The 57,671-nt window shown below is 59.3% G+C and carries 49 protein-coding genes and 1 pseudogene (1 of these 50 running past the window's edge); 22 read left to right on the top strand and 28 right to left on the bottom strand.

Translation table 11 applies throughout. The features are described from left to right. The 6 genes from RHSP_RS22495 to RHSP_RS22470 all read left to right on the top strand — a co-directional run. Window positions 1–515 carry the 3' portion of an ABC transporter substrate-binding protein gene (locus RHSP_RS22495; protein ID WP_004123617.1) on the top strand. It extends 316 nt beyond the left edge of the window, so the window shows 515 of its 831 coding nt (coding positions 317–831); its start codon lies beyond the left edge, outside the window; its stop codon occupies window positions 513–515. Window positions 516–645: 130 nt separating this feature from the next. Continuing rightward, on the top strand, window positions 646–1,518 hold the full coding sequence (locus RHSP_RS22490) for a polysaccharide deacetylase family protein (RefSeq protein WP_037153860.1): 873 nt from the start codon (window positions 646–648) through the stop codon (window positions 1,516–1,518). Next, window positions 1,515–2,411 carry a polysaccharide deacetylase family protein gene (locus RHSP_RS22485; protein ID WP_004123612.1) on the top strand — a complete coding sequence of 299 codons (897 nt, stop codon included), beginning with the start codon at window positions 1,515–1,517 and terminating at the stop codon, window positions 2,409–2,411. The genes RHSP_RS22490 and RHSP_RS22485 overlap by 4 nt, the downstream gene beginning before the upstream one ends. After that, the gene (locus RHSP_RS22480; protein WP_004123611.1) at window positions 2,401–3,762 is read left to right on the top strand and encodes an MmgE/PrpD family protein; all 1,362 of its coding nucleotides are present in this window, start codon (window positions 2,401–2,403) and stop codon (window positions 3,760–3,762) included. Before RHSP_RS22485 ends, RHSP_RS22480 begins: the two co-directional genes overlap by 11 nt. 48 nt (window positions 3,763–3,810) lie before the next feature. After that, complete coding sequence (gene argH, locus RHSP_RS22475; RefSeq protein WP_004123609.1) at window positions 3,811–5,199, top strand: argininosuccinate lyase; 1,389 nt, start codon at window positions 3,811–3,813, stop codon at window positions 5,197–5,199. 75 nt (window positions 5,200–5,274) lie between these two features. Next, complete coding sequence (locus RHSP_RS22470; RefSeq protein ID WP_004123607.1) at window positions 5,275–6,180, top strand: LysR substrate-binding domain-containing protein; 906 nt, start codon at window positions 5,275–5,277, stop codon at window positions 6,178–6,180. An 84-nt stretch (window positions 6,181–6,264) separates the two neighbouring features. On the opposite strand, the gene RHSP_RS22465 is transcribed toward RHSP_RS22470, so the two are convergent. Then, the gene (locus RHSP_RS22465) at window positions 6,265–6,774 is read right to left on the bottom strand and encodes a hypothetical protein (protein ID WP_157385406.1); all 510 of its coding nucleotides are present in this window, start codon (window positions 6,772–6,774) and stop codon (window positions 6,265–6,267) included. Between the two features lie 133 nt (window positions 6,775–6,907). Here RHSP_RS22465 and RHSP_RS22460 point away from each other — a divergent pair, with 133 nt between their 5' ends. The 8 genes from RHSP_RS22460 to RHSP_RS22425 all read left to right on the top strand — a co-directional run bounded on the left by RHSP_RS22460 (window position 6,908) and on the right by RHSP_RS22425 (window position 14,891). After that, a complete protein-coding gene (locus tag RHSP_RS22460; RefSeq protein ID WP_037153977.1) occupies window positions 6,908–7,747 on the top strand; it encodes a transporter substrate-binding domain-containing protein in 840 nt (279 codons plus the stop codon). A gap of 54 nt (window positions 7,748–7,801) precedes the next feature. Further along, window positions 7,802–8,464: an amino acid ABC transporter permease gene (locus RHSP_RS22455; RefSeq protein WP_004123601.1), complete on the top strand. Its 663-nt coding sequence runs from the start codon at window positions 7,802–7,804 to the stop codon at window positions 8,462–8,464. A 4-nt stretch (window positions 8,465–8,468) separates the two neighbouring features. Next, window positions 8,469–9,128, top strand: a complete 660-nt coding sequence (locus tag RHSP_RS22450; protein ID WP_004123599.1) for an amino acid ABC transporter permease — start codon at window positions 8,469–8,471, stop codon at window positions 9,126–9,128. 12 nt (window positions 9,129–9,140) lie between these two features. Then, window positions 9,141–9,911 carry an amino acid ABC transporter ATP-binding protein gene (locus RHSP_RS22445; RefSeq protein WP_004123596.1) on the top strand — a complete coding sequence of 257 codons (771 nt, stop codon included), beginning with the start codon at window positions 9,141–9,143 and terminating at the stop codon, window positions 9,909–9,911. Window positions 9,912–9,927: 16 nt separating this feature from the next. After that, complete coding sequence (locus RHSP_RS22440) at window positions 9,928–10,317, top strand: RidA family protein (RefSeq protein WP_004123593.1); 390 nt, start codon at window positions 9,928–9,930, stop codon at window positions 10,315–10,317. Window positions 10,318–10,331: 14 nt separating this feature from the next. Continuing rightward, complete coding sequence (locus tag RHSP_RS22435) at window positions 10,332–11,138, top strand: IclR family transcriptional regulator (RefSeq protein ID WP_037153854.1); 807 nt, start codon at window positions 10,332–10,334, stop codon at window positions 11,136–11,138. Between the two features lie 535 nt (window positions 11,139–11,673). Further along, on the top strand, window positions 11,674–12,906 hold the full coding sequence (locus RHSP_RS22430) for an HlyD family secretion protein (RefSeq protein ID WP_037153851.1): 1,233 nt from the start codon (window positions 11,674–11,676) through the stop codon (window positions 12,904–12,906). Further along, complete coding sequence (locus RHSP_RS22425) at window positions 12,888–14,891, top strand: glycosyltransferase (protein WP_004123584.1); 2,004 nt, start codon at window positions 12,888–12,890, stop codon at window positions 14,889–14,891. The genes RHSP_RS22430 and RHSP_RS22425 overlap by 19 nt, the downstream gene beginning before the upstream one ends. 103 nt (window positions 14,892–14,994) lie before the next feature. Here RHSP_RS22425 and chrA read toward each other — a convergent pair whose 3' ends face one another. From chrA to RHSP_RS22410, 3 genes are all read right to left on the bottom strand, one after another. Next, the gene (gene chrA, locus RHSP_RS22420) at window positions 14,995–16,446 is read right to left on the bottom strand and encodes a chromate efflux transporter (protein ID WP_157385413.1); all 1,452 of its coding nucleotides are present in this window, start codon (window positions 16,444–16,446) and stop codon (window positions 14,995–14,997) included. Further along, a complete protein-coding gene (locus RHSP_RS34820; protein ID WP_037153845.1) occupies window positions 16,397–17,212 on the bottom strand; it encodes a chromate resistance protein ChrB domain-containing protein in 816 nt (271 codons plus the stop codon). The genes chrA and RHSP_RS34820 overlap by 50 nt, the downstream gene beginning before the upstream one ends. Window positions 17,213–17,410: 198 nt before the next feature. After that, the gene (locus RHSP_RS22410) at window positions 17,411–17,686 is read right to left on the bottom strand and encodes a metal/formaldehyde-sensitive transcriptional repressor (RefSeq protein WP_004123580.1); all 276 of its coding nucleotides are present in this window, start codon (window positions 17,684–17,686) and stop codon (window positions 17,411–17,413) included. A gap of 137 nt (window positions 17,687–17,823) precedes the next feature. Between RHSP_RS22410 and RHSP_RS22405 the strand changes: the two genes are divergently transcribed. Beyond that, a complete protein-coding gene (locus RHSP_RS22405) occupies window positions 17,824–19,020 on the top strand; it encodes a nickel/cobalt efflux transporter (RefSeq protein ID WP_004123576.1) in 1,197 nt (398 codons plus the stop codon). Between the two features lie 530 nt (window positions 19,021–19,550). Here RHSP_RS22405 and RHSP_RS22400 read toward each other — a convergent pair. From RHSP_RS22400 to RHSP_RS22360, 9 genes are all read right to left on the bottom strand, one after another. Beyond that, window positions 19,551–22,721, bottom strand: coding sequence for an efflux RND transporter permease subunit (locus tag RHSP_RS22400; protein ID WP_004123573.1), 3,171 nt, complete (start codon window positions 22,719–22,721; stop codon window positions 19,551–19,553). Further along, entirely contained in the window at window positions 22,718–24,172 is a 1,455-nt protein-coding gene (locus RHSP_RS22395) for an efflux RND transporter periplasmic adaptor subunit (protein ID WP_004123571.1), read from the bottom strand. Before RHSP_RS22395 ends, RHSP_RS22400 begins: the two co-directional genes overlap by 4 nt. Then, entirely contained in the window at window positions 24,169–24,573 is a 405-nt protein-coding gene (locus RHSP_RS22390) for a FixH family protein (RefSeq protein WP_420820103.1), read from the bottom strand. Before RHSP_RS22390 ends, RHSP_RS22395 begins: the two co-directional genes overlap by 4 nt. Before the next feature lie 130 nt (window positions 24,574–24,703). Then, complete coding sequence (locus tag RHSP_RS22385; RefSeq protein WP_004123569.1) at window positions 24,704–25,090, bottom strand: hypothetical protein; 387 nt, start codon at window positions 25,088–25,090, stop codon at window positions 24,704–24,706. Window positions 25,091–25,364: 274 nt separating this feature from the next. Next, the gene (locus RHSP_RS22380) at window positions 25,365–26,144 is read right to left on the bottom strand and encodes an aspartate/glutamate racemase family protein (RefSeq protein WP_004123568.1); all 780 of its coding nucleotides are present in this window, start codon (window positions 26,142–26,144) and stop codon (window positions 25,365–25,367) included. A gap of 4 nt (window positions 26,145–26,148) precedes the next feature. Then, on the bottom strand, window positions 26,149–26,970 hold the full coding sequence (locus RHSP_RS22375; protein ID WP_004123567.1) for an ABC transporter permease: 822 nt from the start codon (window positions 26,968–26,970) through the stop codon (window positions 26,149–26,151). Window position 26,971: 1 nt separating this feature from the next. After that, window positions 26,972–27,883: an ABC transporter permease gene (locus RHSP_RS22370; RefSeq protein ID WP_004123566.1), complete on the bottom strand. Its 912-nt coding sequence runs from the start codon at window positions 27,881–27,883 to the stop codon at window positions 26,972–26,974. Window positions 27,884–27,951: 68 nt separating this feature from the next. Beyond that, window positions 27,952–29,250: an ABC transporter substrate-binding protein gene (locus RHSP_RS22365; protein ID WP_004123565.1), complete on the bottom strand. Its 1,299-nt coding sequence runs from the start codon at window positions 29,248–29,250 to the stop codon at window positions 27,952–27,954. Between the two features lie 31 nt (window positions 29,251–29,281). Beyond that, window positions 29,282–30,370, bottom strand: a complete 1,089-nt coding sequence (locus RHSP_RS22360; RefSeq protein WP_004123564.1) for an ABC transporter ATP-binding protein — start codon at window positions 30,368–30,370, stop codon at window positions 29,282–29,284. 268 nt (window positions 30,371–30,638) lie between these two features. Here RHSP_RS22360 and RHSP_RS22355 point away from each other — a divergent pair, with 268 nt between their 5' ends. Next, window positions 30,639–31,352, top strand: a complete 714-nt coding sequence (locus RHSP_RS22355; RefSeq protein ID WP_004123562.1) for a GntR family transcriptional regulator — start codon at window positions 30,639–30,641, stop codon at window positions 31,350–31,352. A 32-nt stretch (window positions 31,353–31,384) separates the two neighbouring features. On the opposite strand, the gene urtE is transcribed toward RHSP_RS22355, so the two are convergent. From urtE to urtA, 5 genes are all read right to left on the bottom strand, one after another. After that, a complete protein-coding gene (urtE, locus tag RHSP_RS22350; RefSeq protein ID WP_004123560.1) occupies window positions 31,385–32,080 on the bottom strand; it encodes an urea ABC transporter ATP-binding subunit UrtE in 696 nt (231 codons plus the stop codon). A gap of 1 nt (window position 32,081) precedes the next feature. Next, window positions 32,082–32,837, bottom strand: a complete 756-nt coding sequence (gene urtD, locus RHSP_RS22345) for an urea ABC transporter ATP-binding protein UrtD (RefSeq protein ID WP_004123559.1) — start codon at window positions 32,835–32,837, stop codon at window positions 32,082–32,084. A gap of 4 nt (window positions 32,838–32,841) precedes the next feature. Beyond that, complete coding sequence (gene urtC, locus RHSP_RS22340; RefSeq protein ID WP_004123558.1) at window positions 32,842–34,002, bottom strand: urea ABC transporter permease subunit UrtC; 1,161 nt, start codon at window positions 34,000–34,002, stop codon at window positions 32,842–32,844. Beyond that, on the bottom strand, window positions 33,999–35,624 hold the full coding sequence (gene urtB / locus RHSP_RS22335; protein WP_004123557.1) for an urea ABC transporter permease subunit UrtB: 1,626 nt from the start codon (window positions 35,622–35,624) through the stop codon (window positions 33,999–34,001). Before urtB ends, urtC begins: the two co-directional genes overlap by 4 nt. A gap of 72 nt (window positions 35,625–35,696) precedes the next feature. Beyond that, window positions 35,697–36,986 (bottom strand): urea ABC transporter substrate-binding protein, encoded by a 1,290-nt coding sequence (gene urtA, locus RHSP_RS22330; protein WP_037153839.1) that lies wholly within the window; start codon window positions 36,984–36,986, stop codon window positions 35,697–35,699. Between the two features lie 230 nt (window positions 36,987–37,216). On the opposite strand from urtA, the gene RHSP_RS22325 reads away from it, so the two are divergent. The 4 genes from RHSP_RS22325 to RHSP_RS22310 all read left to right on the top strand — a co-directional run bounded on the left by RHSP_RS22325 (window position 37,217) and on the right by RHSP_RS22310 (window position 42,501). Continuing rightward, window positions 37,217–40,606 (top strand): hybrid sensor histidine kinase/response regulator, encoded by a 3,390-nt coding sequence (locus RHSP_RS22325; protein WP_004123555.1) that lies wholly within the window; start codon window positions 37,217–37,219, stop codon window positions 40,604–40,606. Continuing rightward, window positions 40,599–41,525, top strand: coding sequence for a response regulator transcription factor (locus RHSP_RS22320; RefSeq protein WP_004123554.1), 927 nt, complete (start codon window positions 40,599–40,601; stop codon window positions 41,523–41,525). The genes RHSP_RS22325 and RHSP_RS22320 overlap by 8 nt, the downstream gene beginning before the upstream one ends. Window positions 41,526–41,830: 305 nt before the next feature. Next, window positions 41,831–42,085 (top strand): type II toxin-antitoxin system VapB family antitoxin, encoded by a 255-nt coding sequence (locus RHSP_RS22315; protein ID WP_004123553.1) that lies wholly within the window; start codon window positions 41,831–41,833, stop codon window positions 42,083–42,085. Continuing rightward, complete coding sequence (locus tag RHSP_RS22310) at window positions 42,085–42,501, top strand: type II toxin-antitoxin system VapC family toxin (RefSeq protein ID WP_004123551.1); 417 nt, start codon at window positions 42,085–42,087, stop codon at window positions 42,499–42,501. The genes RHSP_RS22315 and RHSP_RS22310 overlap by 1 nt, the downstream gene beginning before the upstream one ends. A gap of 173 nt (window positions 42,502–42,674) precedes the next feature. Here the strand turns inward: RHSP_RS22310 and RHSP_RS22305 are convergent, their stop codons facing one another. Together RHSP_RS22305 and RHSP_RS22300 are read right to left on the bottom strand one after the other, a co-directional pair. After that, on the bottom strand, window positions 42,675–43,040 hold the full coding sequence (locus RHSP_RS22305; RefSeq protein WP_004123549.1) for a type II toxin-antitoxin system VapC family toxin: 366 nt from the start codon (window positions 43,038–43,040) through the stop codon (window positions 42,675–42,677). Beyond that, window positions 43,034–43,288, bottom strand: a complete 255-nt coding sequence (locus tag RHSP_RS22300; protein ID WP_240535491.1) for a ribbon-helix-helix domain-containing protein — start codon at window positions 43,286–43,288, stop codon at window positions 43,034–43,036. Before RHSP_RS22300 ends, RHSP_RS22305 begins: the two co-directional genes overlap by 7 nt. A 330-nt stretch (window positions 43,289–43,618) precedes the next feature. On the opposite strand from RHSP_RS22300, the pseudogene RHSP_RS22295 reads away from it, so the two are divergent. After that, window positions 43,619–44,044 (top strand): annotated as a pseudogene (locus RHSP_RS22295) (tyrosine-type recombinase/integrase); the annotation flags it as partial. Between the two features lie 89 nt (window positions 44,045–44,133). Here the strand turns inward: RHSP_RS22295 and RHSP_RS22290 are convergent. Further along, window positions 44,134–46,476, bottom strand: coding sequence for a methyl-accepting chemotaxis protein (locus RHSP_RS22290; RefSeq protein ID WP_004123546.1), 2,343 nt, complete (start codon window positions 46,474–46,476; stop codon window positions 44,134–44,136). Between the two features lie 781 nt (window positions 46,477–47,257). After that, complete coding sequence (locus tag RHSP_RS22285; RefSeq protein WP_004123539.1) at window positions 47,258–49,042, bottom strand: trimethylamine N-oxide permease; 1,785 nt, start codon at window positions 49,040–49,042, stop codon at window positions 47,258–47,260. A gap of 245 nt (window positions 49,043–49,287) precedes the next feature. Here RHSP_RS22285 and RHSP_RS22280 point away from each other — a divergent pair, with 245 nt between their 5' ends. Further along, window positions 49,288–51,657 (top strand): trimethylamine N-oxide demethylase, encoded by a 2,370-nt coding sequence (locus tag RHSP_RS22280; protein WP_004123535.1) that lies wholly within the window; start codon window positions 49,288–49,290, stop codon window positions 51,655–51,657. Here the strand turns inward: RHSP_RS22280 and RHSP_RS35865 are convergent. The 6 genes from RHSP_RS35865 to RHSP_RS22250 all read right to left on the bottom strand — a co-directional run bounded on the left by RHSP_RS35865 (window position 51,654) and on the right by RHSP_RS22250 (window position 57,558). Next, the gene (locus tag RHSP_RS35865; RefSeq protein ID WP_004123532.1) at window positions 51,654–52,253 is read right to left on the bottom strand and encodes a methyl-accepting chemotaxis protein; all 600 of its coding nucleotides are present in this window, start codon (window positions 52,251–52,253) and stop codon (window positions 51,654–51,656) included. The genes RHSP_RS22280 and RHSP_RS35865 overlap by 4 nt on opposite strands. 117 nt (window positions 52,254–52,370) lie before the next feature. Further along, window positions 52,371–53,708: an NAD(P)-binding domain-containing protein gene (locus tag RHSP_RS22270; protein WP_004123528.1), complete on the bottom strand. Its 1,338-nt coding sequence runs from the start codon at window positions 53,706–53,708 to the stop codon at window positions 52,371–52,373. 68 nt (window positions 53,709–53,776) lie between these two features. Then, window positions 53,777–54,817, bottom strand: coding sequence for a heme-dependent oxidative N-demethylase family protein (locus RHSP_RS22265; protein ID WP_004123523.1), 1,041 nt, complete (start codon window positions 54,815–54,817; stop codon window positions 53,777–53,779). Between the two features lie 29 nt (window positions 54,818–54,846). Beyond that, window positions 54,847–55,812, bottom strand: coding sequence for a PDR/VanB family oxidoreductase (locus RHSP_RS22260; RefSeq protein WP_004123520.1), 966 nt, complete (start codon window positions 55,810–55,812; stop codon window positions 54,847–54,849). Next, window positions 55,809–56,414 (bottom strand): dimethylamine monooxygenase subunit DmmA family protein, encoded by a 606-nt coding sequence (locus tag RHSP_RS22255; RefSeq protein ID WP_004123518.1) that lies wholly within the window; start codon window positions 56,412–56,414, stop codon window positions 55,809–55,811. The genes RHSP_RS22260 and RHSP_RS22255 overlap by 4 nt, the downstream gene beginning before the upstream one ends. Before the next feature lie 10 nt (window positions 56,415–56,424). Further along, the gene (locus RHSP_RS22250; protein WP_004123515.1) at window positions 56,425–57,558 is read right to left on the bottom strand and encodes an aminomethyl transferase family protein; all 1,134 of its coding nucleotides are present in this window, start codon (window positions 57,556–57,558) and stop codon (window positions 56,425–56,427) included. Window positions 57,559–57,671: the final 113 nt, after the last annotated feature.

Raw genomic sequence — 57,671 nt, 5'->3', positions numbered from 1 at the left:
GTCAAGCGAGCATGGACTTTGTCGACTACATCACCAGTGGCCCGATCCTCTTCACCGTCAAAGCCAATGCTGACACCTACAAGCAGGCGAGCGACCTTTGCGGCAAGACGGTCGCGGGAAGCCGCAGCACGTCTTTCGGCGATAACGTCAAGGATTGGAGCGCGGCAAATTGCGAAGCAAAGAGCAAGCCGGCCATCAAGTTCGAAGGGACAGCGGATTCGAATGCTGCCCGTCTCGGCATGAAGCAGGGCCGCTATGATGCAGTCGTGCAAGGCATCGAGACGATCGCCTATCAAATGCATGTCGAACCAGACACTTACAAGCTGGTCGGCGATCCCCTGCTTAGCAACGACACCTTCGGCATGGGCTTCAAAAAGGATAACGCAGCACTTCGCGATGCAGTTGCCGGAGCGCTCGACGCTCTCATCAAGGACGGCACCTATGATCAGATCCTCAACAAGTGGGGTCTCGTTCACAATGCCGTTCCGAAAGCCGTCGTAAACGGCGTCAAGTAACTTCCATAGGAAGCGCCGCGCAAGAGCGGCGCTTCCCTACACAACGCAAGCAATAGTCAACCGGGGTGTCCGAGCACCCGCGGATGGGTGGTTGCGTCCAAAATACACCTCAAGATGCATGCAGAGTTCCATGACCACGAAGACCGCAACCAAGACGGCAAAACCTCCTCTGTGGCCGGCAGGTCGGCAGTCGGCGGTGGCGCTTGCCTTCGACGTCGACGGCCCGACGGGCGACGCGATGCTCGACGGATCGCTTCTGTCCAATCCGCGCTATTTCACCCAGGGCGCCTATGGTCCCTGGCGGGCCCTGCCGCGGCTACTTGATCTTCTACGCGATTATGATCTCAAGGCGACGTTTTTCGTGCCGACCTGGGTGATCGAACATTGGCCGTCGCAGTGCGAACGCATCCTCAAGGATGCCCACGAAATTGCCTATCACGGTCACTATCACGAGGTCTTCATCGACTGCAGCCGGCAGCAGCAGCTCGACATCATGGAACGCTCCCGCGAGATCTTCCGCAGCCGCATGGGCGTGACGCCGGTCGGCTTCCGTACGCCCTCGGGCGACTGGAGCGAAGAGACGGCCGAATTGCTGCACGAGTTCGGCGTGATCTACTCCAGTTCGATGCGCGGCGACGACCGGCCCTATTTTCACACCACATCTCGCGGCCGCGGACTGGTCGAGATTCCGGGCCGCTGGGACATCGACGACTACACCGCCCTTGCCTATAGCGAGGATCCGGATTTCCCGATCGGCCTCGACCGGATTTCCGGCTACGCCGATGTTCAACGCAACTGGTGCGCCGAATTCGAAGGCTATCACCGCGAAGGACTCTGCTGGACGACGATCCTGCATCCGAAGGTCTGCGCCAAGCCCGGCCGGCTTGCGATCCTCGAAGGCCTCTTCGAAGCGATCATCGCCCATGGCGACAGCGTCTGGGCGACGCACTGCTCCGACATCGCAAAATGGTGGATCGCGCAACATCCGGAGAATGCCGCATGACCAGTATAGCTTCCGAAGCCGTCTGGCCACAGGGCAAGAAATGCGCCGCGATCGTCTCCGTGATCTTCGCTGACGGGCGCGATGCGATTGCACAGGCGCCCGACCTCAGGGGGCGCAACAAGAGCTTTTCAGTCTGGCAATATGGCGCAATGCGCGGCGTGGAACGCCTTTGCAATGCATTTGCTGATGCCGGCGTATCCGCGAGCTGGTTCGTGCCCGGCGCTGTTGCTGAAAAGCATGCACCGCTGCTGCGCGATGTCGTGTCTGCCCGGCATGATCTCGATAGCCACGGCTGGGATTTCGAGCGCTATGACGCCGTGCAGGCACCCGAAGCCATCGAACTCCTCAAGCGCAGTCGCGAGACGTTGAACGCGATCGCTTCGAATGAGGTCTCCGGTTTCCGGCTGCCCACCGGCAATTGGCCGCGTCACTTTGATCGGCTGCTTCTCCAGGCAGGCTATTCCTGGTCGGCATCGTTGAACGGCGACGACTTACCCTATAGTCATCCATCCTCGCTGGTGGAGATTCCGGTTCATAACGAGCTCGAGGACCGGCCCTACTTCCAGTTCAATTTCACCCCGGCCTTTCCAAAGGGACAGGGGCGCATCCCCTCCTATGAAGCGGTCCTCGGCAATTGGATCTCCGAATTCGATGCCTACCGCAAATACGGCCTCTGCTACGTCCTCCAGCTTCGGCCGGAATGGACCGGCACACCCGGCAGGATCGCGCTCGTCGAAGCCTTGCTTAGCCACATCGGCAGCTTCGACGACGTCTGGCTGACGACGGCCGCCGAGGTCGCTCGCTGGCACGGCCGCAACGGCGCCGCACCGGCCGATCATCCGATCAATGTTTACGAAACCTATGTCGATGAGGAGCAGGCCGGTGAGCGATAATCTGGCGCGCGCCCTGGCAGAGCTCGTCTGTTCGACGAGCTTCGACGCCTTTCCCGTCGAGACCATCCACAAGGCGAAGCTTCATATTCTCGATACGCTTGGAGCCGCGATCGCCGGTTCGGCGTCCAGAGAAACGGATGTCGTTGTCGAGATGCTCGGACTTCGAGCGGGAACCGGACTTTCGCCTGTCTGGGGACGGTCGATCGCCTCGGACCCAAGGACATCGGCATTCGTCAACGGCGTTTCCGCGCACGCCTACGAGCTTGACGACAGCGGCGGCTGCGATCATTCCGGCGCTGTGGTCCTGCCCGCCGTGCTCGCCGCAATTGGCGATCGCGATCGGCCGGTGAACGGCCGCGAGCTCCTGCGCAGTGTCGTGCTGGGTTACGAAGTCGGCCGTCGCGTGCTGGAAGCGGTCGGCGGATATGAAGAGCATAACGGTCTCGGCTGGCATTCGACAGGCACATGCGGCGCATTTGGCGCCGCCGCAGCGGTCGGCAGCTTGCTGAACCTCCAAGCGACTGCCATGACCTCGGCACTTGGCTCGGCCTGCTCCTTTGCCGGCGGAACCTGGGCCTTCATCCACAATGGCAGCTCGACCAAGAAGCTTCATGCCGGCCGCGCCGCCGAAGGCGGGCTCATGGCAGCCTATCTCGCCAAACGGGGCTTCGAAGGTCCCGACAGCGTTTTCGAGGCGGAGCGCTGGGGAAGTTTCTTCGCAACCTTCGGCGCGGGCAAGGGCGATCCGCAGGCCCTTGTCCGCGACTTCGGACTTTCTTGGCGGCTCAACCGATGCTCCGTCAAGCCGCACGCCACCTGTCGCGGCACGCATGCGGGGATCGACGCGCTGGATTTGCTGCTTGAGCATCATGACCTCAAGGGCACAGACATCGCGGCCATCGAGGTTGATATCAGCGGTTTCCAATATGGCATGTGCGGCGGCAAGGTCATCGAGTCCCGAGCGCAGGCGCAGATGAGCCTGCCCTACGCATTGGCTGCCAGGCTGCATTACGGCAAGGTTTTTCTTGCGGAGCTGGAAGAGGCTGCCTGGTCGGCAGTGGAGATCGGGTCGTTGATGGATCGCATCTCCGTTCGCATCGCTCCGGCGATGAAGGATGAAGACGAACCGGCGATTACCATCGTGACTGTCGCTGGCGAGCGGCATCGGCTCGTCGTCGAGTTTCCCCTCGGAGGCCCACAGAACCCACTGAGCGACGAACGGCTGATCGGCAAGTATGCCGCGCTCGCCGGAATGATATTGCCGGCCGCAAGGGTCGATGCCCTCAGAGACTTTGTCCTCGACCTTGAAAACCAGATCGACGCCCGCAGCCTGCTTGTGCTGCTTCAATAGAGGATGCGCCCGAGGAAGAGCGGCATCCGTTAAAAAGGGAAGACCGAGATGAGAAACCAGAAAGAGGCCACATGGTCCCCACTGTTCAAAGAGGCAGTTTCAAGGGACTTCGAAAGCTTCCACGAATGCCTTGATCAGGACAAGCGCATAGCGCTGCACGATGTTGCCGGCTCCAAGGTTCATGCCGAAATGCTGGCGCGCGCCGGTATCATCGCTCCCGAAGAAAATGCAGCCATCCAGACCGGGCTCGACCAGATCGCCGGTGAGATGCGCTCCGGCACCTTTGAATGGAAGCCAGAACTCGAAGATGTCCATACCAATGTCGAAAACCGGCTGACGGCGCTGATTGGCGATGCGGGAAAGAAGCTGCACACCGCCAGGTCGCGCAACGATCAGGTGGCAACCGACATCCGCCTTTATGCGCGGGAACAGCTGGATCTGCTGAAGGACGATCTGAAGACGCTGATCGGCGCCTTCGTCGATCTTGCAGAAAACCATGCCGATGCGATCATGCCCGGATTCACGCATCTGCAGGTCGCCCAGCCCGTCACCTTCGGTCATCATATGATGGCCTATGCCGAAATGTTCCGGCGGGATCTCGATCGCGTCGGTGCCGCCCGCGAACGGCTCAATGTCTCGCCGCTTGGGGCGGCCGCGCTGGCGGGTTCAGGTTATCCTATCGATCCCGAGTACAGCGCTTCCCGGCTCGGCTTTTCGCGCTCGTTTGACAATTCTCTCGATGCCGTTTCCGATCGCGACTATGTCGTCGACATCTGCAGCGCCGGTTCGATAATCATGGGGCATCTGTCGCGCTTCAGCGAGGAGGTTATTCTGTGGTGCACGCCGATGTTCGATTTCATCGAAGTCGGCGATCAGTTCTGCACCGGTTCCTCGATCATGCCTCAGAAGCGCAATCCCGATCTGGCGGAACTGGTGCGCGGCAAGGCGGCCCGCGTCATCGGCAATCTTGCCTTTTCCGCGGCGCTGATGAAAAGCCAGCCGCTTGCATTCAACAAGGACCAGCAGGAATCGAAGCCGCCGCTGACCGACACTTTCGAAACCGTCCGTGCGGCCGTCAGTGTCACGGCCCAGATGCTTCCGACCATCAAAGTGAAGCATGAGAAGATGCTGTCGGCCGCCAACCAGGGCTATTCGACGGCGACAGACCTTGCCGATTACCTCGTGCGCGCCGGACTGCCGTTTCGCGATGCCCACCACGCCGTTGCGGCAATCGTCGGCGCGGCGCGCGACAAGGCGCTCCCGACCCTTTCGCAGCTTTCGCTCGCCGATATGCAAGTCTTTGCGCCATCCATCCGCGAGGATGTCTTTGAGGTGCTGACGGTCGAGGGATCGGTCGCCAGCCGCGATCACAAGGGCGGAACGGCACCACGCCGGGTCAAGGAGGCCGCTCGGGCGGTGCGCCAAGCAATTGCCTGAGCGTATCGGTTGCCATTCGATCCGCATGCTTTAAAGCTTGTGGCTTCCGATAGCAGCAGGGAAGCCGGATAAGGGATGGAGCCGAGATTCGATCGTAACAGGTTGCCGCCGTTGCAAACGCTGCAGACCTTTTCCGTCGTTGCGGAAACGGGCAGCTTCACGACCGCGGCAGCCGAGCTCAATCTCAGCCAAAGCGCCATCAGCAGGCAGGTTCAGCAGCTCGAACACTATTTCGGTTGCAGCCTGTTTGAGCGCCATACCCGCAAAGTGGCGCTGACGGAGCGCGGCATGGCGCTGATCCCGATCGTCGACAGCCTTCTTGCATCGCTGAAGACCTCGTTCGAAGCAACGCGGATGACGGTAAGCTCGTTGACTGTCCGCATGCCGCCGACGTTTGCACGAAAATGGTTCCTGCCACGCCTGCCGGATCTTCACAGCCGTCATGACGATCTGAATATCAATATCGACACCGCATGGTTCCTGCGACCTACCTTTTCGGTTGGCGACATCGACATGCTCATTACCTACGGCAACGGTCACTGGCCTGGCATGGATGTATTGCCGCTGCTGCGCGAGCGGCTGACGCCCATGTGTTCTCCGCAGCTCCTTTCCAGGCTTGGCGATCCGCCCGACGTGAAGAACCTGCAAGATTGCGTCCTGCTGCACTCCAACCCTCGTCATAGCGACTGGACGCTCTGGCTGCAGGCTGAAGGGGCCTATTCGTTCCAGGCTTCTCGCCATCAGGTCTTCGACACGCAGGACTTCGCAATGACGGCGGCTGCGAGCGGCTATGGGGTGACGATGGGCGATCTCGCCTTTTCAAAGCAGGATCTGCAAAGCGGCGAGTTGGTCGCTCCTTTTGAGAGGATCATCGACAGCGGTTACGGCTACTATGCGCTTTGGCCAGCCCGGGCCGAAGCGCGCCAAAAGGTGCACGCCTTCGCGGACTGGCTTAGGGACGCCAGCGCCGATCCGGATTGAGCCTAAACACCGGTGAAGGGACGCACGTGCAGGGCTGAGCTGTTAAGAGCGACGTCCGTTCAACAGGCGTCCTCCTCGTATCTCTCAGGCCTGTGCTTTACCGCCACGCTTCGGCTTGCCGGCATCCATCGCTCCCTCGGCTGCCTTTGCAAAAGCCGCTTTGGTGGACGCGGATGTTCGAACCATCGCCTTCGAGGTGGGCGTCTTCGCCTTTGACGTGGTCACGTTCAGCGCGGCTGCAACGCAGGCAGTTTTTCCAAGCGCCTCCTGAAGGATGACATCATCATCCGCATGCAGGGCGAGGTCATTTGGAAACTCCGCGATTTGTCTGGCCCCGGCTCCGAAATCTACTGGCGGGTATCTTTTATTGGGTTCGCGCTCAATTGCATCTTCGCGACCGCAGATAGCGCCTGCGTCTTGATGTGCGGGTAGATCCGAAGGCCACGACTCTCTGTCATATATTTGGAATCGCTCAATATTTCGTTTCACGGCGTCAAGATCGGCGGAGATGTCGATTGCGGTCATGGAAACCCCGTTCAAGGACATAGCCACCTCGGAAACAGAAGAATGCTGCAGTACCAAAAAAGCGATCATTTTGGATCGCTGCAGCTTTTTTTGGCGGCGCGGCTTGACAAGTCACCGCCGATACCGCTTCCTGTGTCAATCCAATAAAACGGACGCATGTCCGGAATATTGGACAAAACACATGTTTCACAAGGGGAACGCCATGACGTCTTCTTTTCGCGTCGGCCTGATCGCTTTGGCCGCAGCTACAGTTCTTTCCAGCCCAGTTTTCGCCGCAGGAAGTAAGCTCGATGAGGTGCTTGCTCGCGGTCACCTCGTTATGGGGACGGGCAGCACAAATGCGCCTTGGCACTTCAAGAGCGCCGACGACAAGCTTCAGGGTTTCGATGTCGATATGGGCCATATCATCGCCAAGGCCCTTTTCGGCGACCCTAACAAGATCGAGTACGTCAACCAATCGTCTGACGCTCGTATCCCGAATATTACGACCGACAAGGTCGATATCACCTGCCAGTTCATGACCGTCACCGGCGAGCGTGCGCAACAGATCGCCTTCACGATCCCATATTATCGCGAAGGCGTCGGGCTCATGCTCAAGGCTGACGGCAAATATGCCGACTACGCGGCGCTGAAGGCTGCCGGCTCATCGGTAACGATCTCGGTCCTGCAGAACGTCTACGCAGAATCGATGGTCCATGCGGCGCTCCCGGGCGCAACCGTCGACCAGTATGACTCCGTCGATCTCATCTATCAGGCACTGGAATCGGGCCGTGCGGATGCGGTTGCCACCGACCAGTCGTCGCTTGCCTGGTACATGACCCAGAATCCAGGGAAATATAAGGACGCTGGTTACGGCTGGAACCCGCAGACTTACGCCTGCGGCGTCAAGCGCGGCGACCAGGATTGGCTGAATTTCGTCAACACAGCTCTTCACGAGGCCATGACCGGCGTTGAATTCGACGCCTACGCCAAGTCGTTCAAGACCTGGTTCGGCAAGGATCTGACGCCTCCGCAGATCGGCTTCCCGGTCGAATATAAGTAACTGGCCCGAGGGAGCGGGTCTTTCCCGCTCCCTCCTTTAAAGGGGCGGCCTGCCATGGGTTATACGCTGAACTTCGCTGCCGTCTGGCGCAATTTCGATTTCCTTCTTAGCGGCTTGATGTTGAGCCTCGGCCTGGCGGTGATCTCGATCTTGATCGGGGCCATCCTCGGTCTGTTCGTCGCCTTCGCACTGCTCTCCCGGAACCGCGCCGTGGTCGCGCCGGCGCGAATCTACGTTACCGTAATTCGAAATCTCCCCATCCTTGTGCTCGTCTTGTTCGCGTTCTTCGCGTTGCCGCAGATGGGCCTCCGGCTGGACAAGATTAAGAGCTTTGTCCTGGTTCTCTCGCTCTATTCGGGAGCCTATCTCGCCGAAGTTTTCCGCGCCGGACTGCTCTCGATACCAAAGGGGCTCACGGAAGCCGGTCTGGCAATCGGCCTGACGTCGATGCAGATACGCACGTCGATCATAGCGCCCCTGATGATCCGCAACGTTCTCCCGTCGCTGTCGTCGACCATTATCTCCCTGTTCAAGGATACATCCCTCGCTGCAACGATTGCGGTGCCCGAACTTACCTTCGCGGCGCGCAAGATCAACGTCGAAAGCTTCCGCGTCATCGAGACCTGGATGGTTACATCCGCCCTCTATGTCGTGACCTGTTTCCTCATTGCCGCCGTGATGCGCCTGGTCGAGCGGCGTCTGGCCTTGCCGAGGTAAGCCGATGTCTCACACTTTTCTCGAACAATTTTGGATCGCCCGCTACGTCATCCTGAACGGGATTGCGATGACCGTATCGATCTCGCTCCTGGCCATTCTCGCCGGCTCGATCCTCGGCGTTTTCGTCGGTCTCGCTCTGGTTTACGGAAACGGCGTGCTGCGTCTGATCGTGCGAGCCTATACGGACGTCATCCGGGGAACGCCGGTCTTGGTACTCGTCCTTGCCAGCTACTACGTCTCGAGCGCGGTTGGCATCGAACTCGGCCCTTTTTCTGCGGGCGTTCTGGCGCTGGCGATCTTCTGCTCGTCGCATGTGGGGGAGATCGTGCGCGGTGCGCTGCAGGCGGTCCCGAAGGGACAAACGGAAGCGGCGAAAGCCATCGGGCTGACGTTCTCCCAGACGTTTACCTCGGTCCTTTGGCCACAGGCGCTGCGCCAGTGCCTGCCGGCCTGGGTCAATACGGCGGCGGAAATGGTGAAGGCATCGACGCTGCTGTCGGTTATCGGGGTTGCCGAGCTGTTGCTTCGAACGCAGGAGATCATCTCCCGCAACTTCATGAGCCTGCAGTTCTACTTCCTGGCCGGCGCTCTCTATTTCATCGTTAACTTCGGTATCGAACGCTTCGGCAAATTCGTCGAGCGCAAGACCACCCTACCATCTTGAGGAGGCCGCGTGATGGCCAAGACAATGCTTGAAATCAAGGGCCTGCGGAAGACCTACGGGCAGCACGAGGTTCTCAAAGGCGTAGACTGCTCGGTGGAGGAAGGCGAGGTCATTTCCATCATTGGTTCGTCCGGTTCGGGCAAGACGACGATGCTTCGCTGCGTAAACATGCTGGAGGAATTCCAGGGGGGCACGATCAGCCTCGACGGCGAAGAGATCGGTTACCACGTCGAGGGATCGACGCGCCGGCGAAAGAGCGAGAAGGAGATCGCCCGTCAGCGTGCGCTCACGGGCATGGCTTTTCAGCAGTTCAATCTCTTTCCGCACATGACGGCGGCTCAGAACGTCATGCTTGGGCTGATCAAGGTCAAGAAGATGCCGAAGGCCGAAGCGCGTGGGATTGCCGAGCGCTGGCTGGATCGTGTCGGTCTGTCGGCACGGACCAATCATTATCCCGGCCAGCTTTCCGGTGGGCAGCAGCAACGCGTGGCGATTGCCCGCGCGATTGCGATGTCGCCGCGGCTGATGCTGTTCGATGAAGTGACCTCGGCACTTGATCCCGAGCTGGTTGGCGAAGTCTTGCAGGTCATCAAAGGTCTCGCAGCGGACGGCATGACCATGCTGCTGGTTACGCATGAGATGCGGTTTGCCTACGAAGTGTCGTCGCGGGTCATCTTCATGAACCAAGGCGTCATCTGCGAACAGGGCGATCCAAAGGAGATGTTCCTGAAGCCGAAGACGGAACGGCTCGCGGAGTTCCTCAAAACATCGAGCTTCAACTAGAAGGAAAGGCAAGAGAATGACGATCAAGCGTTATGGCACCGGCGAAAAGGGTGCCGGCGGACAACCACTTCCTTTCGCACGGGCTGCCGAAGCCGGCGGCTGGCTGTATGTTTCCGGTCAGGTGCCCATGGAAAAAGGCGAGATTGTCGATGGCGGAATCGTCGGCCAGAGCCGCAAGGCCATCGAAAACCTGATTGCCATCCTCAAAGAGGCGGGCTACAGCCTTGAAGATGTTGTGCGCGTCGGCGTGTGGCTTGACGATCCGCGCGACTTCTGGAGCTTCAATGGCGTGTATGCCGAGTATTTCGGCGAAAATCCTCCGGCACGCGCTTGTGTCCAATCGCGCATGATGGTCGACTGCAAGGTCGAAGTCGACTGCGTGGCCTACCGCGCAGATCGCGCCTAATTTTGGAGAAGAGCATGGCTGAGGCTGGTGTCGACACGGTATCGCGGCGCACCCGAGGATTGGATCGTGCCTTTGAGATACTCGAATTTCTTCGGGTAAAGCGTCAGCCCATGCGGCCAAACGAGATCGCGGCGGAAATCGGTGCGCCGCGGTCTTCGGTCTATGAACTGGTCAACCTGCTCCTCAGCCACGGTATGCTCGACTATTACGGGGGCGACGGCCGGGTCTTTCTCGGCCGTCGGCTCTATTTCCTGGGAACGGCTTATGCCGAGCAGTTCGATTTGATGCGCGAATGCGAGCGCATGCTGGGCCACCTGGCCGAGGAAACCCGGGAAACGGCCCAGATGTGCCTTCTTGAAGGCAACAAGTATACGGTAGCGATGATGCGCGAAGGCGTCAGACCTTTTCGCATTTCCTCCAACGTCGGCGAGCTCGTATCCATTCCATGGACCGCTTCGGGACGGCTTCTCGTCTCACACCTTTCCGATCAGGAAATTCTCGATTTCATCCCGCCGGACGACTTCGTCCTTCCGGATGGCAGGCGTCTCGATCCGGCAAACTTCATCAGCCAGGTTCGTGGAGCAGCGCGCGACGGATATTTCACCTTCAACAGCGAGGTGGAAAACTTCACACATTGCTTCGCAGTGCCGATCTATCAAGCTGACGGCATATGCATCGCAACGCTCTGCCTCGTCGCACCGCGGGAGGATGGCCTTCGCAACCGCAAGGCATATCTCGACAGCCTTCTTTCCGCAGCAAACGAGGTGTCCGAGAAGCTTGGATACCATCCCCTCGACAGAAAAGTCACCTCGCACATCTAAGACTGATCACTGGTAATCCATTTGCATCCCTCGCAAGTCGCACCAGTCGCTCCTGAACCCGCGCCGGCTGTCAGTTGTTCCGTCGTAACGGAAACCTCCAAGCTGGCGCAAAGTTAAAATGTAAGCGTCTGCCGTCATGTCTTTAGCTCCCGCCGGAGTGACTGGGCAGAATCCGGCCCCTTCCATCGCAGTCCTGACGGGCTACCCGCCAAGCTGCGCCGAGCCGTAACGCGGAACTCCCGATAATCCCAGGCAGGCGAATCGACGAACTCGGAGAATCCCGAAGGCTGGCAGCGACGCTGCCAGGAAGGTTCAGAGGCAGGACTGATCTAGCCTTTGGCGATTTCGCTCGAAATCGCCAAAGGCGGAGCGACCGTTAATGGAGCACCACTGTCACTTTCATTAACGCAAGCTCGATGTCGCCTCTTGCCTGCTAAATTTCGCCGCGCTAAATTACGCAAGACCTGGTTGTATTTTCGCCGACATGAGGTCGGCAGCCCCGATCACCACCCACACGATATTCCCGTATGCTGACATGATTTGGAACCATCGCATTACGCGTGTCACCGTCGGTCTGCTGCTCCTGGCGGTCGCGATTGTCGTCTCCTTGCCAGCAATCACCGGCTATACAAGCCGCGACGGCACCGTCAACGCGCGCCTTGCTCTCGTCAATGCGCCGATCGATGGTGTGATTTCAGGCGAACCGGTCAAGGTTGGCGTTTCCGTCAAGGCCGGCCAGGATCTCGTGGAAATCAGCAATCCGCGCGTGAACCGCGCGGTGCTGGCCTCACTCGAAGCAGAGCGCAATACCGCACGCGACCGTGTCACGGCCCTGAAAAAGGAACGCGACGACCTCTCGCAGCTTCGCGAACAACTGGGCAATCGCCTGGAAATCTTCAAGCAGGCGACGATTTCGAACCTTGAGCGCGAAGTTGATATCCTGAGAAAGAAAGTAGAGGTTTCGCAGGCGCAGGACCTCGCCGCGCAGGTCGATCTCGACCGCCGGAAGGAGCTCGAATCCAAGGGTATTCTCACGCAAAGAATGGTCGATGCAGCACGCGCAGCGGGTGCTGCAACCGGCGGCGAAGTCGAAGTGAGCAATTTGACCGTCGATCAGTTGCAGCAGCGGCTGAACGCGGTTCGACAGGGTATCTTCGTTTTCGGAGACGGACAAAACGACGTCCCCTACTCCCGCCAGCGCCAGGACGAAGTCATCGTCCACATCAGCGATCTGAACTCACGCATTGCCGAGAATGAAACACGAGCGACTGAGGTCGAAAAGCAACTGACGGAAGAAGGCATCCGCGTTAGCAGCCTCGAATCCGCGACGGCGACGGCGCCATTCGACGGCGTTGTTTGGAGCAGAAATATCGTGAGCGGCTCCAATGTTGTGCTCAACAATGAGTTGATGCGAATTCTGGACTGCCGGGAACTGTTTGTCGACATCCTCGTCCCCGAAGTCGATTATGATGAAATCTATCCGGGGCTGACCGCGCAGGTTCGGCTGCTCGGACGCAGCGATGTCTTTGAGGGCACGGTCGTTTCCGTAAAAGGCAGTTCGGCCGCAACGGAAACTGATTCATTTGCGGCCAGCCTGCCGGTTTCATCCCAACGCAATGCCCACATCCGGGTTCATCTCGTGCCTTCTTTCATGAACGGCGATTTCAAAAACTTCTGCCAAGTCGGGCGAACGGTTCAAGTTCGATTTCCCAGACATGGAATTGGCTTTTCGAATTGGGTCAAGAACCTGTGGTTCAGTATCTTCTAGCCCTCGCTCCGACCTTTCTCGTGATGGCCTTTTTCCTCCTGGGGCCATTCAATTGGTCGCGCCATCATAGTTGGACCAGGACGATCACCTGCGGATTCGTCGCAGCAATTGCGTTGCGCTACCTGCTTTGGCGGCTGACGCAAACCGTTCTTCCCTATCCCTATGACGGAATTAACTTCTATTGGGTCTGGCTCGTCTTTATCGTCGAGATGTTGGCCTTCACCGAGGTGGTGCTTTTCCTTGTGCTCATGAGCCGCTACGTCAACCGGAGCTCCGAGGCGGACGAGCTTGGAACCATCTTTTTTTCGCGCGACGAACGCGAGCTACCGACGGTTGACGTCTTCATTCCCACCTACAATGAGCCGCTCGACGTTCTTGAAAGAACAATCGTTGGCGCTCTGTCGCTCGACTACCCTGCAGACAAACTCAAAGTCTATGTTCTTGATGACCAGCGCCGAGATTGGCTCAAAGCTTTTTGCGAACAGAAAAACGTTATTCATGTTACGCGCGGCAACAACGCGCACGCTAAAGCTGGCAACATGAACAATGGCCTGCAAGTGAGTTCGGGCGAATTCGTTGCCGTCTTCGATGCCGACTTCGTGCCCTACAGGCACTTTCTTCGTCGGACATTGCCCTTCTTTTCCGATGAAAACATCGGCATCGTCCAGACACCTCAGCATTTCTTCAATGCCGACCCTGTGCAAACGAATCTCGGGCTTGAAAACATCTGGCCGGACGAACAGCGTCTGTTCTTCGATGAGATCGCGCCCAGCCGCGACGGATGGGATGTCAGTTTCTGCTGTGGCTCATGTTCGATCGCCCGGCGCAAGGCAATAGACGTGATCGGCGGCTTTCCGACGGAGTCCATCACAGAGGACCTGCTGACCACCCTCTCCATGCTTAACAGAGGCTACAAGACGCGCTATTTGAACGAACGCCTGTCGATGGGGCTCGCGGCGGAAAATCTGACCGGCTATTTCGTGCAGCGCGAGCGCTGGTGCCAGGGGGGCATTCAAACGCTTTACCTGCACAACGGCCCGCTGCGCGGCCCAGGGCTTTCCCTTTTTCAGCGCATCATGTTCCTGCCGGCGTCATGGTTGGTGCAATATCTCGTCCGCTTGATGATCCTGGTGATACCGATCGTTTATCTCTGGTTCGGACTGCTGCCGCTCTATTTCACGGATGTTGCCGACTACGTCTCCTATCAAGTCCCGCTGCTGACGGCCTATTTCCTTCTCATGCTGTGGATAACGCCAACGCGATATTTGCCGATAATCTCAAGTGCCGTCGGAACATTCGCGACCTTCCGAATGCTGCCGACCGTCGTGTCGAGCCTGATAAGGCCGTTCGGCAAGCCCTTCAGGGTGACGCCAAAGGGCAGCGGCAACGAAGCAAATCAATTTGACAGGTATACGCTTGGCTGGATCGCAAGCTTGATCGCGATCACCGCGCTTGGGCTGCTGATCGATATTGTCCCCGAGACCACGCAGATTCAGGCCCAATTTTCGTCGATCGCCGTTTTTTGGGCTGGTATCAATATCATCGTTCTGGTCATCGCGTCTCTGATTTGCTTTGAGAAACCCCAGCGATTGTTTCATGCGTTCAAATTGGACGAGCCAGCCATAGTGGACGACGTTCCCGGCCAGCTGGTCAGCCTGGCACTTGATAAGGCGGTTGTCGCGGTCCCGTTCGACGCACGTTTCGAGTCGAAATTGGTCTCGCTGCATCTTGAGGGCTTTGCACCTCTCAAAACCGAACTGAAGCAAGTCACACAGCGGCGCAGAAGCATGAGCCGGAGCGGAGACAGGCAAGCCTACTATCTCCACCTGCACTTTGATCTCGACGGCGCCATTCGCGACAAGATGATCGTGAAGCTCTACACCGGAGAATATTCGCAGGACATTATCGACATCGACAAGGTCGCCGTATCGGTCAATCTTCTACTACGCTCTTTCGGCCGAACGCGTGGGTTTAGCAAAACCTAGTTCCGACACGGAGATTCGATTATACCCATGAAAAATGTTCGAGCCGGAAATTGTGGACGATTTGAACGGCGCATCGCATGCGACAATACCGCCGGCGCTCCTGCTACGAAGCCAACAATATCCAGCAGAGACCGCCGAGCGAACAGATCGCCAGCGTTAACAGCACAGATAATTTCATTCGAAAAAGAGCAATGATCGCGACTGCCGTCAGGAAGAGTGCGGCAAAGTCGACGGACAAAAGTCTCGGTACTTCTATCACAAGTTGGCCGAATTGATACTCGGAGACATCTCGGAACAGCACATGTAACGCGAACCAGATTGCGAGATTGAGGATGACCCCAACGACCGCTGCCGTTATTGCCGACATAGCCCCCGTCAATTCCTGATTGCCCCGCATCTTTTCAATGAAGGGAGCGCCGAGGAATATCCATAGGAAGCTCGGAAGGAAGGTCACCCAAGACGTCAGGATAGCTGCGAGCGTCGCTGCGACTATCGGATCCAGAGTTCCGTGGCCACGGTAGGCCCCCATGAAACCGACGAACTGCACAACAATAATGAGTGGCCCAGGCGTCGTTTCTGCCATGCCAAGACCATCCAGCATCTCACCAGGTTTCAGCCAGCCGAAATTCTGCACCGCCTCCTGCGCCACGTAGGCAAGAACAGCATAAGCTCCACCAAAGGTAACCACCGCCATCTGGCTGAAAAAGACGGCGATCTTTGAAAATACGTTTTCCGGTCCGAGGACGACCAGCAGCGATACCACCGGAAGGAGCCAGAGAACCGTCAGTATGCCGGAAGTCTTCATAGACCAGGCCAGGTTCGGGCGTGCATGAGGCGGCGTCTCCTCACCCAGCAATGAATCCCTGTCCTCAAGGATTGCACCCAATCCAGCCTTATGTCCTCCGCCAAGCATGAAAAGCGGCGACCCTGCACGACCGGCAAAGAAGCCTGTCAGAGCGGCACCCGCGACAATCATCGGAAACGGCACGCGAAAAAAGAAAATCGCGACGAACGCAACCCCGGCAATCGCGCGCATGACCCAATTCTTCAATGCTCGGCTGCCAATTCGGAACACGGCCTGCAGGACAATGGCGAGGACTGCAGCCTTCAGACCGAAGAACAACCCCTCGATGAAGGTCACATTGCCGAAGATGGCATAGACGTAGCTCAAGCCCAGGATCGAAAGGAAGCCGGGCAGGACGAACAACGCCCCGGCGATAAGCCCTCCGACCGTTCGGTTCATCAGCCAGCCAATATAGATTGCAAGCTGATGAGCTTCAGGACCTGGCAGTAGCATGCAGTAGTTCAGGGCATGCAGGAATCGATGTTCGCCGATCCAGCGTTTTTCATCGACGACGATACGATGCATGACCGCAATCTGCCCGGCAGGGCCACCGAAACTCAACGCTGCGATCCGGGCCCAGACCTTGGTCGCTTCCCAAAGGGGGACCGCGCTCTCGTTTGCCTCCGTCGCGGTGGCGTCTGCCTTGACGATTTCGGCCACCTTACTGTCCCCGCTTCTGGTTCGGCCAGTTATGGGTCTCGTCGGTCGCATCGCGACACCAGCGGTAGAAGGCATCATATAGCAGCATCCCAGCCTCCAGTTGCTCGAGATCGTCGTTATACATACGAGAGAGACCGAGGGAGGCGGCAAGCAGGCCCGCCACTTCCGGTGCAAGATCCGGTCTGGCGGTATCGGCACCCCGCACGATCGTTGCCAGTCGCAGCATCGGATCGGAAGCGAGATGAAACTCCTCGACCATCACGTCGAAGGTGCAGAGCTCGCCGCGATGGCTCCAGAAGACGTCCTCTATGTCGAAAGGCACCGCACTGAAGCGGTCGCCAACCGCCAGGACCTCGGTGGCAGGTACAAATAAGAACACTGCCGAACGATCGACAAAGCGTCGGATCAGCCATGGACACGCAATGCGATCAATCTTGGGGCGGGAACGGGTCACCCAGACGGTACGCCCCTTAAGATCGCGCGGCGGCAACTTCTCGCTCGGCACAGACGGCCCACCGGAATTCGTCCAGGCTTCAAAGCCGCCTTCGAGAACTTCCGCCGTTATGTTCGCCTGCCGAAGATAGGCAGCGACGCCGTGGGCGAGTTTTCCGCCCGACTGGCAGACTATAATCGCCGGCCCTGCGGTTTCTTCGGCCCAGGCCGCAACATCCGCATGGTTCCGGCGGATAGAGCCGGGAACAAGCCGCGAATCGCGTGCGAAGTCTTCGTCGGTTCGCACGTCGATCACCACAGGCGCGTTCGCAGTGCCAATGATGCGGTTTAATTTATCTGTTGAGATTTCGAGAAATGCTGGCATGACGCGTCCCTCCGTTGCTCGGGTTCGATGGACGCGATTCTTCGGCATGTCGCCTCGTGGGGTGATCGCAGCCCCATGCAGGAAGGATGCTCGGGCAGCGCCGGTAAGTCAAGCGTTTTGAAAAGCAGGTTTCCTGCCATGTTCGGTCGCAAGGAAACTGCACGACGGTTGTCGTTCCGGAGCATCTCGCCGTTTTTCCTATTTTAGGTAGGATCGCAACACGTCGATCAGCTCCTCCGCACCTTCGTCACGCTCGCTCTGCGGAAGAGCCGCATCCGCAACGTGCATGCGTATGTGGTCCTCGATAACCTCGCCCATCAGGCCGTTGATCGCCCCACGAACGGCTGCAATTGCATGCATGACCTCAGCGCAGCCTTTTTCCTCGTCCAGCATCCGCTCAATGCCGTCCATCTGCCCGCGCAGCCGGCGCACGCGGTTGATGAGTTTCTGCTTCTCGTGGATCGTATGGGTCATGTCTTGCTCCTGTTAGGTCTGCCCGCGGACATCCCTTTTTTCGGCCTATCATGAAAATCACAAAATTCCAAAGTTGACAAGAAATACCCTACCCCCCTATACCATCGCCATTCTCGTTTCTTAAAAGACGGCCCCCTATGACCTCCTTCACAGACCTCATTCAGCAAAGCGCGACCCATGCCTGGCTGTTCATTCCGACGGCCATCCTTTTGGGAGCGCTCCACGGCTTGGAGCCGGGACATTCCAAGACGATGATGGCGGCCTTCATCATCGCCATCCGCGGCACGATCTCGCAAGCTGTCATGCTGGGTGTCGCAGCGGCCATCTCCCACACGGCGGTGGTTTGGCTTGTCGCGCTGGGAGGACAGTATCTTGGCCGCGGCATGAACGCAGAGACCACCGAACCCTATTTCCAGCTCGCATCAGCCGTCATCATCGTCGGGATCGCGGCCTGGATGCTATGGCGCACCTGGCGCGAGCAACAGCTCGAGACGGCGCATCATCACGACCATCATCACCATGATCACGGCCACCACCACGATCATGATCATGATCACCATCATGACGATGCGCGCCGGATCGATACCGGTCATGGCATGATGGACCTGGAGGTGTTCGAGAACGGAGTTCCGCCTCGTTTCCGCGTCCGCTTCGAAAGTGGCCACGGTTGGGCAGCAAAGGATGTGACGATCGTAACCGAGCGTGAGGAAGGGGCAAGACAAGGCTTTACCTTCGTCGACAGAGGTGGATATCTGGAGAGCGTGGAGGAAATTCCCGAGCCTCACGAGTTCAAGGCTCGAATCAGCCTTGGCCACGGCAACCACACGCATGATTACGACGTGACCTATAGCGAGGGTGCGCATAATCACCATGGTCTTGCCGTCGGTGACGGAGAGTACATGGACGCTCACGAACGTGCCCATGCTCAGGATATCGCCCGCCGATTCAAAAATCAGACAGTCACCAACTGGCAGATCGTCATGTTCGGTCTGACCGGAGGGCTCATTCCGTGCCCGGCTGCGATTACGGTGTTGCTCCTCTGCCTACAGCTCAAGCAGCTCTCGCTGGGCGCGGTACTTGTAGTATGCTTCAGCATCGGTCTGGCCGTAACGATGGTGTCGGCCGGGGTCCTCGCCTCTTTGAGCGTTCGCCATGTCCAGAAGCGCTGGTCCGGCTTCAGCTCCTTCGCCCGCCGTGCCCCCTATGCTTCCGGCATGCTTATGCTTCTGATCGCGCTTTATATGGGGTATTCGGGGCTGGAAGGGCTTCGCAGCGGCCCGCGGCCGGCCGAAGCGGCAACAGCGGCATCGGGCGTTAAATCGTTCAGCCAATGAGCATCGGGACATATTGCGGGGGCTACGCGGAGTACCAGCGTGCATTCTGTGGCGAGCTCCCGTTCTTTGACGAGTACCCAAGAACAATCGTCACCGACCTGTCTCATGGGTGGCGACAGCCAAGAGTTAGCAGGCGCCCCGCCTGCATGGAATAGTAGAGCCATTTCAGGGCGCCATGCGTCGGAAGATACCCCTTCGACCGCCCCGCATTATCGCCAGAAAGCAATAGCGCTTGCCACTTAAGACGGCCGATATCGCGCGGCATCATTATTCACCTCGAGCAAGTAAGCGCGAGCCCGCCACCTCAAGGTCCTAATCCTGGTGAACTCCGTGAGAGACTGAGGCGCTCCTGCGTCCAATCCGCGCCGTGAACCACCAGTCCACGGCGCGCCAGGACTTCAGCGGGAGAACAGATATTTGATCAGCGCCGCGATTGCGAGAACGGCGAGGATCACTGCAAAGAGACCCACAAGGATCATGCCCCAGAACATGCCCATGCCCATCATATCACTCATTGTCGACTCCTCGTTTCATTCAGCCGCGTCAAGCATGTCTTTGCTCTCGTCAGCGAACGGACGGGAGAGGGATGCAGATGGCAGCCGCCACCCCTTGACCAGACCGTAGACCGCGGGGATCACAATCAATGTCAGCAGCGTCGAGGAAACCATGCCGCCGATCATCGGCACGGCGATGCGCTGCATGATCTCCGAGCCCGTGCCCGTCCGCCAAAGGATCGGCACAAGCCCCGCCATGATGGCGACGACCGTCATCATCTTCGGCCGGACGCGCTCGACCGCGCCGACCATGATCGCCTTGTTGAGATCCAGCCGGCTGAACGCACGCCCTTCCCTTTCGCAGGCTTCGCGCTGCTCCTTAAGTGCGTGATCGAGGTAGATCAGCATGATGACGCCGGTCTCAGCCGCGACGCCCGCCAGCGCAATGAAGCCTACGGCCACCGCCACCGAGGCATTGAAGCCCATCCACCACATCAGCCAGATGCCGCCGACAAGTGCGAACGGCAAGGACAGCATGACGATCATCGTCTCGGTCAGTGCCTTGAAGTTGAGGTAGAGCAGCAGGAAGATCAGCGCCAGCGTCAGCGGCACGACGATGGCAAGCCTTGCCTCGGCGCGTTCGAGGTATTCGAACTGACCGCTCCAGGCGACCGAATAGCCAGGCGGCAGCCGCACGGATTTCGCAACCGCCTGCTGCGCCTCGGCGACATAGCCGCCAAGATCACGGCCCGCGATGTCGACATAGACATAGACTGCGAGCTGGCCGTTCTCGGTACGGATCGTCGTCGCCCCGCGGGTCAGCTTGACATCAGCGACCTCCCCGAGCGGCACCGTGCCACCTCCCGGGAGCGATATCAGCACATCTTTGGCGATGGATTGCGGATCGCTTCGGGACGCGCGTGGATATCGTATAGCCACACCATAACGCTCACGACCTTCCACCGTCTGGGTGACAACCTGCGAGCCGAGAGCCATCCCGACAACGTCCTGAATATCGTTGATGGTCAAACCATAGCGGCCGAGCGCCGTCCGATTGGGAACGATGTCGAGATAGTAGCCGCCAATCACCCGTTCGGCATAAGCGCTGGATGTGCCGGGGATGGTTTTCAGCACGGTCTCGATTTGACGGCCGATCTTTTCCATCTCGCCGAGATCGGTGCCGTAGACCTTGACGCCGACAGGTGTTCTGATGCCCGTCGACAACATGTCAATGCGGGCACGGATCGGCATGGTCCAGGCATTGGAGACGCCTGGAAACTGCAACGCAGCGTCCATCTCCTGCTTCAGACTGTCGGTGGTCACGCCCGGCCGCCAATCGGATTTCGGCTTCAGGGTGATGATCGTCTCGAACATCTCCGTCGGTGCAGGATCGGTGGCCGTCAGGGCGCGACCGGCTTTGCCGAAGACGCTCTGAACTTCCGGGAACGATTTGATGATGCGATCTTGCATCTGCATCAGTTCGGCTGCCTTGGTGACCGAAATGCCGGGCAAGGTGGTGGGCATATACATCAACGTGCCCTCGTCAAGATTGGGCATGAACTCGCTGCCGATGTGCTGGGCTGGCCAGACGGTTGCCACTAGGATCGCCAGCGCCACCACTATGGTCAGCGTCTTCACTCGGAGAACACCGGAAATGATCGGGCGGTAGACCCAGATCAGGAAGCGGTTCACCGGGTTCTTCTGCTCGGGAACGATATGTCCGCGGACGAAGAGCACCATCAGCGCCGGCACCAGCGTTACCGACAGCAGCGCCGCGGCCGCCATCGAGAAGGTCTTGGTGAAGGCGAGCGGCCCGAACAGCCGGCCCTCCTGCGATTCCAGCGTGAAGATCGGCAGGAACGACACCGTGATGATCAGAAGGCTGAAGAACAGCGCCGGGCCGACTTCGCTCGCTGCCTCGACGAGGATGGCGATGCGAGGCTTATCCGGCGGCGCCCGTTCGAGATGCTTGTGGGCGTTTTCGATCATGACGATGGCGGCGTCGATCATCGCGCCGATGGCGATGGCTATGCCGCCGAGGCTCATAATATTAGCGCCGATGCCGAGCAGCCGCATGGCGATGAAGGCGATCAGGATGCCGACGGGCAGCATGATGATGGCGACCAGAGCACTGCGAACATGCAGAAGGAAGGCGATCGTCACCAATGCGACAACGATCGATTCTTCGACCAAGGTGCCCTTGAGCGTCTCGATCGCTGCTTCTATGAGCGTGGATCGGTCATAGACGGGCACGATATCCGTGCCTGGCGGGAGACTGCCCTTGATCTCATCCATACTTTTCTTGGCATTGTCGATGACGGTCAGTGCATTTGCGCCGAAACGCTGCAGGACGATGCCGCCGGCCACTTCGCCCTCGCCGTTCAGCTCGGTGATGCCGCGCCGTTCGTCCGGCACCAGCTCTACCCTGGCGACATCACCAAGACGAAGCGGCACGCCATTCCGGCTCTTCAGGACAATGCTCTCGATGTCCGGAATTCCTTTGAGGTAGCCGCGGCCGCGGACCATGAACTCGAATTCCGATAGCTCGATCGTCCGTCCGCCGACGTCGGTGTTGCTGGCGCGAACAGCGTTGGCGACATCGTTCAGCGACACGCCCTGCGCCTTGAGGCGGGCAGGATCGACCACGATCGAATACTGCCTGACGAAACCTCCGACGCTCGCGACTTCGGCCACGCCCTCCGACTTGGAGACGCCAAACCGCACGATCCAGTCCTGCAGCGAGCGCAGTTCGGCAAGCGACAGTTCCTTGGCAACGAGGGCGTATTCATAGGCCCAGCCAACGCCGGTCGCATCCGGCCCTAGCGTGGGGGTAACACCCTGCGGCAGACGGCTGGAGGCCGCGTTGAGATATTCGAGGACACGGCTGCGCGCCCAATACGGGTCGGTGCCGTCATCGAAGATCACGTAGACGAAGGAAACTCCGAAGAAGGAGAAGCCGCGAACGACCTTGGACTTCGGCACCGTCAGCATCGACGTCGTCAGCGGGTAGGTAACCTGGTCCTCGACCACCTGCGGAGCCTGTCCAGGATATTCGGTGTAGACGATCACCTGGACGTCGGAGAGATCGGGAATGGCGTCGAGCGGCAGCGAGCGCAGCGCATAGATGCCGCCCGCCACCGCAAGCGCCGCTCCGACGAAGATCAGAACGAGATTGTGGGCCGACCACGAGATGACGCGTGAGATCATGGCTTGCTCCCCTCAGTCATTGAGCTCAGGGCCGAATTGAGATTGCTCTCGGCATCGAGCAGGAAATTCGCCGAGACGACGACTTTGTCGCCGGCGGCGACACCGCGGCGAATTTCGGTATTCTCATCGCCGCGCACGCCAAGCTTGACGTCCCTCGGCTCGAACCGGCCATCACCCTTGTCGACAAAGACGACCTGGCGGTCGCCCGTGTCGACAATTGCGCTGTTGGGCACGGCGACCACTGGCGTTTGGGCTCCGGCCTCGATCTCGACATCGGCATACATGTTGGCAAGCAGCGCGCCATCCGGATTGGGAAGTTCGATGCGGACCTTGGTCGTGCGCGTCTGCATGTCGACTTCAGGATAAACAAGCTCGACCGTGCCTTTGAACGCCCTGCCGGGAAGACTGCGGATCTTCACCTGCGCCCCGGCACCGACCTTAACGGCGGCAAGGTCGTATTCAGGAACATCGGCAGTCACCCAGACGTTGGAAATGTCGGCAATGCGAAACAGAGCATCGCCGGGTTTTGCCATCATGCCGGCCGTCGCAGCACGCTCGAGGACAATGCCTTCGCGCGGCGACGTATAGGTCATGCTGGCTGGCACCTGGCGGGTTTTTGCAATGCCGTCGATGACCTCCTGCGGGACGCCAAGGTTCTTCAGACGCAGCACCGGCCCTGCATCGTCACTGCTGCGCGATCCGTCCTGGCTGGCGGCGTATTCGGAAGCCGCGGCAGCGATTTCCTTCGAATAGAAGCGGAAGAGCTTCTCTCCCTTGGCGATGCGATCGCCCGTCGTGACGTCGGCGACGTTGTCGATGAAGGAATCCGTACGCATGGAGATGATGCTCACGAGGCGCTCGTCGAGTGTTACGGTGCCGGGCACAAGAATCTTGCGGCTGACGCTGGTCATCGCCGCCGTGGCAGTCTTAACCCCAGTGCGTTGCAGCTTGCCGAGCGAGACTTTGACGGTAGAACCATCGGACTGCTCGCCCTCGTAGACGGGGATGTAGTCCATGCCCATGGAATCCTTCTTCGGGGCCTTTGAGGTGTCGGGCAAGCCCATGGGGTTGCGGTAATACAGGATACGCCTCTTATCGGTCTGCGCGGCCGGCGCGGGTGTGGCGACCTCAGCGGATACGGGTGCTCTCGCCTTGTCTTCGAAACTCACATCCTCGCTGGCATGCACGGCAACGAAAGGACGGCCGTCGTCGGTGTCTTTCGGTGTCGCGGAGAACTGCGGCAGGTGATCGGGATGACGATAGTAAATCACCGGACCAGCCCCTTTCGAACCTATCGATACTTCCGTCGATACGGTCGGCGCAGCAAATGCAGCGCCGACCGTATCGAGGTTCGCCATGGCGACTATGTTGTTCGTGCCAGCCCGATAGCCTCCCCCGCCGAGCAATACGGCGAGGGAGAGCGTGGCTGCCACACGCGATGGCGTGTTCAAGGAGCCGCCTTCAGGGCGATCTCGCCCTGCACGGTGTCCGGCTCACCCTGCACTTTGGCTGCAAGCTTGAAGCGCCACCCACCGGCCATGGTGAAGTCCGTCTTGAACGCGTACACGCCCGGTTCGGCTGAGGTTGCCACCTCGACCGGGGTCGTCATCATCTCCATGCCCTCGGGTGCCATGTCCATGCGAGTGGTGAAGATGACGGCGTCGGGAACGGGTTTGCCCGTCCGCTTGTCGATCAGACGCACGGATACCAGCGATCTCTGCCCCTGTTTGACATCGGTCGAAACCGGCTGGAACTCGTAGTCCTGCGAAGCTGCAAGAGTAACGGTGGCGGAGCCGACAATTAGCACGCCGGCGAGGAGCATCGCTCCTCCGGAAAGAGAGGTCTTGTTCATGATTCAGATCTCATTCGGACGGATCTTCCGGATCGCGCCCCTGGGTCAAATTTGATTGGCCCTTGGTTTCGCCGGGACGCACCTCAGCGTCCGGCGAAAACCGCAGGCATGTTTCAAGAGTGCCGTGAGATCAGACTTTGGGAGGACGGGCCGGAGGCTCGAGAAGAGCCGGTGTCAGTTGCGCCGCGGGCAAGAGATCGTAGCGATGCGATTGCCAGATTACCGACAGTGGCAACGAGCAGCCGTTGGCATTGTCCGCGGAGAAGGATGTCGTGCAGAGCAGGGCCAGCAGGCAGCCTTTGAAGCAATCATGCTTGTCGGGTTGCTTCTCCGGGCAACATGGCATGTTGTCTGCCATGTTCATGCCGCTCATGATGGCGCTGCCTGCCGTGGCCATCGTGTTTGGAGCAGACAGAGCCATTGCGCTGCCTGCAGGCCCGATGCTCATCGGCCCGATCAGGGCCGCGAGCATGGCAACGTAAAGGAACAGACGGCGGATGGTCCACGCGAACTTCATGATCGAAGAAGTGCCACGCCGGATCGAGAATTGGAAGTGCTTCACGGAGATGTGTTGAGGCCGCACCAGCGCGAGCGACGTCGGCACAACAAGCCGCTACCAGCGAAGCCAATCCCCGGCGTTTGGCCTGTGGAACCGTCATTCAACTGAATCGAGCGGGCTTTCCAACCAAAGCGATAATTGCCGCTTCTCGACAAGAACCGAACGATGGCCCCTGCGATCACCTCGCCGGTGATCCTAATGCCTTGTTACATGGCGTTTGAAGACAGCGGATCTAAGCTGGATTTTCATTCCAGGCTCCCATACTGACGGATGCGCGTGCCGGCGTGGGTGCGAGATCCGCCAGTGCACCAGCAAAAGGTTTGGGCAATGGCGAGGCATAGGAACTGCGCTTGCTGGTGGACAGGCCCAAGGATACCAAAGCTTCGGCCTGCTTGACCGCTGCGGCGACACCGTCCACGACCGGGACGCCGTAGATGGATTGCAGTTCCCTTGCGAGATCCGTCATGCCGGCACAGCCAAGTACGATTGCCTCTGCTCCATCGTCCGCAAGCGCGCGTTCGATTTCGGCCCGCAGCTTTCCGATCGCACCCGACGACGGATCCTCGAGCGCGAGAACGGGAATATCCGACGCGCGAACCTTAGCGCGACCACCCATGCCATAGCGCTGGACGAGATTGTCGATGAGAATGCGCGATCGCTCGAGCGTCGTCACCACGCTGAAGCGCTGCGCCAGGAACCCGGCCGTCACGACAGCGGATTCACAGAGACCGACGACTGGAACGTCGCAATACATGCGTGCCGCTTCCAGGCCGGTATCGTCGAAGCAGCAGATGATTGCCGCATCGTAGCCCGCTGCCTGCCTTTGCTTCAGTTCGCGCAGCATGCCGGGCACGGCGATGGCGCCGTCGTAATAACCCTCGATCGAAGCCGGCCCCGTTTGCGAGGTGGCGGCGATGATCTCGGTGCCGGGGCTTGCCACGGCACGAGCGGCAATTGCGGCCTTCTCTGTCATGGAAACGGTCGTATTGGGATTGATGAGCAGCAGGCGCATGATCTCAACTTTTCTTCGCGTGGCGGCGGCCGAGCATGGTCATGACGCCAAGCGCCACGAGAATGATCGTGAAGGAAAAAAGCGTCGTCACCGTTCCGAGCGCGTAGAGCACAGGCGTCGTGACATTCGTCGTCATCCCGTAGATTTCAAGCGGCAGGGTATTGTAGGTGCCAGACGTCATCAGGGTGCGGGCGAACTCGTCATAGGACAGCGTGAAACCGAACAGGCCGACGCCGATCAGGCTTGGCGCAATCATCGGCAACACGACATGACGGAAGGTTTGCCAGGAGGTCGCCCCAAGATCGCGCGCCGCTTCCTCATAGGCCGGCGAGAACCGGTTGAAGACGGCGAACATGATCAGCACGCCGAAGGGCAAGGTCCAGGTCAGGTGCGCCCCGAAAGCCGAGGAATACCAGGCAGGCGCAAGACCGCCCTGTTGGAAGACCACGCCGATCCCAAGCGAGATGATGATCGACGGCACGACGAGGCTGGCAACCGTCGCATAGAACAGGAATGTCGAGCCGCGAAAGCGCCGGCGAAAGGCCAAGCCCGCCAGCAGCGAGACAGCGACGGTCACGATCATCACCATCACGCCGAGCATCAGTGAGCGCTGGAATGAGGCGCCGAAATCGCCGACCGCCTGCTTCTCGAAGAGGTTGGCGAACCAATGCAGCGATACCCCGTTCAGCGGGAATGTCAGGCCGCCGTCCGGCCCCTGGAAGGACAGGATGATAACAGCCGATAGCGGGCCGTAGAGAAATAGCACGAAGACGGTAAAGAAGATCGCCAGGACGTAGAATTCCAGGCTGCGCTTTTCGCGGTTCATCTCAAAGCTCCTTGCGGATGTCGACGATGCGCAGGATGGCGGCAACCATCAGCAGCACGACCACCAGCAGCACGACCGCGTTGGCGGCCGCCGCCGGATATTGCAGCAACGACATCTGGTTCTTCATCATCAGGGCGATGGAAGCACTCTGGCCGCCGGACATGATCTGCACGGTGGAAAAATCGGCCATGACGAGCGTGACGACGAAGATGCTGCCGATCGCCATACCGGGCTTGGCAAGCGGGATCACCACATTCCACAGCACCTGCCATCCGCTGGCGCCGGCGTCGCGCGCCGCTTCGAACAGCGAGCGGTCGATGCGCATCAGCGTGTTGAAGATCGGCGTCACCATGAAGAGCGTGTAAAGATGCACCATGGCGAGCACCACGGCGAAATCCGAGTAGAGAAGCCATTCGATCGGCTGCGGGATCAGGCCCATATCGATCAGGGCAGAGTTGACCAAACCGTTACGGCCGAGCACAGGGATCCACGAAATCATCCTGATGATGTTGGATGTCATGAACGGCACGGTGCAGACGAGGAAGAGGATCATCTGCGTCGATGTGCGGCGGATATGAAAGGCCAGGAAATAGGCAACCCAGAAGCCGATGAACAGCGTCAGCGTCCAGACAATGGCCGTGAACTTCAAGGTGTTGAGATAGGTTTTCCACGTTACCCAGGACCCGAGCGTATCGGTGTAGTTGGTGGCGAGGAAGGCCGGATAGAGGCCGGCGAAATCATAATCCCAGAAGCTGACGACGCCGATCATCGCGATCGGCAACAGGAAGAAGAAGCCGAGAATGAGAAATAGCGGCGTGGCCTGCAGATAGGCGACCGTCCAGGCGGGCACACTGAATCCGCGTCTGATTTTTCCTGTTTCCCGTTCCGTATCCGAGGAAGCGATTGACGCCATATTCCGGCCTCTCCATTAATTAGGCCCTCCCCCCGCCTGAACGGGGAGAGGGGATGATCGAAATCGGCTCAGGCGGCGATGAATTCGTTCCAGCGGCGAACCATGTAGCGGTCCTCGTCCATGACGGAATTCCAGCAGGCGACGGCACCCATGCGGGCTTCGAAGGAGCCGCCGTCGCGAACGGCGCCGGCCTTCTCCATGACCTTGCCTTCCGGAGAGAGGATGTCGCCCTGTGCCGGCTTGCCTTCGATCCAGTAGCCCCACTCGTCGGCCGACATGAACTGCTTGGCCGTATCCATGCAGGCGGAATAGTAGCCCTGACGATTGAGATAGCCGCCGACCCAGCCGGAGGTGTACCAGTTGATGTATTCGTAGGCGGCGTCGAGCTCGGCGCCCTTGAGATGCGAGGCAAGGCCGAGACCGCCGCCCCAGGCGCGATAACCTTCCTTGAGCGGCTGGAAGGTGCAGGCAATCCCCTTGGAACGAACGGCGGCAACCGCCGGCGACCACATGGACTGGATGACGACTTCGCCCGATGCCATCAGGTTGACGCTTTCGTCGAAGGATTTCCAGAAGGCGCGGAACTGGCCCTCGCCCTTGGTCTTGATCAGGAATTCGATCGTCTTGTCGATTTCCGCCTTCGTCATGTTGCCCTTGTCGGCATATTTGATCTTGCCGGCAGCTTCCATGATCATCGCGGCGTCCATGATGCCGATCGACGGGATGTTGAGGATCGCGGTCTTGCCCTTGAAGGCCGGATCGAGAATATCGGCCCAGCTGTTGATCGGGCGACCGGTAAGATCGGGGCGAATGCCGAGCGTATCGGCGTTGTAGATGGTCGGAACCATCGTCATCCACTGTGTCGGCTCCTTGGCGAACTTCTTCGAGTTCTGCGCCTCGACGAAGCCGACCGTGTGCGGCGCAGTGCCCTGCGCGATGACGCTGTCGGGCTTCAGCTTGCCATTGATGAAGAGCGGCACGATCTTGTCGTAATATTTCAGTTTCTTGACGTCCATCGGCTGCAGAACGCCGGCCGGAAACACCTTCTTCGCGATCCAGTACTCGATGTCGGCGATGTCGTAGCTGTTCGGCTGCGTGACGGCGCGTTGAGCGGCGGCGTCGGAATCGGTCGCAGTCATCTCGAGCGTGATGCCGAGGTCGGCCTTGCACTTCTCGGCGATCGCATTGATGTTCGAAACGCCGGTGCCGAACTGGCGAAGCGTGATGTTGGATTTCGCCCAGATGGTCGGAAAGCCGGTGATGACCCCGGAGCCGGCCACGGCGCCGAGAGCGGCGGCGCCGGTCTTCAGCAACGAGCGACGGGAAATGCCTTTGGTTGTCTTGGCAGTCTTGGTTTCAGTCGTCATGTCAGTTCCCCTTTTTTGATGGTTCGGATTTTCATGCGGACATACGGCCCAGAAGGATTGCGTCCTCGCGGGCCCAACTCAGTGAGACGGCGTCGCCGACCGCCATGGATTTGACGGCCTCATCGTCGTTGCTGGCGATCACGGTGAAATCGTCGCTTCCTGCGCCGACGACCGTGATCTTCAGCGTGGCGCCACGATATTCGATGTTGGAGACCACGCCGTTGAAACCGAATCCCTTGTCGTCGGACTGCGCCAGTCGCACGCGGTCGGTGCGGATGGCGATATCGACAGCCTCACCGGCTTGGCGTCCCGTCCCTCTGACGAAAAAAACTTGCCCTTCCGGCGCGGTCATGGTGATGACGCCATCACCGTTTGACGTCACGCGGCCGGACAAAACGTTATGGTCGCCCATGAAGCGCGCGACAAAGGCGGTTGCGGGCCGCTCGAAGACTTCCCGGGGCGAGGCGGCCTGCTCGATCCGCCCGTCATTCATGATGACCATGATGTCGGCGAGCGCCATCGCCTCTTCCTGACTGTGCGTGACATGGACGAAGGTGATGCCCAAGGTTTTCTGCAGCTTTTTCAGCTCTGCGCGCATGCGGATCTTCAAGAAGGGATCGAGCGCCGACAGCGGCTCATCCAGCAGCAGAGCTTCCGGATCGGTGATCAAGGCGCGCGCAAGCGCGACGCGCTGCTGCTGGCCACCAGAAAGCTGTGCCGGGCGCCGGGTCGCATAGGCCTCCATCTGCATGAGCTTGAGCATTTCGAGCGCCTTGGCGCGACGCTCTTCCCTGGCAATCCCTTTCATCTTCAGGCTGAAGGCAACATTGTCGACAAGGTCAAGGTGAGGAAACAGCGCATAGGACTGGAACATCATCGCCGTGCCGCGTCTGGCTGGCGGGAAGTCCGTCACGACGGTATTTCCAAGCCTGATGTCGCCTGACGAAATGCCCTCATGACCCGCGAGCATACGCAGCGTCGAGGTCTTGCCGCAGCCGGAAGGACCGAGGAAACAGCAATACGAGCCTGCCGGTATCTTCAGGCTGATCGCATGAACAGCCGTGGTCGTGCCGTAGACCTTCGAAACGGACACTATATCGATCTCTGCCGCTTTCGACATCATCTTCCCCTTTGGTTCGGGAAAGACGTTGCATCAATCATGCCAATTTTGCTGCAGCGCACTAACTATCTGCAATCTCTATGTTTTCTTCAGGCATGGGCCCTTTATGCCCACCAGGAGGCAATTGGATAGTTGCTTATAAAATAGGCTATTGTGCTCGATAAATGCATATTATTGTATGCAATATGGCGCAATCTTTGCCTCGAATTTCGTTTAACATCGGCGCAAAACCGGGCTATCATTTTCGCTACCCACCCGGATAAGAATCATGAATTCTTCAGCAGATATGTTTCTGACGCCCAGCGATCCCACAGATACCGGTACGCAACAGATCCGCGATGCCATACGCGACGCCATCGTCGAACGCAGGCTGGCACCGGGCACGAAGCTGTCCGAGAGCGATGTCGGCGGCCTGTTCAACGTCAGCCGAACTTTAGCGCGCGCCGCCCTGCAGGCTCTTGCCTATGAGGGTCTCGTGAACGTCGAGAGAAACAGAGGCGCTTTCGTCGCCTACCCATCGCCGGAAGAAGCACGGCAGATATTCGCCGCGCGTCGCCTGGTCGAGCCAGGCATACTGAAATCGGCAGCTGAGCGGATCACCGCGGTTCAGCTCAAGCAGCTCGGACAGCTTCTCGTGGAGGAAGGGCGATTGATGGGCGAGCGGGGGCAGTCGGCTCGCCGAGCCGAGATCAAGGCGTCGGGCGATTTCCATTTGATGCTGGCGTCGATCTCCGGCAATCTCATCATGCAGCGTTTCATGGAAGAGCTTGTCGCCCGCTCGTCGTTGGTGATCGCGCTCTATGGGCAGTCGAGCGCCTCTAGTTGCGGTCATTCGGAACACGCCGGCATCATCGCCGCCCTGGAACGCAAGGACGTCAATACTGCCTGCGACTTGATGCTTCATCATATCGAACATATCGAGGCTGATCTCGATTTGCGCGAGCGCAAGGGCTTCGACCTAAGACAAGCGTTCGAGCGATAGGACAATGGTCATACAGGCGGTTTGCGCCTCCCTCAGACGGTCAGATGTCTGCGGGCCTCCGGCGTACCCAGCGTCTCCGCCAGCCCCTCATGCACGATCTCGCCGCGATCCATGATGTAGACGTAATCGGCAAGCTCGCGGCAGAAATCGAGATATTGCTCGACCAGCAGGATCGCCATGCCGGTGGAATCCCTGAGATAGCGGATTGCCCGGCCGATATCCTTGATGATCGACGGCTGGATGCCCTCGGTCGGTTCGTCCAGCACCAGGATCTTCGGCCGCGTCACCATCGCCCGGCCGATCGCCAATTGCTGCTGCTGGCCGCCTGAAAGATCACCGCCGCGGCGTGACAGCATGGATTTCAAGACGGGAAACAGGCTGTAGATGTCGTCGGGAATAGAGCGGTCACGGCGGCCGAGCGGCGCGTAACCGGTCTCCAGATTTTCCTTGACGGTCAGCAGCGGAAAGATCTCGCGTCCCTGCGGCACGTAACCGATGCCCTGCTTGGCACGCGCAAACGGCGCCATGCCGTCCAGCGTCACCCCGTTGAAGGCAACTGTACCCGCCGACAATGCATGCTGCCCGGTGACGGCGCGCAACAGCGAGCTCTTGCCGACACCGTTGCGCCCGAGGACGCAGGTGATCTTGCCCATCTCCGCCTTGATGGAGATACCGCGCAGCGCCTGTGCTGCGCCATAATGCAGATTTGCGTTGTCGACTGTCAGCATCTCACCGCCCCAGATAATTCTCGATCACCTTCGGATCGCTGCTGACGAAATCGATCGACCCTTCCGCCAGAACCGACCCTTCCGCAAGACACGTCACCTTGACGCCGAGATCGCGGATGAAGCCCATATCGTGCTCGACCACCACGACCGAGCGCGTCTTGGCAATCTCCTTCAAAAGCACGGCCGTTTCCGCCGTCTCGGCATCCGTCATGCCCGCCACCGGCTCGTCGACCAAAAGCAGCTTCGGTTCCTGCGCCAGCAGCATGCCGATCTCCAGCCACTGCTTCTGGCCATGCGAGAGATTGGCCGCCAGTTCGTCGCGCCGATGCGACAAGCGCACCGTCTCAAGGATTTCGTCGATGCGGTCACGATCTGCCGGCGTCAGCCGATAGAACAGCGTCGCGAAGACGCCGCGATTGCGGTTGAGCGCCAGCTCGAGATTGTCCCAGATCGTGTGGCTTTCGAAGACGGTCGGCTTCTGGAATTTCCGGCCGATGCCCAGCTGGGCGATGTCGGCTTCGTCCTTCTTCGTCAGGTCGATCTGGCCGTTGAAGAACACCTCGCCCTCGTCGGGCCGCGTCTTGCCGGTGATGATGTCCATCATCGTGGTCTTGCCGGCGCCGTTCGGGCCGATGATAGCGCGAAGTTCGCCAGGCTCGATGACGATCGACAGCGAATTCAAAGCCTTGAAACCATCGAAGGACACGGAGACATTGTTGAGATAGAGCATGCTGTTGGGTTTGATATCCGGGATCATGGTGCTACTCCGCAGCTTGCACGGATTGGTCGGCTTCATCCTTGGCGGCCTTCGGCGGCGGGCTTGCCGGCCTGTGTTTCTTGCCGAGATATTGCGCGATGGTGCCGACGATGCCTTTGGGCAGGAACAACGTCACCGCTACGAACAAGCCGCCGAGCGCAAACAGCCAGAAATCGGGAAACAGGCCGGTGAAGATTGTCTTGCCGCCATTGACGAGGACGGCGCCGATGATCGGTCCGATCAGGGTGGCGCGACCGCCGACGGCCGTCCAGATGACGACTTCGATCGAATTGGCGGGTGCGAATTCGCCGGGATTGATGATGCCGATCTGCGGCACGTAGAGGGCACCGGCAATCCCCGCCATCATGGCCGATACGACGAAGACGAAGAGCTTCATATGTTCGACGCGATAGCCCAGGAAGCGCGTGCGGCTTTCGGCGTCACGGACACCGACCAGCACCTTGCCGAACTTCGAGCGCACGATGGCCGACGACAGCATCAGAGCCAATGCCAGAAGCACCGCCGTCACGGCGAATAGCACGGCGCGGGTGCCATCGGCCTGGATGTTGAAGCCGAGGATGTCCTTGAAGTCGGTAAGGCCGTTATTGCCGCCGAAACCCATGTCGTTGCGGAAGAAGGCTAGCAGCAGCGCGTAGGTCATCGCCTGCGTGATGATCGAGAGATAGACGCCGTTGACGCGTGAGCGGAAGGCAAACCAGCCGAAGACGAAGGCGAGCAGGCCGGGTGCGACAAGCATCATGAGCATGGCGAACCAGAACTGGTCGAAGCCGTACCAGAACCATGGCAGCTCCTTCCAGTTCAGGAAGACCATGAAGTCGGGCAATATCGGATTGCCGTAGGTGCCGCGCGAGCCGATCTGCCGCATCAGATACATGCCCATCGCATAGCCGCCGAGCGCGAAGAAGGCGCCGTGACCGAGCGAGAGAATACCGCAATAGCCCCAGACGAGATCAAGCGCCAAGGCGAGTAGCGCATAGGTCAGATACTTGCCGAACAGCGACATCAGATAGGTGGGCACATGCAGCGTGCTCATTTCCGGCAAAGCCAAGTTCGACAGCGGTACGAGCACCGCGACGGCAAGCAGGATCGCGATAGCGATGCCGATACGACGATCGAGCGAGCGAAGAAGAAAGGATGTGATCATGCTTCCACCGCCCTTCCCTTGAGTGCGAAGAGACCGCGCGGACGCTTCTGGATGAAGAGAATGATGAGGACGAGAACGAGGATCTTGCCGAGTACCGCCCCGGCATAAGGCTCCAGGAACTTGTTGAGAATGCCGAGCGAGAAGGCGCCGACGAGCGTCCCCCAGAGATTGCCGACGCCGCCGAACACCACGACCATGAAGCTGTCGATGATGTAGCTCTGGCCGAGGTTCGGCGAGACATTGTCGATCTGCGAGAGAGCGACACCGGCCATCCCGGCGATGCCCGACCCCAGCGCAAATGTGAAGGCGTCGACCCAGGATGTGCGTATCCCCATCGAGGAGGCCATCCGTCGGTTCTGCGTCACCGCCCGCATCTGCAGCCCAAAGGCCGAGCGCTTGAGGAGAAGCAAGAGCGCCACGAAGACACCGAGCGAAAAGACGATGATCCAGAGCCGGTTCCAGGTGATCGAGAGATAGCCAAGGTCGAACGAGCCGGACATCCACGAGGGATTGCCGACCTCCTGATTGGTCGGGCCGAAGATCGAGCGCACCGCCTGCTGCAGGATCAGCGAGATGCCCCAGGTGGCGAGCAGCGTTTCCAGCGGCCTGCCATAAAGGAAGCGGATGACGCCGCGCTCAATGACGAGGCCGACGGCGCCAGTGACGACGAAGGCGACCGGCAGGGCAATCGCCAGCGACCAGTCGAACAGCGCGGGATAGGACGTGCGGATGATGCTTTGAACGACGAATGTGGAATAGGCGCCGAGCATCACCATCTCGCCATGCGCCATGTTGATGATGCCCATGACGCCGAAAGTGATGGCAAGGCCGATTGCAGCCAGCAGCAGCACCGAGCCGAGCGACAGGCCGTACCAGATGTTCTGCACCGCATCCCAGATCTTCAATTGATCCTGAATGCCGGCAATAGCGGCAGCGACATCGGGCTTCAGGCTGTTATCGACGGAGACCGAGGAAAGAATGCCGATGGCGTCCCGTCCGCCTTCGACCTTGATCGTCTCGATCGCCGCCTTCTTGTCTTCCACCGGACGGTCGGAGCCGAGAATGGCAACAGCTCGCGCCCGTTCAAGCACCGTGCGGATTTCTCCGTCCTTCTCGTTCTGCAGCGCCGTCTCGACGGCTTCCAGCGAATCCGCGCTCGGCGATTTCAACACCGATTGCGCTGCCTCCAGGCGTGTCGCGCGATCCGGGCTCATCAGCGTCAGGCCGCCGAGAGCCGCGCGAACCGCACGGCGCAGATTGTTGTTGATCTTGATCTTGTTGAGATTGCCCTTAGCTTCCCGGCCTGCAGCCTGCCCGCTCAACGGGTCCACCAAGTCCACCACATCGCCGGAGGACTTGGCGATGAACACCTGATTGTCGGATTTTCTCACATAGAGATCGCCGTCGGAAAAGGCCTGCAATGCCGGGACGACCTTCGGGTCGCCCGTCTTTGCAAGGCCTTGCACGACCTCGCCGGCCTTCTGGAAATTGGCCTGGCCGAGCGAATTGATCAGGCCGTGGGCATCTTCCTGGGCCCGTAGGCTCGTGGCCGTCAGCGTCAGTACCAGGCAAAACCCGGCGATCAGCGCCAAGGCCAAGCGGTAAACGAATTTATCGCGCATTACGTTAGTCCCCTCAAGCTGCCGCGGGCAGAAAAGCCTGCCCGCGGCGGTCTTGCGTAGCGATGGCTGAAATCAGGAGCCCTTGCCGCCGCACTTGCCGGTGGTGACGTTGAAGTTGCCGCAGTTCATCGGCATGCGCCAATCCGAAATCAGATCCTTGCTGTCGGGCAGATAATCGGACCATTCCTTGCCGACCACCGCAGGGGTCTGCGAGACGACATCGAACTGGCCGTTTTCCTGCACTTCGCCGATCAGCACCGGCTTGGTGATGTAGTGGTTCGGCATCATGGTGGCGGTGCCGCCGGTAAGGTTCGGAACAGAAACGCCGACGAGCGCGTCGATCACCTTGTCCGGATCGGTGGTGCCTGCCTTCTCGACGGCCTTCACCCACATGTTGAAGCCGATATAGGCGGCTTCCATCGGGTCGTTGGTCACGCGCTTGTCGCTCTTGGTATAGGCGTGCCATTCCTTGATGAAGGCAGCATTGGCGGGCGTGTCGACGGACTGGAAGTAGTTCCAGGCAGCGAGATGCCCCACAAGCGGCTTGGTGTCGACGCCGGCGAGCTCCTCCTCGCCGACCGAGAAGGCGACGACCGGAATATCTTCGGCCTTGACGCCCTGGTTGCCGAGTTCCTTGTAGAAGGGAACGTTGGCGTCGCCGTTGATCGTCGAGACGACAGCAGTCTTCTTACCGGCTGCGCCGAAAGCCTTGATCTTGGAAACTTCCGTCTGCCAGTCGGAGAAGCCGAACGGCGTGTAGTTGATGATGATGTCTTCGTCCTTGACGCCCTTGGACTTCAGATAGGCTTCGAGGATCTTGTTGGTCGTGCGCGGGTAGACATAGTCGGTGCCTTCGAGCACCCAGCGCTGCACGCCCTCGTTCTTCATGAGGTAGTCGACGGCGGGGATCGCCTGCTGGTTCGGGGCCGCACCGGTATAGAAGACGTTGCGCTCGGACTCTTCGCCTTCGAACTGTACCGGATAGAACAGGATCGAGTTGAGCTCCTTGAAGACCGGCAGCACCGACTTGCGCGAAACAGAGGTCCAGCAGCCGAAGACGGCGGAGACCTTGTCCTTCTGGATCAGCTCGCGGGCCTTTTCGGCAAAGAGCGGCCAGTTGGAAGCCGGATCGACGACGACGGGCTCAAGCTTCTTGCCGAGAACGCCGCCCTTCTTGTTCTGCTCGTCGATGAGCATCAGCATGGCATCCTTCAGCGTCGTTTCCGAAATCGCCATGGTGCCGGAAAGCGAATGAAGGACACCGACCTTGATGGTGTCGTCGGCGGCAAAGGCGCCGTGGAAGGCGGTGGTGGACATGATGGCGCCAAGCAGCGCGCCGGAGACGAGAGTCTTGAATTTCATCCGTGGTTCCCCTCTTTTTATCTGCCGCAACGGCCGGTAAACAAAGATTAACCGTTGCCTTCAGCGACTATCCGGCGCTCCTTCAGGAAACCACATACGTAATATGACGTAGGCGCCGGGGCGAAATGTGCAGCTTTGGGCGCCCTCATGCCCTTAAGCGCCGTATCGATCCATGTTACGACATCGCTGGACTGCCGGAATTATCGTGGCGGGACGGTTGAAGGGTAAGCATGGCTGCGCGGCAACGCATCATTCCAGTAAGACGAGAGTATAATCGCTGGGTCGCGAACCAGACGCTGGAAGACTACGCCCTGCGTTTCACCGCCAAGAGCGCACGGCAATTCTCCTCGCAGCGCATCTCGCAAACCGCGATCGGCGCCATTTCCTTCCTGGCGCTGGAGGCGATCGGCGGCACGATCACGCTCTCCTACGGCACGACCAATGCCTTCTACGCCATCCTTGTCGCCAGCCTCGTCATGCTGGCGGTCGGCCTTCCTATCAGCCGCTACGCCATTCGCCACGGCGTCGACATCGATCTTCTGACGCGCGGCGCGAGCTTCGGCTATATCGGCTCGACCATCACCTCGCTGATCTATGCCAGCTTCACCTTCATGCTGTTTGCGATCGAGGCGTCGATCATGTCCGGCGCGCTGGAATTGACGCTCGGCATTCCCGTATGGATCGGTTACATCATCAGCGCCGTCATGGTGATCCCGCTCGTCACCCATGGCGTTCGCCTTATCAGCCGGTTCCAGTTGCTGACGCAGCCCTTCTGGATCGTTCTCAACATTTTGCCTTTCGCCTTCATCGCCTTTGCCGATTGGGGGAAGTTCGATCTCTGGCGGGCTTTTGCCGGGATTCATCACGCAGCCAGCGCGCCGGGCAGTGCCGCCCCTTTCGATCTGGTGGAATTCGGCGCCGCTTCCGCCGTCATATTGGCACTGATGTCGCAAATCGGCGAGCAGGCCGATTTCCTGCGCTTCCTGCCGCCGGAGGGCCACCGTAAATGGCGCCACCGCCTGGCGATCTTCCTCGCGGGGCCGGGATGGGTCATCATCGGTACGCCGAAGCTGCTGGCAGGTTCCTTCCTCGTTGTTCTGACGCTGACATCGGGCGTACCGGCCGATCGCGCCGCCGATCCCGCCCAGATGTATCTCACCGCCTTCGGCTACATGATCCCCTGGCACAATGCCGCGTTGCTGCTGATGGCCGCGTTCGTGATGATCTCGCAACTGAAGATCAACGTCATGAACGCCTATGCCGGCTCGCTCGCATGGTCGAACTTCTTTTCGCGGCTGACGCATAGCCATCCCGGCCGCGTGATCTGGCTCGTCTTCAATGTCGCCATTGCGCTCTTGTTGATGGAACTCGGCATCTATCGCCTGCTCGAAGAGACACTCGGCATTTTCTCGATCATCGCCATGGCATGGCTCTGCACCATCTCCGCCGATCTCTTCATCAACAAGCCGCTGGGGCTCGCACCACCAGGCATCGAATTCAAGCGCGCGCATCTCTACGACATCAATCCGGTCGGCCCCGGCGCCATGGCGCTTTCGGCAACCATCGCCCTGATCGCCCATTTCGGCGCCTTCGGCTCGATCGCGGCATCGCTTGCCACCTATATCACCCTGATCGTCGCACTCATCGCTTCGCCCGCCATCGCCTGGGCCACCAAGGGCAAGTATTATCTCGCCCGCAAGCCGCGCCAGAGCTGGAAAAATCTGACCACCATCACCTGCTCGGTCTGCGAGCATCCGTTCGAGCCGGAGGACATGGCCTGGTGCCCGGCCTATGCCGCGCCGATCTGCTCGCTCTGCTGCTCGCTCGACAGCCGCTGCCACGACATGTGCAAGCCGAAGGCCCGGCTCAACGCGCAGGTCGCCACCGTCGCAAAGACGCTGCTGCCGGAGAACATCGTCGCAAGGCTTGCCACGCGCCTTGGCCGCTACGGTATTGCCGTTGCCCTGGCATTAACCGCCATGGGCGCAATTCTCGCAATGATCGCGCATCAGGTCGGCGCGGGCTCTCCCGAGACCGCATCCGTGGTCAACCGCACCATCCTGATCGTTTTTTTCGTCTTTGCCGTCATCGCCGGCGTGGTCTGCTGGTTCTACGTGCTTGCCCATGACAGCCGCGTAGTCGCCGAGGAGGAGTCGTCGCGCCAGAACACGCTGTTGCTGAAGGAAATTGCCGCGCATAAGAAGACTGATGCCGCCCTGCAAGGCGCCAAGGAGGCGGCCGAGGCTGCGAACCGGGCCAAGAGCCGCTATGTCGTAGGCCTGAGCCATGAATTGCGCACGCCGCTCAATGCCGTACTCGGCTATGCGCAGATTTTGGAGCGTGACGAGACCATTCCGCCCCCCCGGCAGTCCTCGCTGAAGGTCATCCGGCGTAGCGCCGAACATCTTTCCGGCCTGATCGACGGGCTGCTCGATATTTCGAAGATCGAGGCAGGCCGTCTGCAGGTCTATTCCAACGAGATCAACATCCAGGATTTCCTCGACCAGATCGTCGACATGTTCCGTCCGCAGGCGCAGGCCAAGGAACTGAACTTCATCCATGAGCGCGCCGCCGCCCTGCCCGATTATGTCCGCACCGACGAGAAGCGGTTGCGCCAGATCCTCGTCAACCTGCTCTCCAATGCCATCAAATTCACCGATGCGGGCAGCGTTCGCTTCGAGGTGGGCTACCGCAACCAGGTCGCCACCTTCACCGTTTCCGACACGGGTCGCGGTATCGCCGCAAAGGACATTACCCGTATCTACGAGCCTTTCCAGCGCGGCGAGGCCGACAGCGTCAGGCCGATGCCCGGCCTTGGTCTCGGACTGACCATTACGCAGCTGCTGACGAATACGCTCGGCGGCGAGATTTCCGTTACGAGCGAAAAGGATAAAGGCTCGACCTTTAGAGTGCGCCTGATGCTGTCGGCCGTGATCCGCCCGATGAAGCCGCCGGCACAGGAACAACGCATCATCGGCTATGAAGGGCCGCGGCGCACCGTCGTCGTCGTCGACGACAATGAAGATCACCGCGAACTCATGCGCGAGATCCTGTCGCCGCTCGATTTCATCGTGCTGACCGCCGCCGGCGGCCCCGACTGCCTGACGCTGATCGAAGGCATCAAGCCGGATCTGTTCCTGGTCGATATCTCCATGCCCGGCATGAATGGCTGGCAGCTCGTCTCGCGTCTCAGGGAAAGCGGCCAGACGGCGCCGATCCTGATGCTGTCTGCCAATATCGGCGATGCTGCAGCCGCCACCGACAGCGACGACAGCCATAACGATGCCATCTCCAAGCCGGTTGACATCCGCCAGCTTCGCGACAAGCTTGCGCTGCATCTCGGGCTGAAATGGATCTATGCCGACGCCACCGCCCCGGTCGTGCCGAAGCCGCCGCCTCCCCTGACGAGTCCTGGAATAGAGCATGTGCGCGAACTGATGCGGCTCGGCGAAATAGGCTATATCAGGGGCATCGAGGCGAAGCTTGCCGATATCGCCAAGCTCGATGAAAACAAGCCCTTCACCGACGCCTTGCGCGCCCGCGTCCAGGCCTTCGATCTCGACGGCTTCCTGACGACGCTGCGCGCGTTCGACATTGAAAAGGTAGAACAGATTGGCTGAGCCCGCCCTTCCCCGCGACATAGTCTTGCTGGTGGACGATTCGCCGGAGGCGCTTGGCTTTCTGACCGACGCGCTAGAGCAATCCGGCTTTTCCGTGCTGATCGCCACGTCCGGATCGGCGGCACTGAACATCGTCGAACGCATCACGCCCGATCTCATCCTGCTCGATGCCGTCATGCCATCGATGGACGGTTTCGAAACCTGCCGCCGGCTGAAGGCCAATGCGGGAATCGCCCAGATCCCCGTCGTCTTCATGACGGGGCTTACAGAAACCGAGCATGTGGTGCATGCGCTTGAATCCGGCGGCGTCGACTACCTCACCAAGCCGATCAATGTCGACGAGCTGCGCGCGCGCATCCGCGTTCATCTACGCAATGCCCGCTCTGCCCAGAGCGCAAGAGTGGCGCTCGACGCTGCCGGCCGTCATCTGCTTGCGGTCAAGGGCAACGGTTCTATCCATTGGTCGACGCCGCAGGCGACCCGCCTCATCAATGCCGCCACCGGCAGCGACGACGGCCTTGATCTGGCATCGAAACACATTGCCGCCTTCATGCTGGAACGCGGAAGGCTCGGCCCCGCTCGCGACAATCTTCTTTCGATGAACAATGGCGGCGGTCAGGCGGCTCTGCAATTCACCTTCCTCGGCGCGATCGGAGCAGACGAATACCTCTTCCGTCTGACCGCCACCAATCAACGCGCCGATGACGATACCTTGCGCCAGCATTTTTCTCTGACGCAGCGTGAATCCGAAGTGCTGTTATGGCTCGCCAAGGGCAAGTCCAATCGCGACATCGGCGAAATCCTCGGCCTTTCCGCTCGCACGGTGAACAAGCATCTGGAGCAGATCTATGTGAAGCTCGGTGTGGAGAACCGGGCTTCAGCAGCCGTGAGGGCCGCCCACGTCCTGCATGAATCTTAAGGGTGAAGTCATGCATGGATGGCGCTTACGCAGCAAGTTGCCGGGAACTTAGCCCCGATGCCTGGCTTGAAGCTGCCTATGGCCGGCTGCCGCTCTCATTTCCGCTGGCATAGGAACAATTCGAGATAGAAACGCGATTAGCTGCTCTTGATGGGACGAGAACTGAAGCAACAGAAATTTGTGCTGCTGGCCGATAACTTACGGCTCCCGCTGAAGATCTCATGCGCGAGTTTGATTTTCGTGCAGTTTCGCTGACAGTGAGCTATATAGGTAGAATGATTCAATTCAGGTAGATAGGAACCAAAGTGGCTTTAAGTATTAAAGACGCAGAAACAGAGCGGCTCGCGCGCGCGCTCTCCGCGCAAACCGGTGAGAGCATCACTGTTGCCACGCGTACCGCACTCATTGAGCGCTTGCACCGTATGAACTCCCAGGTTCAAAAAGCAGCGTTGCTTGAAGATCTCGCCGCCAGCCGCCGCCGCTGGAGATCCCTTCCTGTTCTCGATACGCGTAGCGCCGACGAGATCCTTGGCTATGACGAGAATGGATTGCCAATCTGATGGTCATCGATACGTCCGCCATCATCGCTATCGCCTTTGATGAACCAGAGGCTGGCTCGTTCGAGACACGCATCGCAGACGACCCCGTGCGCCTGATTTCGGCGGCTACCGTCTTTGAAACATCGATGGTGCTTGAGAGCCGACTAGGAGAACAGGGCGGAAGCGAACTGGATCTTTGGCTGCATCGCATCAATGCCGAAATCGTACCCGTTTCTGCCGACCATTCTGATCAAGCCCGCCGTGCTTGGCGCCGCTATGGCAAGGGCCGCCACCCGGCTGGATTGAACTTTGGCGATTGTTTTGCTTATGCGTTAGCCAAGCTGACCAATGAGCCTCTGTTGTTCAAAGGCAACGATTTTTCTGAAACGGACATTCAAGCAGTGACGGGAATTGAACGCGAGCATCCTAATATTTGAGCGGATTAAGGCTGCGACGTGCGTATGACGCACGTCGAGCACTTGTAAGCCCTATACGTCGGAAAGCCACTTCGTTGCGCAACGAAGCCGCACTGAAAGTCGTGACGCTCTTGATGGCATTCGAACCAGCGGCCCACCATGAGGAGCGCTTGGATAACGTCTGACAATAGCGCTCAGATTTCGTAGGGGATTCGAATGTCCGGCATCTCCCGCGGAAAATCCTTCGTGTTGCGAGTAACCAGCAACATCGAGTGAACATTGGCCGTTGCCCAGATGATGGCATCAGGCAATTTGATACGGTGGAGCTGCCGCAGAGATACCGCACGCTCCGCTACCGCATCATCCACAGCGATGACCGCAAATCCGGCCAGGAAAGCGCGTGTTCCAACGACCACCTCCGGCTTGGCACCAACGAGAACTTCCATCCAGGTGATGATGCTAATTGCCTTTTCCTGATGTCGGGTCAGTTCATGTCGCGCTTGCGGTACGGCATTGAGATAGTCGATTAAGACATTTGTGTCGAAAAGAGCCTTTACCATTCGCCGCGAATGTCGTCCTGATACGCTAAACCATCAATCTTTCGATCACCCCAGAGCCCGAACGCCTCTACTTCACTGGCGGCGCTATTTCGAGCCAAGAAATCGTCAATCGCCTTACGAATCAGCGCTGCTCTCGACATTTTTTCTCGCTGCGCCAATCGATCCAGCGCTTTGACTTCTAGGTCGCCAATATCCACCAAGGTTCGCATGAGAAATCCCCAATATACGATATCGACAATGTATATCATATATCATGCTCGTCTTCAATGTTGATAGGCTCCCGCTTGTTGAGTGGCGCAAGATTTTGACTCTGATTGCTATTTTTCGCTGACCCGTCTGCACGAACCTAGCGCCCTGAAAGGATCGGTAGTTCGCATTTGAACCGGGGTCACGGCGAAACGCAAAACTGGGTTGAATCACCACAAGAAATAATAGGATTATACCAACGTGGGCTGATTTTGACTGGTTATGGGATTGAACTAAGCCGCTGATCGTGGCGAATAGTGCAGACTTTGAGCGGAGCCTCCTGACTGATTGGATGGTGGTGTTGCAACCCACCCTTCAGACGGGAGGTCCTGATGGCTGAGCTTAGCCCTCTACGCCGACGGATGATTGAAGACATGACGGTCCGCAATCTATCTCCGGCAACCCAGCGATCCTACATCAACGCCGTTCAGAAGTTCAGCCGCTATTTCGGTCGATCGCCGGACCGCCTTGATCTTGATGATGTTCACGCCTTCCAGGTTCATCTTGTCTCGACAGGGATATCCTGGGCATCACAGAACCAGATCGTCTGTGCTCTCAGGTTTTTCTACGGCATCACGCTGGGCCAGAATGATGTACCCGAGCGGATCCCGCATGCGCGCAAGCCGCGCACACTCCCAGTTGTTTTGTCGGCTGACGAGGTCGTTCAATTCCTTGAGGCCATTTCCAGCCTGACTGCGCGGGTGGCGCTGACATGCGCCCATGCGGCGGGTTTGCGGGTCGGGGAAGTCTGTGGGCTAAATGATAAATGCCCCGGGCAAGGTGCCCGGGGCAATTGTTGCGGTACTGACCGCACCGGGTTTCGCTGCCGGTCTTGATGCCGGACCGATCAGAACTCCGACCACTCCTGCTGGAGATGTTTAAGCGCGGCGTTGCCCTGCGCAACCGGAGCGGCGCGCGTGGCTAGCCGGCCCGTCGTCGGGGCCGAAGCAGCAGTCCGGGCTACGGACCTTGCCTGCGGCTCCCTGCGCTCGGCTTGGCCCGTGCGGAATGCACTCAGGAGTTCGCCGAGACGCTTGCTCTCCTCGGCCAGACCTGCGCCGGCGGCGTTCATCTCTTCGACCATGGCGGCATTCTGCTGTGTCGCCTGGTCCATGTGATTGACAGCGCTGTTGATCTCCGACAGGCCCATGGACTGCTCCTGGGCGGCGGTCGCGATCGCATCCATGTGCTGGTTGATCTGCAGGACGAGGTCGGCTATCGCCGCGAGGCCCTCGCCGGTATCGTTGACGAGCTTCACGCCCTCGCCGACGGCAACTTCGGAATTGCCGATCAGAACCTTGATCTCCTTGGCGGCATTGGCCGAACGCTGGGCAAGTTCGCGCACTTCCTGGGCGACGACGGCAAAGCCCTTGCCGGCTTCGCCCGCACGCGCAGCCTCGACACCTGCGTTGAGCGCAAGGAGATTGGTCTGGAAGGCAATCTCGTCGATCACGCTGATGATCTGGCTGATTTGTCTCGACGAATGCTCGATCCTGCCCATGGCATTGACGGCGTTGCTGACGACTTGGCTGGAATTTTCTGCCCGCGACCGGGCGCCGCGGACCAGATCACGTGCATCGCCGGTTCGCTTCGAGGTCGACTGAACGTTGGCCGTCACCTCCTCAAGTGCTGCCGCCGTCTCTTCAAGCGACGCGGCCTGCTGCTCGGTGCGCTTGGAAAGGTTATCGGAAGCCTGCGAGATCTCGTAGCTGCCGCTGTTTACCAGTGACGCGGACTGGCCGACCTGGGACATGGCGGCGCGAAGCTGGCTGACCGACGAATTGAAGTCGTGACGCAGGGCCTCGAACTGCGCATCCAGCGGCGTTTCGATCTCGCAGAGCAGATCGCCGGAGGCCAAATGACGCAGACCTGTCGCAAGCGAACCCGTTGCTTGCAATAGCCTCTGCTCGGCCTCGGCCTCGGCACGGCGCTGGACTTCGACACGTTCATTCTCGGACGTGACGCGTGCCTCGACAGCCTCGGCTTCGAGCGCCTTGTTGCGCAGGGCTGCCTGCTGGAACACCTCGACGGAACGCGCCATGGCACCGATCTCATCGCGCCGCTCGACACCACGGATCGAAACCGAGAGGTCGCCTTGGGCGAGCGCCGTCATCGAATGGGTTAGCGCGCCGACGGGCTTGGTGACGCGGAAGATTATCACACAGATACCGGTGATACTCAGAACCGCGGCGACAAGGAAGGTAAGCCCGTAGGCGATCAGGCTGATGAACGCATCACTCTGTCTGGCGGCTGCCTGAGCCACCATGCCATCTGCGGCTGCCGCGGCGGTGTTTGTGATGGTCAGAAGCGCGGCGTTGCCGAGCGGGCGCCAGTCGTCGAGGGACATGGCCTTCTTCTCACCGGCTGCGAACTTCGCAAGCAGTGCGTTGTGTTTTGCCGCAAAGTCGCCGCTGAAATAGGTCGTGTTGCCGACCTTGTAGGCATCCTTGACGACCTGCGGTGTCGACGGATGGTTGACCAGAGTGCCGATCTGCCCCCAGGTAAAGTTCGCGGTGTAATCGAACTGTTGGATCTTGCTGAGTTCCTCGGGCTTCATCGCCTCTCCAGAGGCGAGCGTATTGACGTACAACAGGTTTGCAGCCCCCGCTGTCGCGCGGGTGTACCATGTCAGCGCACGGATCTGGATCATTGCCGACATTGAGGGATCGCTCGCGCGGATCTGGCTTTCAATGGCGGTCGAACCCGCTTCCAGCGCGGTCAGGAACTGCTGGCCGATATCGAGCGTCGTGGCCTGCAATGTCGGATCGCGATCAGCGAGCTTCTTGACGACTTCGCTGTCGAGCTTTGAACGGAACGCGACGACCCGATCATATGCGCTCATGACGTCGGCAATCGGCGCTTTGAGCGTCTCGTCGGCAATATTCGCGGAGACCGATTTTGCATCAGCCATATATTTGTCAACCACGACCCGGTCCGCTTTCAACAGGGCAAGCGTTGCGTCCTGCGTGCCAAGATCGAGCTTGGCGAGCGACGAGCCGTCACCTCGTTCGTTGCGGAAGTTGGCGAGCGTCTGGAAGAGCGCGCGGTCGAGTACCGTGAACTTCGAGACATCACTATAGGTGCTTTCGCCGCGATAGGCATCAAGCATGGAAGATCCCGTTAGCACGCATAAAGCGACGCTGAGGAGAAGGAAAATTCCAACAAGTATATTGCGAAGAGAAAAAATCATAGTTGCTCACCTACGTTCCGGGGTGCCGTGACGCTAACCCGCTTCGCCGAAACCCGAATTTCTGGAGCCCTTGTGGTGTAATTTCTTAAAGAAAAGCAGTCCGTGAGCCGTCGGGACACCGCCCGAGCACAGGCGCATCATGTCCTGTCCAATCAAAGACAAAATTAGCCCAGCTTTATTGAAACAGAATTAATAACGCCCGCCGAAAATACATAGAAATAATTGCAACCTGGGTTGCATTTAAGCCGATATACGAATTTATTCACTATTTATTCGTGCATTTCTAAGGAATGCCATCGAAGGCTAATGTATAATATACAAATATATAAGCCTAACCTAGCCGAAGACACGATTTAATAACGATCATTTTTACGCAGACTTGCTGCAACGATTGTTTTCGCAGCGTGCCGCCGAGATTTTGCGGTATCGCGGATTTCGTCAGATGACGCGTTTGGACGGGGAGACGTTGTTCTCTTCGGCTGTGAATACAGCATCACGTGACGACCCAGGTCATATCAACAAAAACAGCCGCCTGTCGGGCCAATCGTCATCAGGGGCTTCTGCCGATCAACAAATTCGTGGCCTCCGCTCATTTTGAGCGGAGGATCGTTGCATGAACGAGGCTTGTTTCGATTGCTCCGCGAACAAACATCCGATTGTTCGAAAATGCAGGCTTGAAACCTGGCTGCCTCGACTGCCCTTCTTGATCGACCAAGCCGGTCGATCAAGAAGCTAACGAGATCCATTCAACTGTCGGGCAACAATTTTCGAGAAGATGTCTTTACGCTGGCAGCTGGAAGGCCCAATTTGCGATCAGCACGATGGCGATGCCACCGAGCAAAGCCAAATAAGGCAGAATTCCTGCTTTTCTTACCCCGAGATCCTGACCAACCAGCCCGAGATCATCCATGGCGCCCGCCGGGAACTTGCCGCCGTCGCGCACATAGTGCCTGTAGGCGAAAACCGGCAGGATCAATGCGGCGAAGGCGAAGCCGATCCAAAGCGCGTTCGCATAGCCCCAGACCTTGGCGCCAGCCCCGAGGAAGAGCGCATTGACGAAGGCGAGGACGGTGTTCAGGCCGATCAACCAGGAAGGTGCTTTCCACGGGCGCTCGACATGGCCGGAATCCATGCGGTGGATCCAGCCGGAATTGAGGTTCAGGAAATTGAAGATGATGTAGCCTACGTTGGAGACAGCGAGCACGAAGAAGTAGCCGCTGGTATCGGATGCGATGGCAAGCAGCGAGAGATTGAAGACGAAATCCGTCCACATCGCCCTGGTCGGTGCGCCATGCTCGTTCACATGGTCGAGATATTTCGGCAGCCAGCCATCCTTCGAGCCCTGATAGAGCGTACGCGACGAGCCGGCCATCGCCGTCATGATGGCAAGGAACAATGCCAGGATCATCAGGATGACGAGGAGCTGGGTAACGATGCGGCCGGCGCCGATCAGGCCACCGAGCGCTTCGGCGACGCCGGTGCCGTCGACGATGCCGGGCGCCAGCATGCCGGGATGGCCGAGCACGCCCTGGAAGGCGAAGGGCACGAGGAAGAAGAAAATGCAGCAGGCAAGGCCGGAATAGAAGATCGCCTTGAAGGTGTCCGTTTTCGGGTTCTTCAGCTCCCGCGTATAGCAGACGGCGGTTTCAAAGCCATAGGTCGACCAGGCGGCAATATAGAGGCCGCCGAGGAAGAGCGTCCAGCCGCCATTGCTCCAGGTGCCATCCGTGGCGGCATAGGCCGCTGTCGGGGGCACCAGACCCGTAACATTGGTGGACATGATCTGGCCGCTGACGATCGGATACACACCGATGATCAGCAGCGGCACCAGCACGATGATGGCGAGCCATTTCTGCACGCTCGCCGTCTCGGAAATGCCGCGATGCTGGATCGCGAAGATGATCAGCATCAGGACGCCGCCGATGAAGAAGGTGGCATTGATATTGGCGGTGGCAAGGAAGGGAATATTGAAGCTGACGAGAGACCAGTTGCGGATGGCAGGCGTGAATGCCGCAACGCCATCGGCGCTCAAAAGCGCCTTCACCGCATCTTCCGGAGAGGTGCCGGCATGAGCCGCGATATATTCCGCGACCCTTGGGCTATCGGCGGTGATGGACGCCGCATGCGCGCTGATCCAGCTGAGCACAGCCTGCGAATCCGCCGCTGGGATCGGAAAAAAGGCATTTAGAATATAGCCTGCCGCGATGGCGCAGCCGAGTGATAGCACCGGCGACCAGGCGAACCAGTTGCACCAGACCGAAAGTGGCGCGATGAATTTCGAGTAGCGCAGCCAGGCCGTCGCACCGTAAACCGAGGCGCCGCCGGATTTGTTGCCGAACATGCCGGCAATTTCCGCATAGGTAAAGGATTGCAGGAACCCCATGATCATCGAGATGATCCAGACGACGAAGGCTAGCTTGCCCGTCGTCCCGGCAATGCCGCCGATGGAGAAGAGAACAAGTGGCGGCACGCCCGCAGCCACCCAGAACGCGCCCTTCCAGTCAAGCGCGCGTATAAGCTTACCTTCGGTGCCAGCGGATACGCCGGCGTCCACAATATCCGTCATCGGTGATATTCCCCATCGTTGTTCCGGACGTATCTCTCGTACGTCTCCCTGAACGTGCCTCCCATGGCATTTGCGGGCTTGCTGGAGGTTTTCGAGAGCCGCGTCTGTGCGCGGATTTCCAGAGGCAAGACCTTTATGCATAGTGAAGATATTTTCTTTTTAGTCAATATCACTTTACTTTCCCACGGCATTTTGTCAGCATGATTCCGGTGTGGTGAGGCACATCATTTTCCCGAGAGGGCTACATGCGAGATCTCCATCCGCCGATCGCCGGAGCACGGCCCATTTCGGCGAGTACCGTCCGTTATCCGGGTATCCCGGCGCTGCCACACGATACGGAACGCTATCGTTGCAAGGGTGGCGGAACACTGGTCGTGCGAGTGGAGGCGGGTGACCGCGCCACATTGATCGACTGCGAGGGCGGCCAGGCATGCGAGCTCTCATTCATCGATGAGAAAGGGCAGTTTCAGTCCGCCGGGCTGGGTACAGCTTTCACCTGCGCCGCCGAAGGATTGAAAGCCATCCTCTCCACCGGGGAGGAAAGTGCGGCGCGCGTCCGTGCGGCGCTGCAGCGGCGAGGCGCCGATCTTGCCTCCGCGGGCGCATTACACATCTTCGGCGAGGCTTCGCCACAAGGCAGCACCGCCGAGTTCACCATTGCTCTCAAAGGCTTGCTGATCGTCTGCGCTCCGGGCGCATCCATGTCGCCCGAAGCGCAAGACACGGTAACGCCGCTGGAAATGAGGGTTCGGCGCACCAGGATCCTGCGGGACTACGCCGCCGCCCTGCCAGAACCCCTGGCGGATCCTATAGAGGATATCCGCATCAGAGCGGCAACCGCATCGGCCTATTTCGTTCGCGCCGGCGAATTCATCCAGATCATAGACGTCTATGGGCGGCAATGTACGGACTTCCAGGCGTTTTCTGCCCGCAAGGTGGACAAGGGGCTCGACCTCGCGCTCGACTCCACCGTCACGCGCACCTTGCTCGGCCGCAGCTATCCAACCCCAGGGCTGCCTTCCAAAGCCTTCGACCGCGATTTCGAGCCGCTGGTGGAAATTGTCCAGGATACGGTGGGCCGGCACGATGCCTTCGCAACGGCCTGCAACTCCCGCTATTACGACGACATGGGCTATCCCGGCCATGTGAACTGCACCGACAATTTCAATGCGGCACTTGCTCCTTATGGCATCGCCGGTCGCAAAGGCTGGGAGGCGCTCAACTACTTCTACAACACCAACATCGACCACAATAATCAGCTCTATCTCGACGAGCCCTGGTCGCGGCCGGGAGACTATGTGCTGATGCGCGCGCTGACCGATCTCGTCTGCGTCTCCTCCTCCTGCCCTGACGATATCGACGCGGCCAACGGCTGGGATCCGACAGACATTCACGTCCGCACCTTTTCCGGCAAAGAGACATTCACACGAGCGGTGGCCTATCGCATGACCCCTGACGCTGCCCCTGAACTGACGCGGGAGACCGCTTTTCATCCTCGCCTTTCGGCGATGACACGGGATTACACCGAATATCGCGGCTTCTGGCTGCCGAACCGGTTCTCGTCCGAAGGACCGGTCGAGGAATATTGGGCATGCCGCGAACGGGCTGTCATCATCGACCTTTCGCCGCTGCGCAAGTTCGAGGTGACTGGGCCGGATGCGGAAGAACTCCTGCAATATTGCCTGACCCGCGACGTCCGCAAACTGTCGACCGGCCAGGTCGTCTATTCCGCCATGTGCTACGAACATGGTGGCATGATCGACGACGGCACGCTGTTTCGCCTCGGCGACAAGAATTTCCGCTGGATCGGCGGCGATGACTATAGCGGCATCTGGCTGCGCGAGCAGGCGGAGAAGAAGGGCTTCAAGGCCTGGGTCCGCTCGTCAACAGATCAGATGCACAATATCGCGCTGCAGGGTCCGAAGAGCAGAGATATTCTGAAGGAGATTATCTGGACGGCACCGCGCCAGCCGACGATCGGCGAACTGGAATGGTTCCGTTTCACCGTTGGCCGCATCGGCACCTTCGAGGGCGTGCCGGTCGTCGTCTCCCGCACCGGCTATACCGGCGAGCTCGGCTTCGAGATCTTTTGCCACCCGAAGGATGCGGGAACCGTCTTCGACGCCGTATGGAAGGCTGGCGAACCCTATGGTCTGAAGCCGATGGGCTTGGAGGCACTCGACATGGTGCGCATCGAGGCCGGCCTGATCTTCGCCCATCACGAATTCGACGATCAGACGGATCCTTTCGAAGCGGGCATTGGCTTCAGCGTACCGTTGAAATCCAAGCAGGATGATTTCATTGGGCGCGAGGCACTGATCAGGCGCAAAGAGCACCCACGTCACCTGATGGTCGGGCTCGATATCGAGGCCAACGAAGCCGTGGGACATGGCGATTGCATCCATATCGGCCGCGCGCAGATCGGGGTAATCACCAGCGCAACCCGCTCGCCGATCCTTGGCAAGACGATTGCGCTTGCCCGTGTCGACGTCACGCATGCGGCCGTCGGCACCAAGGTCGAGATCGGCAAGCTCGATGGCCATCAGAAGCGGCTTCCGGCTGTCATCGTGCCGCTATCCCACTACGACCCGCAGAAGACGCGTCCGCGCTCTTAGTCTGCCTTCCGCTGCGCGTGCGAGATCGCGCGCGCAGCTTCTTCCGACGAATTTGCAAGCGAGCGCATTTCGGCTGCCAGTACCGCGAAGCCGGATCCTGCCGTTCCCGCCCTGGCAGCCTCGATGCCCGCATTGACGGCAAGCAGCTTCAGATAGCGGAGCGACTGCAGGATCTCATTGGTTTTCGAAGCCGTTACCCGCATGCCCGAGGTTTGCTCGTCGATACGCTGATAGAGCGACTCGATGTTGATGATGCTGCCCTCGAGATAGAGCAACTCCCCAGCCTCGTCCCAGACGCCGCCGCCTGTCTCCGTCACCCAGACGAGATGGCCGTCGCGGTGACGGATCCGATATTCCATCGTCCAGTCCGTTCGGCTCTCCAAAGCCCTGCCGACGACCTCATCCATGAGTGGAACATCCTCCTCGAACATGATGGAGGTGAAGGTCCGCGCGCGGTTGCCGACGATCTCGTCGACGGGATAGCCGAAGATGCGTTCGATGCCGTCGGTCATGTCAAGCATCGTATAATTCTCGTCGGCGCGGCAGCGATAGAGAAAGCCGCTCATACGGCCGAGAACACTGGTTTGAAAATCCATGAAGGCTGTACCCGAAGAAAAAGTTGCTGATCAAATTGCCTCATCTCAACTCAAACAGGGCCGGCAGGGATAGGCGTCAGCCTCCCCTGCCGGTTTACGCAATAAGGGGCTGCCGCTTCAGTTGCGCAGATATTCCTCCATCGAGTCATCAAGCGCATCGACCCAAGGCGTATGATGTTTCGGCGACATGTTGCCGGTCATCAGCGAGCGATAGGCGTGATCGCGGAAGCCCATGATATTCTCCGCCTTGTGGTGCTCCCATTCCATGAAGGTCTTGTTCGTACCTTCGATATCGAAACTCGGATAATCCGTCTCGGCGAGCAGCTCCTTCACATAATCGCCCTGATACCAGATCATCTGCTCCGCATCCTCGAGCGTCTCCTCGCGGGCGCGCCACTTGTCGAAATTCGCCTGCAGCTCGCTCTCGGGCGGCCGTTTGATGCGGCCCATGATGACATCGCGCGCCCACCAGGCCTGCACGTCGAACATGTTGAAGGTGTAGAACTGGTCCTGCATGCCGATATAAAAGAGCTGCGGGTTCCCGTCGAAAATCACGCCCTTGTAGAGGTGGTCGGCCCAGAGGCGATTGGCCGTCTTCAAGCGCAGATCATCTGGCAGGAACGGAAAGTGATGCTGATAGCCGGTGCACAGGATCAGCGCGTCGACATCCTTCGATGAGCCATCGGCAAAATAGGCAGTCTTGTTCTCCAGCCGCGTCAAAAGCGGCCGCTCCTCGAAATTGGCGGGCCATTTGAAGCCCATCGGCTTGGAGCGATAGCTCGTCGTCACCGATTTCGCGCCGTACTTCCAGCATTGCGAGCCGATATCCTCAGCCGAATAGCTTCGGCCGACCAGCAGTACGTCCTTGCCCTTGAATTCCAGCGCATCGCGGAAGTCATGGGCATGCAGGACGCGTCCGTTGAAGGTCTTCACGCCTTCGAAATAGGGTACGTTCGGTGTCGAGAAGTGGCCTGACGCGACGACCACATAGTCGAACTCCTCATCATACATGCAGTCCTGGGTGCGTTCATGCGCGGTCACCGTGAATTTCTTTGTGGCATCATCGAAGCGCACCATGCGCACGGGCGTGCTGAAGCGCACCCATTTACGCACGTCGGCCTTCTCGACGCGGCCCTTGATATAGTCCCAAAGCACGGCGCGCGGCGGATAGGAAGCAATCGGCTTGCCGAAATGCTCTTCAAAGGAATAGTCGGCAAATTCCAGGCATTCCTTCGGGCCGTTCGACCAAAGGTATCGATACATGCTGCCATGGACCGGTTCACCATATTCATCGAGACCCGTGCGCCAGGTATAGTTCCAAAGGCCGCCCCAATCCGCCTGCTTTTCAAAGCAGACGACTTCAGGGATATCAGCGCCCTTCTTTGCAGCCGATTGAAAGGCCCTCAACTGGGCAAGGCCCGAAGGGCCGGCACCGATAACGGCAACTCTTGTCATGAAGCATTCCCCTTCTCGATTGTATCGAAGTTTTTATTGCATGCAGTCGTCGTGGCGCGTCGTTTGCGTCAATCCGGGAAGGTGCCGGCGCTGGTCGGCGCGCCGTCGTCATAGGCCGATAGCCAATCGATGGTCGTCTGGCGAAAGCGTGTCAGGCCCTTGTAGTCGATGAGCTCCGGCGGCAGGGTGCGCAGCACGCGCGGGAAACGGCGCGCCCATTTCGGCACGGTCACGAGCTCGTCCATGTTCATCAGATAACAGCGGATGACGAAGAGAATGGCGTTGGAGCGCGGCAGGCGCCACAGGCTCTGCAATTCCACGCGCAGATGCACTTTCTCGCCGACATTGTCCGGCGTCACCGTAGTGCGGTCCGGCCCCCATTTCGGATAGTTCTCAGGGCTGGTGTCGAGGCGAGGATTGATCGTCATCGTCCAGTTGAACCGGCGTGTCGGCTTGCCCTGCTGCAGATTGAGCAGGAATTTTAGTGCGCGGTCGAAGACGCCGATCTGGTGGGCGAGCGGCACAGGCCCGTGCCATTCCATGAAGTTCATGCCGATATCGAAATCGAGCGACCAGTCGGCCTGGGTCGTCACCATGCCGGCATCCATCCAGAGATTGCCGTCCCGCTGGTCGACGATGCAGAAATCGCCCTGGGCCTGGCGGGTAATGTACTCGAAAGGCTCATAGGGCAGCGTCGACGCATCGCCGAAGGTGAAGGTGTCGTCTATGCCGAGCGGCCGGTTGATCCAGCGCCATTGATCGCCGTTCCTGGTGAGCGTGAAGTGCTCGGGATAGCCGGCGGCCTGCTCCTCCATCAGCAGTTCCAGCGTGTCCCACTGCGCCGACATCATGTGCGGCAACGCCTGATAACGCAGCGGATCTTCCTTCAGCACCAGCGCCCGGTCGTGCATTTCGGCAACATAGTGCTCGTCGACGTCAATCAGGCTTTCGTAGACCGTATTCTTCTGGCCTTTCACATGTGGTTCCATGTTGACGGAATACATGTACTCGTCGCGATCGAAGGGGAACGGAAAGCGCCGGATGTTCTCCGGACTGTTGCGATAGCTGAAATCATCCCGGAATGTTTCGTGCTTGAAGGCGATTGCCATGTCCGTTCTCCTGGGTATCGGCCTGAAGCCTATAGGTCGAGATGCAATGCGCTTCCTTCGAAACGGGAAACGCAGATCATCACCTTTCGGCCGGAAGCCTTTTCTTCGTCGGTCAGATAGACGTCATTGTGCAGAAGCTTGCCGTTACAGGCGGCAACGCCGGTCTCGCATTGTCCGCACGCGCCACCGCGACAGAGGAATGGCGCGTCGACGCCTGCCGCTTCGATAGCCTCCAGCATGCTCTCGTGATGGCCGACATGAACCGTCTTGCCGGAGCGCGTCAGCTCGATCGAGAAAGGCTTGCCGGGCTGCGGGGACAAGAAGCGCTCAGAGTGCAGGTTCTGTTCCGGCCATCCGGCTTCGATGCCTGTTCTCAGCACGCCATCGATCATGCCTGCTGGGCCGCAGACATAGAGATGCGTACCGAGCGGCTGGCTTTCGAGCAGACGGGCGACCGGGATGAAATTACGGTCGGCATCGCAATAGATCTTCACTCGCTGCGAGCCATATTGCTCGACGAGCTCGCGACAATAAGCGCCGCGATCCAGGGAACGCACGGCATAATGCAGCTCGAAATTGGCTCCCTCACGGGAAAACTGCTGCATCATCGCGATGAAGGGCGTGATGCCGATGCCGCCGGCGATGAGGAGATGCTTGCGGCCGCGCCAATCCGGCTGGAACAGGTTGACGGGATAGCTGACCTTGAGCTCGTCGCCTTCCCGCACCTTCTCGTGCATGAAGGCGGAACCGCCGCGCGAATCCTCGACGCGCAGCACGCTGATCTCATAGGCCGAGCAATCATGCGGCGGCGACATCAGCGAATAGGCATTGCGCCGCATATGCCCTTCGTCGTTCATCGAGACGATCACATGGGCGCCGCCGGAGAAATAAGGCATCGGCTTGCCGTCGAGGCGCTCGAAGCGAAAGCGCTTGATGCGTTCGGCAATGGGAGTGACCTTCGCAACGCGGACTGGGATTTCCGTACCACCGCTCATAGGAACAACTCCTCGGGATCGGGCGCGCTGCCGGGCTCTTCCGCATCGATATTGACGCCCTGGAAGGCGCCGAGGCGACGCGAATAGTGATCGCGTACCAGAAGCGGAAGCCCGCAATGGCTGCAGGCGAACGGACTGTGGGTGACATCCTCGGTGATGCCCTTGCAGTGGACGCATTGCACGCGGCGCGCCAGCGAGCCGCGATGCTCCGAGATGATCGAGGCGTGGTCCATACCATGATCGAGTGCCACCATCATCGCTTGGCCGATGAAACCTTCGGTGCCGGCGATGTATAGTCGCGTCCCCATATGAGCCGTCGCAAGCGACCCTTTCAGGCGAAAGAGCAGCGTCGCGATGGTCGGCGCCGTGAAGAACATGTCGGCGCCGAGGCTACGCAGGGTTTCGTCATGGCCCTTGCCCTGCGAGCCACGTGCGACATAGAGGATCTCGCTGCGCGACAGGATCGTGTCGTCGAGCGCGGGCCTGTGATCGAGAAGAGCATGGGCGCCCTCCCCTTCGAGAACGAAGAGGTGCCGACGAGCATGCGGCTGGATTGCAAGACCATGGTAGACCGGCCGGCTCTTGATGCCTTCGACAAGCATGAGCGCCTCCTTAGCCGATGGCCGTCCTCTTCTTCTTTTCCGGATCGTCGAACGGCAGGGTATGGGCAATCGCGCTCGCATTCAGGCTCTTGCCGCGTACTTCGAGCTTCGCGCCCTGGACTGCCTTGTCGACATCGAGACGGGCGATCGCCATCGATTTCCCGGTGAGCGTCGAATAGCAGGGGCAGGTAATGACACCGACCTTTTTGCCCTCGACAAAGACCTCGTCGCCGAGATCGGCCGGGCCATCAGCATCGATCAGCATGCCGAAGATCTTGAAGCGTTCCTTGCCCTTGAGGCGCGCATGTTCCTCTGCCCCCCTGAAGCCGGTCTTGCCGGGGCTGACGGTGAAGTCGAGGCCGAGCTCCCAGAGACTGTCGCCGGGCGGCTGATCGGCGAAGGGATACATCTGCGAGTTATCATAGGGATAGAAGAGCAGATAGCTTTCGACGCGCAGCATATCGAGAACGCTGAAGCAGCAGGGAATGATCCCCATCTCCTTGCCCTCAGCGACGATGCGGTCCCAGACCATCGGGGCATCCTGGCCGCGCACGAAGATTTCATAGCCGCGCTCGCCGGTATAGCCGGTGCGCGAAATCATCACAGGAACGCCGAACAGCGTCGTCTGCATGTGGTGGAAATATTTGAGGTCGCGGATACCGGGCACATATTTGGCGAGATAGTCGACGGCTACGGGACCCTGCAGTGAGAGGTCGTGCAGATCGTCGTCGAAGAGGACAGCGCAGTTGCGCCCCGCTGCCTGCTTGACGAGTTCTTCATGGCCGGAGCCCGAACCATGCACCAGCATCCAGGAATTCGGGCCGGTGCGATAGACGATGCAGTCATCGGTGAAGTAGCCGCGGTCGTTGAGCATCGCGGCATAAACCGAGCGGCCGGGATAGATCTTCGACATGTCGCGGGTGGTGATATAGTCGAGCACGGCAATGGCGTGCGGGCCGACCAGATGCACCTTCTTGAGGCCGGAAACGTCCATTAGCCCGGCCTTGGTACGGATCGCGACATGCTCTTGCGACATGTCCTTCTCGTAGGTCCAGGCGGTTCCCATACCGCTCCAGTCTTCGAGTTTCGATCCGAGAGCACGGTGCCGGTCCGCCAAGGCGGAGAAACGCCATGATAATGCCATTTCGTTCCCTCATTTTCTTCTATGGAATATTTATTTCCTGACTATAGTCGTCTTTCATGCCTTGGCAAGCCGATCCGAATGGTTTTTTGTCATCACTCGGAGGGCATTTTCTT

This window comes from Rhizobium freirei PRF 81 (genome assembly GCF_000359745.1).
Taxonomy (GTDB): domain Bacteria; phylum Pseudomonadota; class Alphaproteobacteria; order Rhizobiales; family Rhizobiaceae; genus Rhizobium; species Rhizobium freirei.
Note: the sequence above shows the minus strand (reverse complement) of the source record. Positions and strands in the feature narration are given on the sequence as shown.

Bases quoted from the DNA above. Each gene is read 5' to 3' on its own strand.
- RHSP_RS22445 (WP_004123596.1), top strand. From the start codon at position 9,141: ATGGCCAAGACAATGCTTGAAATCAAGGGCCTGCGGAAGACCTACGGG.
- RHSP_RS22300 (WP_240535491.1), bottom strand. From the start codon at position 43,288: ATGATATACATTGTCGATATCGTATATTGGGGATTTCTCATGCGAACC.
- RHSP_RS22360 (WP_004123564.1), bottom strand. From the start codon at position 30,370: ATGTCGAAAGCGGCAGAGATCGATATAGTGTCCGTTTCGAAGGTCTAC.
- RHSP_RS22370 (WP_004123566.1), bottom strand. From the start codon at position 27,883: ATGGCGTCAATCGCTTCCTCGGATACGGAACGGGAAACAGGAAAAATC.
- urtA (WP_037153839.1), bottom strand. From the start codon at position 36,986: ATGAAATTCAAGACTCTCGTCTCCGGCGCGCTGCTTGGCGCCATCATG.
- RHSP_RS22290 (WP_004123546.1), bottom strand. From the start codon at position 46,476: ATGATTTTTTCTCTTCGCAATATACTTGTTGGAATTTTCCTTCTCCTC.
- chrA (WP_157385413.1), bottom strand. From the start codon at position 16,446: ATGCGACCGACGAGACCCATAACTGGCCGAACCAGAAGCGGGGACAGT.
- RHSP_RS22450 (WP_004123599.1), top strand. From the start codon at position 8,469: ATGTCTCACACTTTTCTCGAACAATTTTGGATCGCCCGCTACGTCATC.
- RHSP_RS22460 (WP_037153977.1), top strand. From the start codon at position 6,908: ATGACGTCTTCTTTTCGCGTCGGCCTGATCGCTTTGGCCGCAGCTACA.
- RHSP_RS22285 (WP_004123539.1), bottom strand. From the start codon at position 49,042: ATGACGGATATTGTGGACGCCGGCGTATCCGCTGGCACCGAAGGTAAG.
- RHSP_RS22390 (WP_420820103.1), bottom strand. From the start codon at position 24,573: ATGAACAAGACCTCTCTTTCCGGAGGAGCGATGCTCCTCGCCGGCGTG.
- RHSP_RS22260 (WP_004123520.1), bottom strand. From the start codon at position 55,812: ATGAGCGGTGGTACGGAAATCCCAGTCCGCGTTGCGAAGGTCACTCCC.
- argH (WP_004123609.1), top strand. From the start codon at position 3,811: ATGAGAAACCAGAAAGAGGCCACATGGTCCCCACTGTTCAAAGAGGCA.
- RHSP_RS22440 (WP_004123593.1), top strand. From the start codon at position 9,928: ATGACGATCAAGCGTTATGGCACCGGCGAAAAGGGTGCCGGCGGACAA.
- urtD (WP_004123559.1), bottom strand. From the start codon at position 32,837: ATGATCCCGGATATCAAACCCAACAGCATGCTCTATCTCAACAATGTC.
- RHSP_RS22430 (WP_037153851.1), top strand. From the start codon at position 11,674: ATGATTTGGAACCATCGCATTACGCGTGTCACCGTCGGTCTGCTGCTC.
- RHSP_RS22400 (WP_004123573.1), bottom strand. From the start codon at position 22,721: ATGATCTCACGCGTCATCTCGTGGTCGGCCCACAATCTCGTTCTGATC.
- urtC (WP_004123558.1), bottom strand. From the start codon at position 34,002: ATGATCACATCCTTTCTTCTTCGCTCGCTCGATCGTCGTATCGGCATC.
- RHSP_RS22280 (WP_004123535.1), top strand. From the start codon at position 49,288: ATGCGAGATCTCCATCCGCCGATCGCCGGAGCACGGCCCATTTCGGCG.
- RHSP_RS22265 (WP_004123523.1), bottom strand. From the start codon at position 54,817: ATGGCAATCGCCTTCAAGCACGAAACATTCCGGGATGATTTCAGCTAT.
- RHSP_RS22405 (WP_004123576.1), top strand. From the start codon at position 17,824: ATGACCTCCTTCACAGACCTCATTCAGCAAAGCGCGACCCATGCCTGG.
- urtE (WP_004123560.1), bottom strand. From the start codon at position 32,080: ATGCTGACAGTCGACAACGCAAATCTGCATTATGGCGCAGCACAGGCG.
- RHSP_RS35865 (WP_004123532.1), bottom strand. From the start codon at position 52,253: ATGGATTTTCAAACCAGTGTTCTCGGCCGTATGAGCGGCTTTCTCTAT.
- urtB (WP_004123557.1), bottom strand. From the start codon at position 35,624: ATGCGCGATAAATTCGTTTACCGCTTGGCCTTGGCGCTGATCGCCGGG.
- RHSP_RS22435 (WP_037153854.1), top strand. From the start codon at position 10,332: ATGGCTGAGGCTGGTGTCGACACGGTATCGCGGCGCACCCGAGGATTG.
- RHSP_RS22365 (WP_004123565.1), bottom strand. From the start codon at position 29,250: ATGACGACTGAAACCAAGACTGCCAAGACAACCAAAGGCATTTCCCGT.
- RHSP_RS22325 (WP_004123555.1), top strand. From the start codon at position 37,217: ATGGCTGCGCGGCAACGCATCATTCCAGTAAGACGAGAGTATAATCGC.
- RHSP_RS22465 (WP_157385406.1), bottom strand. From the start codon at position 6,774: ATGATCGCTTTTTTGGTACTGCAGCATTCTTCTGTTTCCGAGGTGGCT.
- RHSP_RS22250 (WP_004123515.1), bottom strand. From the start codon at position 57,558: ATGGCATTATCATGGCGTTTCTCCGCCTTGGCGGACCGGCACCGTGCT.
- RHSP_RS22255 (WP_004123518.1), bottom strand. From the start codon at position 56,414: ATGCTTGTCGAAGGCATCAAGAGCCGGCCGGTCTACCATGGTCTTGCA.
- RHSP_RS22310 (WP_004123551.1), top strand. From the start codon at position 42,085: ATGGTCATCGATACGTCCGCCATCATCGCTATCGCCTTTGATGAACCA.
- RHSP_RS22410 (WP_004123580.1), bottom strand. From the start codon at position 17,686: ATGACCCATACGATCCACGAGAAGCAGAAACTCATCAACCGCGTGCGC.
- RHSP_RS22355 (WP_004123562.1), top strand. From the start codon at position 30,639: ATGAATTCTTCAGCAGATATGTTTCTGACGCCCAGCGATCCCACAGAT.
- RHSP_RS22270 (WP_004123528.1), bottom strand. From the start codon at position 53,708: ATGACAAGAGTTGCCGTTATCGGTGCCGGCCCTTCGGGCCTTGCCCAG.
- RHSP_RS22375 (WP_004123567.1), bottom strand. From the start codon at position 26,970: ATGAACCGCGAAAAGCGCAGCCTGGAATTCTACGTCCTGGCGATCTTC.
- RHSP_RS22470 (WP_004123607.1), top strand. From the start codon at position 5,275: ATGGAGCCGAGATTCGATCGTAACAGGTTGCCGCCGTTGCAAACGCTG.
- RHSP_RS22485 (WP_004123612.1), top strand. From the start codon at position 1,515: ATGACCAGTATAGCTTCCGAAGCCGTCTGGCCACAGGGCAAGAAATGC.
- RHSP_RS22385 (WP_004123569.1), bottom strand. From the start codon at position 25,090: ATGAAGTTCGCGTGGACCATCCGCCGTCTGTTCCTTTACGTTGCCATG.
- RHSP_RS22455 (WP_004123601.1), top strand. From the start codon at position 7,802: ATGGGTTATACGCTGAACTTCGCTGCCGTCTGGCGCAATTTCGATTTC.
- RHSP_RS22305 (WP_004123549.1), bottom strand. From the start codon at position 43,040: ATGGTAAAGGCTCTTTTCGACACAAATGTCTTAATCGACTATCTCAAT.
- RHSP_RS34820 (WP_037153845.1), bottom strand. From the start codon at position 17,212: ATGCCAGCATTTCTCGAAATCTCAACAGATAAATTAAACCGCATCATT.
- RHSP_RS22380 (WP_004123568.1), bottom strand. From the start codon at position 26,144: ATGCGCCTGCTGCTCATCAATCCCAATACGACCGTTTCCATGACAGAG.
- RHSP_RS22490 (WP_037153860.1), top strand. From the start codon at position 646: ATGACCACGAAGACCGCAACCAAGACGGCAAAACCTCCTCTGTGGCCG.